The 57,467-nt window shown below is 68.1% G+C and carries 49 protein-coding genes, 3 tRNA genes and 1 pseudogene (1 of these 53 only partly in view); 14 read left to right on the forward strand and 39 right to left on the reverse strand.

Annotated features, from left to right (window positions below; all coding sequences use genetic code 11):
* The 7 genes from fliJ to FAZ79_RS11805 all read right to left on the reverse strand — a co-directional run.
* A partial coding sequence (fliJ, locus tag FAZ79_RS02740) for a flagellar export protein FliJ (RefSeq protein ID WP_136866547.1) occupies window positions 1–437 on the reverse strand: 437 nt, incomplete at its 3' end.
* A 14-nt stretch (window positions 438–451) separates the two neighbouring features.
* Complete coding sequence (gene fliI / locus FAZ79_RS02745) at window positions 452–1,753, reverse strand: flagellar protein export ATPase FliI (RefSeq protein WP_136866548.1); 1,302 nt, start codon at window positions 1,751–1,753, stop codon at window positions 452–454.
* Window positions 1,754–1,808: 55 nt separating this feature from the next.
* Window positions 1,809–2,666 carry a FliH/SctL family protein gene (locus tag FAZ79_RS02750; RefSeq protein ID WP_136866388.1) on the reverse strand — a complete coding sequence of 286 codons (858 nt, stop codon included), beginning with the start codon at window positions 2,664–2,666 and terminating at the stop codon, window positions 1,809–1,811.
* Complete coding sequence (gene fliG, locus FAZ79_RS02755) at window positions 2,653–3,693, reverse strand: flagellar motor switch protein FliG (protein ID WP_136866389.1); 1,041 nt, start codon at window positions 3,691–3,693, stop codon at window positions 2,653–2,655. The genes FAZ79_RS02750 and fliG overlap by 14 nt, the downstream gene beginning before the upstream one ends.
* Window positions 3,694–3,699: 6 nt before the next feature.
* Window positions 3,700–5,484, reverse strand: coding sequence for a flagellar basal-body MS-ring/collar protein FliF (fliF, locus tag FAZ79_RS02760; RefSeq protein WP_136866390.1), 1,785 nt, complete (start codon window positions 5,482–5,484; stop codon window positions 3,700–3,702).
* A 50-nt stretch (window positions 5,485–5,534) separates the two neighbouring features.
* On the reverse strand, window positions 5,535–5,888 hold the full coding sequence (gene fliE, locus FAZ79_RS02765; protein WP_197039112.1) for a flagellar hook-basal body complex protein FliE: 354 nt from the start codon (window positions 5,886–5,888) through the stop codon (window positions 5,535–5,537).
* Between the two features lie 89 nt (window positions 5,889–5,977).
* Window positions 5,978–7,429 (reverse strand): sigma-54 dependent transcriptional regulator, encoded by a 1,452-nt coding sequence (locus FAZ79_RS11805; RefSeq protein ID WP_282097224.1) that lies wholly within the window; start codon window positions 7,427–7,429, stop codon window positions 5,978–5,980.
* A 295-nt stretch (window positions 7,430–7,724) separates the two neighbouring features.
* Between FAZ79_RS11805 and FAZ79_RS02775 the strand changes: the two genes are divergently transcribed.
* Window positions 7,725–9,308: a flagellar hook-length control protein FliK gene (locus tag FAZ79_RS02775; RefSeq protein WP_136866392.1), complete on the forward strand. Its 1,584-nt coding sequence runs from the start codon at window positions 7,725–7,727 to the stop codon at window positions 9,306–9,308.
* On the forward strand, window positions 9,305–9,652 hold the full coding sequence (locus tag FAZ79_RS02780; protein WP_136866393.1) for an EscU/YscU/HrcU family type III secretion system export apparatus switch protein: 348 nt from the start codon (window positions 9,305–9,307) through the stop codon (window positions 9,650–9,652). The genes FAZ79_RS02775 and FAZ79_RS02780 overlap by 4 nt, the downstream gene beginning before the upstream one ends.
* Before the next feature lie 62 nt (window positions 9,653–9,714).
* On the opposite strand, the gene FAZ79_RS02785 is transcribed toward FAZ79_RS02780, so the two are convergent.
* The 5 genes from FAZ79_RS02785 to FAZ79_RS02805 form a co-directional block, all read right to left on the reverse strand.
* Window positions 9,715–9,790: transfer RNA gene (locus FAZ79_RS02785), tRNA-His, on the reverse strand.
* Window positions 9,791–9,827: 37 nt separating this feature from the next.
* A tRNA-Arg gene (locus tag FAZ79_RS02790) sits at window positions 9,828–9,904 on the reverse strand.
* An 18-nt stretch (window positions 9,905–9,922) separates the two neighbouring features.
* Window positions 9,923–9,999 (reverse strand) — tRNA-Pro (locus FAZ79_RS02795).
* A gap of 143 nt (window positions 10,000–10,142) precedes the next feature.
* The gene (ptsP, locus tag FAZ79_RS02800; protein WP_136866394.1) at window positions 10,143–12,434 is read right to left on the reverse strand and encodes a phosphoenolpyruvate--protein phosphotransferase; all 2,292 of its coding nucleotides are present in this window, start codon (window positions 12,432–12,434) and stop codon (window positions 10,143–10,145) included.
* Window positions 12,424–13,002, reverse strand: a complete 579-nt coding sequence (locus FAZ79_RS02805) for an RNA pyrophosphohydrolase (RefSeq protein WP_136866395.1) — start codon at window positions 13,000–13,002, stop codon at window positions 12,424–12,426. The genes ptsP and FAZ79_RS02805 overlap by 11 nt, the downstream gene beginning before the upstream one ends.
* A gap of 419 nt (window positions 13,003–13,421) precedes the next feature.
* Here FAZ79_RS02805 and FAZ79_RS02810 point away from each other — a divergent pair, with 419 nt between their 5' ends.
* A complete protein-coding gene (locus FAZ79_RS02810) occupies window positions 13,422–14,096 on the forward strand; it encodes an HAD family hydrolase (RefSeq protein WP_136866396.1) in 675 nt (224 codons plus the stop codon).
* Window positions 14,097–14,154: 58 nt separating this feature from the next.
* Here the strand turns inward: FAZ79_RS02810 and dcd are convergent, their stop codons facing one another.
* The gene (gene dcd, locus FAZ79_RS02815; protein WP_136866397.1) at window positions 14,155–14,736 is read right to left on the reverse strand and encodes a dCTP deaminase; all 582 of its coding nucleotides are present in this window, start codon (window positions 14,734–14,736) and stop codon (window positions 14,155–14,157) included.
* Between the two features lie 215 nt (window positions 14,737–14,951).
* Between dcd and FAZ79_RS02820 the strand changes: the two genes are divergently transcribed.
* Entirely contained in the window at window positions 14,952–15,611 is a 660-nt protein-coding gene (locus tag FAZ79_RS02820) for an EipA family protein (protein WP_247709474.1), read from the forward strand.
* Window positions 15,612–15,785: 174 nt separating this feature from the next.
* The gene (locus FAZ79_RS02825) at window positions 15,786–16,382 is read left to right on the forward strand and encodes a DUF3365 domain-containing protein (RefSeq protein WP_247709475.1); all 597 of its coding nucleotides are present in this window, start codon (window positions 15,786–15,788) and stop codon (window positions 16,380–16,382) included.
* A 98-nt stretch (window positions 16,383–16,480) separates the two neighbouring features.
* Here the strand turns inward: FAZ79_RS02825 and FAZ79_RS02830 are convergent, their stop codons facing one another.
* The 8 genes from FAZ79_RS02830 to FAZ79_RS02865 form a co-directional block, all read right to left on the reverse strand.
* Complete coding sequence (locus tag FAZ79_RS02830; protein WP_136866398.1) at window positions 16,481–18,850, reverse strand: mechanosensitive ion channel domain-containing protein; 2,370 nt, start codon at window positions 18,848–18,850, stop codon at window positions 16,481–16,483.
* A 143-nt stretch (window positions 18,851–18,993) separates the two neighbouring features.
* Window positions 18,994–20,835 (reverse strand): excinuclease ABC subunit UvrC, encoded by a 1,842-nt coding sequence (gene uvrC / locus FAZ79_RS02835; RefSeq protein ID WP_136866399.1) that lies wholly within the window; start codon window positions 20,833–20,835, stop codon window positions 18,994–18,996.
* 16 nt (window positions 20,836–20,851) lie between these two features.
* Complete coding sequence (locus FAZ79_RS02840; RefSeq protein WP_169303541.1) at window positions 20,852–21,478, reverse strand: response regulator transcription factor; 627 nt, start codon at window positions 21,476–21,478, stop codon at window positions 20,852–20,854.
* A 162-nt stretch (window positions 21,479–21,640) separates the two neighbouring features.
* Window positions 21,641–22,108: a CYTH domain-containing protein gene (locus FAZ79_RS02845; RefSeq protein WP_136866401.1), complete on the reverse strand. Its 468-nt coding sequence runs from the start codon at window positions 22,106–22,108 to the stop codon at window positions 21,641–21,643.
* A gap of 38 nt (window positions 22,109–22,146) precedes the next feature.
* Window positions 22,147–23,121 (reverse strand): beta-ketoacyl-ACP synthase III, encoded by a 975-nt coding sequence (locus FAZ79_RS02850; RefSeq protein WP_136866402.1) that lies wholly within the window; start codon window positions 23,119–23,121, stop codon window positions 22,147–22,149.
* Complete coding sequence (gene plsX / locus FAZ79_RS02855; RefSeq protein ID WP_136866403.1) at window positions 23,118–24,146, reverse strand: phosphate acyltransferase PlsX; 1,029 nt, start codon at window positions 24,144–24,146, stop codon at window positions 23,118–23,120. Before plsX ends, FAZ79_RS02850 begins: the two co-directional genes overlap by 4 nt.
* A 118-nt stretch (window positions 24,147–24,264) precedes the next feature.
* Entirely contained in the window at window positions 24,265–24,450 is a 186-nt protein-coding gene (gene rpmF, locus FAZ79_RS02860) for a 50S ribosomal protein L32 (RefSeq protein WP_136866407.1), read from the reverse strand.
* A gap of 97 nt (window positions 24,451–24,547) precedes the next feature.
* Complete coding sequence (locus tag FAZ79_RS02865; RefSeq protein ID WP_136866409.1) at window positions 24,548–25,114, reverse strand: YceD family protein; 567 nt, start codon at window positions 25,112–25,114, stop codon at window positions 24,548–24,550.
* A 110-nt stretch (window positions 25,115–25,224) separates the two neighbouring features.
* Here FAZ79_RS02865 and FAZ79_RS02870 point away from each other — a divergent pair.
* Window positions 25,225–25,817, forward strand: a pseudogene (locus FAZ79_RS02870) (Maf family protein).
* Between the two features lie 104 nt (window positions 25,818–25,921).
* Entirely contained in the window at window positions 25,922–26,788 is an 867-nt protein-coding gene (locus FAZ79_RS02875; RefSeq protein ID WP_136866410.1) for an undecaprenyl-diphosphate phosphatase, read from the forward strand.
* 126 nt (window positions 26,789–26,914) lie between these two features.
* On the opposite strand, the gene FAZ79_RS02880 is transcribed toward FAZ79_RS02875, so the two are convergent.
* The 5 genes from FAZ79_RS02880 to parE form a co-directional block, all read right to left on the reverse strand.
* On the reverse strand, window positions 26,915–27,685 hold the full coding sequence (locus tag FAZ79_RS02880; RefSeq protein WP_136866412.1) for an inositol monophosphatase family protein: 771 nt from the start codon (window positions 27,683–27,685) through the stop codon (window positions 26,915–26,917).
* 86 nt (window positions 27,686–27,771) lie between these two features.
* Window positions 27,772–28,461 (reverse strand): zinc metallopeptidase, encoded by a 690-nt coding sequence (locus FAZ79_RS02885; protein ID WP_169303542.1) that lies wholly within the window; start codon window positions 28,459–28,461, stop codon window positions 27,772–27,774.
* Window positions 28,461–32,423, reverse strand: a complete 3,963-nt coding sequence (locus FAZ79_RS02890) for a translocation/assembly module TamB domain-containing protein (protein WP_136866413.1) — start codon at window positions 32,421–32,423, stop codon at window positions 28,461–28,463. The genes FAZ79_RS02885 and FAZ79_RS02890 overlap by 1 nt, the downstream gene beginning before the upstream one ends.
* A complete protein-coding gene (locus FAZ79_RS02895) occupies window positions 32,420–34,144 on the reverse strand; it encodes an autotransporter assembly complex family protein (protein ID WP_136866414.1) in 1,725 nt (574 codons plus the stop codon). The genes FAZ79_RS02890 and FAZ79_RS02895 overlap by 4 nt, the downstream gene beginning before the upstream one ends.
* A gap of 6 nt (window positions 34,145–34,150) precedes the next feature.
* The gene (gene parE, locus FAZ79_RS02900) at window positions 34,151–36,055 is read right to left on the reverse strand and encodes a DNA topoisomerase IV subunit B (protein ID WP_136866416.1); all 1,905 of its coding nucleotides are present in this window, start codon (window positions 36,053–36,055) and stop codon (window positions 34,151–34,153) included.
* A gap of 230 nt (window positions 36,056–36,285) precedes the next feature.
* Between parE and trxA the strand changes: the two genes are divergently transcribed.
* Together trxA and FAZ79_RS02910 are read left to right on the forward strand one after the other, a co-directional pair.
* The gene (gene trxA / locus FAZ79_RS02905; protein WP_169303543.1) at window positions 36,286–37,149 is read left to right on the forward strand and encodes a thioredoxin; all 864 of its coding nucleotides are present in this window, start codon (window positions 36,286–36,288) and stop codon (window positions 37,147–37,149) included.
* A gap of 228 nt (window positions 37,150–37,377) precedes the next feature.
* Entirely contained in the window at window positions 37,378–38,268 is an 891-nt protein-coding gene (locus tag FAZ79_RS02910) for a cation diffusion facilitator family transporter (RefSeq protein ID WP_136866419.1), read from the forward strand.
* 34 nt (window positions 38,269–38,302) lie between these two features.
* Here the strand turns inward: FAZ79_RS02910 and FAZ79_RS02915 are convergent, their stop codons facing one another.
* Complete coding sequence (locus FAZ79_RS02915) at window positions 38,303–38,824, reverse strand: heme-binding protein (RefSeq protein ID WP_247709476.1); 522 nt, start codon at window positions 38,822–38,824, stop codon at window positions 38,303–38,305.
* A 267-nt stretch (window positions 38,825–39,091) separates the two neighbouring features.
* Between FAZ79_RS02915 and FAZ79_RS02920 the strand changes: the two genes are divergently transcribed.
* From FAZ79_RS02920 to FAZ79_RS02930, 3 genes are all read left to right on the forward strand, one after another.
* Window positions 39,092–40,978, forward strand: coding sequence for a DUF294 nucleotidyltransferase-like domain-containing protein (locus tag FAZ79_RS02920; protein ID WP_136866423.1), 1,887 nt, complete (start codon window positions 39,092–39,094; stop codon window positions 40,976–40,978).
* A gap of 482 nt (window positions 40,979–41,460) precedes the next feature.
* Window positions 41,461–41,721: a DUF4212 domain-containing protein gene (locus FAZ79_RS02925; protein WP_125197755.1), complete on the forward strand. Its 261-nt coding sequence runs from the start codon at window positions 41,461–41,463 to the stop codon at window positions 41,719–41,721.
* A gap of 21 nt (window positions 41,722–41,742) precedes the next feature.
* Window positions 41,743–43,506 (forward strand): sodium:solute symporter family protein, encoded by a 1,764-nt coding sequence (locus FAZ79_RS02930; protein WP_136866425.1) that lies wholly within the window; start codon window positions 41,743–41,745, stop codon window positions 43,504–43,506.
* Between the two features lie 107 nt (window positions 43,507–43,613).
* Here FAZ79_RS02930 and FAZ79_RS11645 read toward each other — a convergent pair whose 3' ends face one another.
* A complete protein-coding gene (locus FAZ79_RS11645; protein WP_136866427.1) occupies window positions 43,614–43,916 on the reverse strand; it encodes a hypothetical protein in 303 nt (100 codons plus the stop codon).
* 231 nt (window positions 43,917–44,147) lie between these two features.
* Between FAZ79_RS11645 and FAZ79_RS02940 the strand changes: the two genes are divergently transcribed.
* Window positions 44,148–45,680: a leucyl aminopeptidase gene (locus FAZ79_RS02940; protein ID WP_136866428.1), complete on the forward strand. Its 1,533-nt coding sequence runs from the start codon at window positions 44,148–44,150 to the stop codon at window positions 45,678–45,680.
* A 118-nt stretch (window positions 45,681–45,798) separates the two neighbouring features.
* Here the strand turns inward: FAZ79_RS02940 and FAZ79_RS02945 are convergent, their stop codons facing one another.
* The 6 genes from FAZ79_RS02945 to surE form a co-directional block, all read right to left on the reverse strand.
* On the reverse strand, window positions 45,799–46,320 hold the full coding sequence (locus tag FAZ79_RS02945; RefSeq protein WP_136866429.1) for a MarR family transcriptional regulator: 522 nt from the start codon (window positions 46,318–46,320) through the stop codon (window positions 45,799–45,801).
* A gap of 308 nt (window positions 46,321–46,628) precedes the next feature.
* The gene (rpoS, locus tag FAZ79_RS02950; RefSeq protein ID WP_136866432.1) at window positions 46,629–47,630 is read right to left on the reverse strand and encodes an RNA polymerase sigma factor RpoS; all 1,002 of its coding nucleotides are present in this window, start codon (window positions 47,628–47,630) and stop codon (window positions 46,629–46,631) included.
* Between the two features lie 485 nt (window positions 47,631–48,115).
* A complete protein-coding gene (locus FAZ79_RS02955) occupies window positions 48,116–48,883 on the reverse strand; it encodes a peptidoglycan DD-metalloendopeptidase family protein (protein ID WP_136866434.1) in 768 nt (255 codons plus the stop codon).
* Between the two features lie 3 nt (window positions 48,884–48,886).
* The gene (locus FAZ79_RS02960) at window positions 48,887–49,468 is read right to left on the reverse strand and encodes a YqaA family protein (protein ID WP_136866437.1); all 582 of its coding nucleotides are present in this window, start codon (window positions 49,466–49,468) and stop codon (window positions 48,887–48,889) included.
* 46 nt (window positions 49,469–49,514) lie between these two features.
* A complete protein-coding gene (locus tag FAZ79_RS02965; protein WP_282097226.1) occupies window positions 49,515–50,168 on the reverse strand; it encodes a protein-L-isoaspartate(D-aspartate) O-methyltransferase in 654 nt (217 codons plus the stop codon).
* Between the two features lie 11 nt (window positions 50,169–50,179).
* Window positions 50,180–50,920, reverse strand: coding sequence for a 5'/3'-nucleotidase SurE (gene surE, locus FAZ79_RS02970; RefSeq protein ID WP_136866440.1), 741 nt, complete (start codon window positions 50,918–50,920; stop codon window positions 50,180–50,182).
* Window positions 50,921–51,039: 119 nt separating this feature from the next.
* On the opposite strand from surE, the gene FAZ79_RS02975 reads away from it, so the two are divergent.
* Window positions 51,040–51,588, forward strand: coding sequence for a Smr/MutS family protein (locus FAZ79_RS02975; RefSeq protein WP_136866441.1), 549 nt, complete (start codon window positions 51,040–51,042; stop codon window positions 51,586–51,588).
* Between the two features lie 18 nt (window positions 51,589–51,606).
* Here FAZ79_RS02975 and FAZ79_RS02980 read toward each other — a convergent pair whose 3' ends face one another.
* The 5 genes in view from FAZ79_RS02980 to secA are tightly spaced (at most 50 nt apart) and all read right to left on the reverse strand, a layout consistent with a single transcriptional unit that may run on beyond the window.
* Window positions 51,607–52,116, reverse strand: coding sequence for a hypothetical protein (locus tag FAZ79_RS02980; RefSeq protein ID WP_136866443.1), 510 nt, complete (start codon window positions 52,114–52,116; stop codon window positions 51,607–51,609).
* Window positions 52,113–53,123, reverse strand: a complete 1,011-nt coding sequence (locus FAZ79_RS02985) for a thiamine phosphate synthase (protein WP_136866445.1) — start codon at window positions 53,121–53,123, stop codon at window positions 52,113–52,115. The genes FAZ79_RS02980 and FAZ79_RS02985 overlap by 4 nt, the downstream gene beginning before the upstream one ends.
* Window positions 53,124–53,128: 5 nt before the next feature.
* Window positions 53,129–54,358 carry a bifunctional glutamate N-acetyltransferase/amino-acid acetyltransferase ArgJ gene (argJ, locus tag FAZ79_RS02990; protein ID WP_136866447.1) on the reverse strand — a complete coding sequence of 410 codons (1,230 nt, stop codon included), beginning with the start codon at window positions 54,356–54,358 and terminating at the stop codon, window positions 53,129–53,131.
* A gap of 28 nt (window positions 54,359–54,386) precedes the next feature.
* Complete coding sequence (locus tag FAZ79_RS02995) at window positions 54,387–55,709, reverse strand: DUF945 family protein (protein ID WP_136866449.1); 1,323 nt, start codon at window positions 55,707–55,709, stop codon at window positions 54,387–54,389.
* A 50-nt stretch (window positions 55,710–55,759) separates the two neighbouring features.
* Window positions 55,760–57,467, reverse strand: the 3' portion of a protein-coding gene (gene secA / locus FAZ79_RS03000) for a preprotein translocase subunit SecA (protein ID WP_136866450.1). 1,091 nt of this gene lie beyond the right edge of the window; 1,708 of the gene's 2,799 nt are visible here — the last part of the coding sequence; its start codon lies off the right edge, out of view — the gene reads right to left on this strand; it ends in the stop codon at window positions 55,760–55,762.

Genomic DNA, 57,467 nt, shown 5'->3' on the forward strand with positions numbered 1-57,467 from the left:
GCGGCCTTGGCCGCGCCATGCTGATCCATTACCTGCTGCTCGGCCCGATCGGCACGGCGCCGGATCGAATCACGATAGCGCTGGCTCAGACGGTCGACCGACTCGTTGCGCGCATGCGCCTCGCGGGCATCATTGGACCGCTGGCTCAGTTGTTCTTCCAGGTCGCGGACCACCTTGCGCTGATGCTCGATGGTTTCCTCGATCCGGGCCATGAACTGCCGGTAGTTCTGCAGCGCGAAGGCGCGATTGCGCCCCTCGGCGGCAAACCCCAGGTTGTTGGTGTATTCGGTGAAGTAGCCCTCGAGGTCGGCCAGCCGCTGGCGCTGGGCGTCAAGCTCCCGCTGCACCTCACGACGGCGACGGCTGGCGAGATCGGCCTGGTGGCCCATCACCCGCCCGGCATTGCCGAGGGATTTCAGACGTTGCGTGTCACTCATGCTCGCTCACCCCGTCAATCCGAATGCAGCAGGTCGACCAGTGCGTCGATGCTCGAAGGCATGTCGGCCGGCTCGTTCATCGACTGCGACAGGAAGGCCTCGAGGTCGGGCTGGATGTCGATCACCCGGTCGAGGCGTGCGTCCTGGCCACGGCGATAGGCCCCCACGGCGATCAGGTCGCGGTTCTCGCGATAGGTCGCCGCCAACTCCTTGAATCGCCGCATCAAGGATAGATGATCCGGGTCGACCAGCTTGGGCATCAGCCGGGAGATCGAGGCCTCGACGTCGATCGCCGGGAACCGACCGCGCTCGGCGATCTCGCGCGAGAGCACGATGTGCCCATCGAGGATCGCCCGCGCGGCATCGGCCACCGGGTCGTTCAGGTCGTCACCCTCGACGAGCACGGTGTAAAAGGCGGTGAGACTGCCCTGACGGTTCTCGCTGTTGCCGGCACGCTCGACCAGCTTGGGCAGGTGCGCGAACACCGAGGGCGGATAGCCCTTGGTCGCCGGCGGCTCGCCGATCGCGAGACCGATCTCCCGCTGGGCCTGCGCGTAGCGGGTCAGCGAATCCATCAAGAGCAACACGTCGAAACCCTGGTCGCGGAAATGCTCGGCGATCGAGCTGGCCAGGTTCGCGCCGTGCAAACGCATCAAGGCCGAGCTGTCGGCGGGCGCGGCCACCACGACCGCACGCTCGCGCGCCTCGTCGTCGAGGATCTCGCTGACGAACTCGGCGACCTCGCGGCCCCGCTCGCCCACCAGACCGACCACGATGATCTGCGCGCGGGTGTAGCGGGTCATCATGCCGAGCAGCACACTCTTGCCCACACCGGAGCCCGCGAAGATGCCCATGCGCTGGCCGCGGCCGACCGTCATCAGGGCATTGATCGCTCGCACGCCGACGTCCAGCGGCTCGGTGATCTCGCGGCGCTTCAAGGGGTTGATCGGCCGGCCATGCAGGTTGACCGAGGCATCCCCGGTCAACCGCTCGCCGTCGTCGATCGGCCGGCCACGGGCGTCGAGCACCCGGCCGAGCAGTTGTTCGCCCATCGGCACGCGGCTGGCCGCGCCGAGGTTCTTGACCCGGCAGCCCGGACCGACGCCCTGGGTGGTCTCCAGCGGCATCAGGTAGGTCGCCTCCTCGGCAAAGCCCACCACCTCGGCCTCGAAGCGCCGCCCCTGCGGGTCGGTCACCTCGCATTGATCGCCGATCAGCGCCGAGAGACCGCGGGCCTCCAGCGCGAGGCCCACCACGCGCACGATTCGCCCCTCGGAGGCCGCCGCCGGGGCATCCACCCGCGCGGTCGTCCCCATCAGGCGTCGCGCCCAGTTCAGCGAGACATCGGCACTGGGATCGCGCAGTCCGGGATCAGTCATCGTCGCGCTCCTCCGATCGCGGGGCATCGCTCGCGGGTGCCGAGTCGTGATCGGTACCCGGATCGGCATCCGGCCCATCCGACGAGGTCTCGTTGGGTTGTGCCGGGGCCTCGGCCGGTTCGTCGGATTGAGCCGACCCCGATGGGGTGGCGGCCGTTTCCGGGACGGGCTGGTCCGGGCCGGGGTAGACCCGACCGATCAGGTGATCGAGCGTGGCCGCCCAGCGATTGGCCAGGCTGGCATCCACCCGGGCATCGCCCGACTCGACGATCACCCCGCCGGCACTGACGGTGGCATCGGCGCGCAGATCGAGGCGCTCGAAACGCGCATCGTCGATCAGCTCGCGCAGGGACGCCTCGTCGGCGGGTGCGCAGCGCAGGGTCACCGAGCGGACCGATACCGGCAGGGCCGCCAGGGCCTCGCGGGCGATCGACGGCAGGCCACTGTTGTCGGCCTGGACCTCGCGGGCCACCATCACCCGGGCGATCTGGGTCGCCAGGGCCGTGAGCTGTTCGGTGACCTCGTCGTCGAGCAAGGCCAGCGGCCGCTCCAGGTGCGAGAGCCAGCCGCGCAGGCGGTTCTCGATTGCCTGGATCTCTTCACGCGCGGCGGCCATGCCCTCCTGGTAGCCGGCATCGTGTCCCTTCTTCAGGCCAGCCTCGTAACCGCGTTTCTCGGCCTCGGCTCGCGCCTCGGCCAGTTCCTCGGCGGTGGCCGGATCGACCTCGTCGCCCGCCTCCTCGACCGGCTCGGCGCTGAAATCCGGCAGCTCCCAGGCATCCACCAGCTCCTGCCAGTCGGTGGCCTCGAGCGGGCGAGTCAGGGTCGGGGCGTCGTCAGATGAACTCATCGCCACCTCCGCCACCCAGGGCGATCTTGCCCTCGTCGGAAAGCTGACGGGCAACCTGCAGGATTTCCTTCTGCGCGGCCTCCACGTCGGCCAGGCGTGTCGGGCCCAGGGTCTCGAGATCGTCGCGCATCATCTCGGCGGCGCGACGGGACATGTTGTGGAAGATCTTCTCCTTGAGCTCGGAGTCGGCACCCTTCATCGCCAGCAGCAGCTTGTCGGCCGGTACCTCGCGCAGCAGGATCTGCAGGCTGCGGTCCTCGACGTCGACCAGGTTGGCGAAGACGAACATCAGGTCCTCGATCTGGGTACCCAGGTCCTCGTCGGTCTCCTTGACCCGGCCCATCAGCTCTTCTTCCACGTTGGACTCGAGGAAGTTCATGATGCCGGCGGCGATCTTCACGCCGCCGACCTTGGAGGACTTGCCACCCTGGGTGCCGGACGCCTGACGCTCCATGATGTCGTCGAGCTCTTCGAGGGCCTGCGGCGAGACGCCTTCGAGGTGCGCGATCCGCAGCACGATGTCGGTCCGGGTGTTCTCCGGCAGCATCTGCAGGATCTCCGCGGCCTGGTCGCTTTCCAGGTGCGAGAGCACGATGGCGATGATCTGCGGGTGCTCGTAGCGGATGATCTCGGCGATCGAGCGCGCGTCCATCCACTTGAGGAACTCGAGGTTGCGGCGGTTGCCCTGCGAGGAGATCCGCTCGAGCAGGCCGGCGGCCTTGTCCTCGCCCAGCGCCCGGGTCAGCACGTTGCGGATGTAGTCGTTCGAGCCCAGCGCGAGACCGGTCTGGTTCTCGAGATCGTCGGAGAATTCGTCCAGGGCGGCCTGGATCTGCGGGCGGGTGACGTTCTTGAGAACGGCCATCGCCTGGCCGATCTTCTGCACCTCACGCGGGTCGAGGTGACCGAAGACGTGCGCCGCGGATTCCTCGCCCAGCGCCATCATCAGGATGGCCGCCTTTTCCGGGCCTTTCAGGCCGGAGAGCGGGCTTTCCTGCGGGAGGTTGGTGTCGGGTGCCTGGGCCATGGGAAATCAGTTCTCCTCGTGGGTCCACTGCTTGATCACGGCAGCGACCGCCTTGGGATCGTGGTTGACGCTCTTGCGCAGCTGGCGCAGCTTGTCGGTGTAGCTGGCGTTGCCGATCAGCTCGGGCACGTTGGAGAGATCATCCTCGTCGTAGTCCTCGCCCTCGGGCTGCGCGCGGCGCTCGTCCGGATACTGCGTCGGCATAGTGTACTGCGGCCCCTGCTGTCCGGACTGGTCGGTGAGCTCGGTCGAGGTAGCCACCCGTTCGCGACGGCTCTCGGCCAGCATCTTCAACAGCGGTCGGGCAACCAGCAGGAAGACCAGCAGCATGGCCAGACCGATGCCGGCGTTCTTCAGGGTCGCCCAGAACCAGCCCTGTTCCCAGACCGGCGCGGTCACCGGCTCGATGTCCTGATCGACGAACGGGAAGGTGCTCAGCGTGACCTGGTCGCCACGCGCCTCGTCGATACCCACCGACTGGGCCACCAGCGCGCGCATCTTCTCCAGGCGCTCGGTGCGGGCCTGGGCGGCCGCCTCCGCGGCGGCCTCGTCCTCGGCATCGGCCGGCGCCTCGCCGCTGGTTGCGTTCTCGTCGAGCAGGACCGCGACACTGAGCTTTTCAATCTGGCCGCTGGCGAACTGGGTGTGCTCGATGTTGCGATCGACGTTGTAGTTGCGCGTCTCGTTACGGTCGCTGTCGATCGGCGTCTGCACCAGGGTCTGGAATTCCTCGACGGTGAGATCCTGCGGCGGCACCAGGCCACCCTCGCCACCGTCCGGGTTGACCTCGCCGCCACCCGGCGGCTGGTTGGCGATCGCCCCCGGCATGCCGACCACGCCGTCACCTCCCCCCAGCGAGCGGACGGTCTCGTTGACCTGCTCGCTCAGGAGAACGCCCTCGCCCGGCCCGTAGGTCTGGCTGGTGCCCTCGCGCCGGGAGAAGTCGATCTCGGCGGAGACCTGCGCACGGACGCGATCCGAGCCCACGATCGGGGCGAGCAGCGACTCGATCCGCCGCGCGTAGGCCTGTTCAAGATTCTGACGGTACTGGAACTGGCGGCTGGTCAGCCCCATGCCGGCGGCATCGTCGCCGGTATTGGTCAGCAGGTTGCCGCCCTGGTCGACCACGCTGACGTTCTCGGGCGAGAGGTCGTTGATGCTGGACGCCACCAGGTGAACGATGCCGTTGACCTGGCCTCGGCTGAGCGTGCTGCCGCCCTTGATGTCGACCACGACCGAGGCGGTGGGCGTCTTGCGGTCGCGCACGAACACCGACTTCTCCGGCTGGGCGATGTGCACCCGCGCAGCGCGGATCGCGCCGATCGTCTGGATCGAGCGGGCCAGCTCGGTCTCGATCGCGCGGCGGTAGCGCGCCTGCTCGATGAACTGACTGGTGCCGAGCGACTGGTCCTGATTGAGCATCTCCAGCCCGACGCCATCACCGCCCGGCAACCCCTGCTGGGCCATCAGCATGCGGATCTCCGGCAGGCGATCGGCGCCCACCATCACCGTGCCGTCGGCGGCCAGCTCGTAGGGCTCGCCCGCGGTCTTGAGCGCCTCGACCACCTCGGCGGAGGACTGCGCGTCCAGCGACTGGTACAGCGGCACCATCGACTTGCCGCTGCCCCAGAGGAAGAAGCCGACCATGAAGGAGATCACCGCCGCCAACGCGATCAGCAGCAGCAACTGTCGGAAACTTGACGACTGCGTGAACGCATCCATCTGCCGGATCCAGCGCGGGCTCTCGCCGCTGCCGGTCGGGGTGGTGGTGATAGCAGAACCTTGGGCCATGACGTTATGTCCGAATCAGGAGAATACGGGTGACGGGATAGAACGAGGCATCAGAGCGGCATGTTCATGACCTTCTCGTAGGCCTGAACCAGTCGATTGCGCACCTGCAGGGTCGCCTCGAAGGCCACGGAAGATCGTTGCGAGGCAAGCATGACCTCGGTGAGCGTCACCTGGTCGTCACCCGCCTGCAGCCGGTTTTTGAGATCGCCCGTGGTTTGCTGCAGCTCGTTGACCTGGCCGACGGCCTGGGTCAGGGCATCGGCGAAATTGCTGCGTTCGACCTCATTGACGCCCTGCGCCGCCGGATTGACGGCCTCCGGGCCGGCCGGGCGCTGGGTGGCCTGGGTACGCAGCTGCTGCATCTGGGAAAGGATCTGGTCGACGGACATGTCGTTGCCGCTCATTGACCCACCTCGTTGACTGTCGCGGATTGACTTGCGCAGTCACTTGCACGAGGTGTGCCAAAAGGGCGAGGGGATCGACCGGTCGCGGCTCAGCCGATCTGGTACTTGCGCATCTTCTCGACCAGGGTGGTCCGCCGGATACCCAGCAGGCGCGCGGCCCGGGCGACCACGGCATCGGCCTGCGCCAGGGCGGCCTGGATCCAGGCCTGCTCGATCGCCTCGAGCTGCGATTTCAGCGAGATGCCGTCTTCCGGCAGGGTCAGGTCGCAATCCTCGACCTCCTCCGGGGTGAGCGGCAGACGCGGGCCGATGTTCTCGGTCAGCGACCAGATGCTTCGCGGATCCGGGTCGAGACGCTCGGTGGTCCGGTAATCGGTCTGACGATCGGCCTGCGGATCGACCGGTTGGGCGGCCTCCTGCCGAGCGACGGGGGTCGGTTCCGGCTCGGCCGGGCCGAGGTGCTGCAGGTGGGCGGGCAGATCCGCCACGCGTGCCGGACGGTCCGCGGCGAGGATGCCGATGCGCTCGAGCACGTTGGCCAGCTCGCGGACGTTGCCGGGCCAGTCGTGCTGCTTGAGCACCGAGACCACCGCGTCGGTCAGTTCCGGCGCCGGGCGCCCGTCGCGATTCAGCCGTTCGACCAGGGCGTTGGCGATCTCGGGCAGGTCGTCGCGCAGGGCGCGCAGCGGCTGGGTCTGGATCGGGAAGACGTTGAGACGGTAATAGAGATCCTGGCGGAACTTGCCGTCGTCGACCATGGAGAGCAGGTCGCGGTGCGTTGCGGCCACGATCCGCACGTCGGCATCGAACGAGGTGCTGCCACCGACCCGCTCGAACTTGCGCTCCTGGAGCACACGCAGGATCTTGACCTGCATGGAAAACGGCATGTCGCCGATCTCGTCGAGGAAGATGGTGCCGCCCTGGGCCAGCTCGAAGCGCCCCTTGCGCTGGGTGATCGCCCCGGTGAAGGCGCCCTTCTCGTGGCCGAACAGCTCGGACTCGAGCAGCTCGCCTGGGATCGCGCCGCAGTTGACCGGCACGAAGGGCTTGTCGGCGCGCTCGGAGAGCATGTGGATCATGCGGGCGACCACTTCCTTGCCGGTACCGGTCTCGCCGAGGATCAGCACGGTGGCATCCGTCGGTGCCACCTGGGCCACCTCGTGACGCACCCCCTCGAGTGCCGGGCTGCTGCCGATCAGCCCCCGGTTCTCCTGGCGAAGCCGCTCGCCGTGCCAGCGGCTCTTCATCGGCGCGAGCACGGCCTGCAACGTGTCCAGCGGCACCGGCCAGGGCAGCTGGGCCTGCGGCGGACGCGTCGGGGTGCCGTCGAGCTCGCCCAGGACCACCCAGGGGGCACACTCGACCTTGTCGTCGTTCGCCACGCCGTCGGCCGCGAAGGTCAGTCGACACAGCGGCCCGTCGCTCCACGCCGGGTCGGGGCCGACGCAGGTGTCGAAACCGAGCAGCGTCAGTTGCTCGTTCAGCAACGACGCCTCCGGCGCCTTGCTGTCGATCCAGCAAAGGGGTTGAGGCCGCGGCATGCTCATCTCCTGGGTGCTCGGCGGTCGTTGGCGCCGCCGTTCTTGTTGTTTTTTGTTGGCTCTTCGTGCGTGTTCCGAGCAAACTGTCGCAATCCGCCCGTCGCGGCCTGCCTCACCCTCGAGCGGGCAGCCATGACAATCACGGAGTGCAAAAGTTCCCGAGAAAACTAGCGTGACCCTGATGGCATGTCAAAACATTGTCACTCAGAGGGAAATTCCGTGAATCCCCCTGTGGCTTGTGAGCGACACCGGCGCGCCCTACCATCGACGGTAACCGCCCCCGACCGGAGCCTGCATGAAGATTCTCAAGGTCGAACAGCCCGGTCAGACCACCCCCGCGGGACAGGTCCTGCGCCTGCAGACCGGGCAGCGCCTCGCCGCCATCTCGCTGTCGGATGCCCGGCCGGGTGAGCGCGCGACCCTGTCGGTGGCCGGCGGCCAGTTGCAGGTCACCACCCAGCACCCGCTCAAGGCAGGCCAGGCGATCGACCTGGAGGTCACCCGATTGGGCGAACAGGTTCACCTGCGCCCGCTCGGCCCGCCGCCGGACCCCCGTCAGCTCGACCAGGCCCAGCTGACCCGCAACCTGCTCCAGGCCCTGGCGCGGGTGGGCACAACAGGCGCCGGCAACACCACCGGCACCTCCGCACCCACCACCCCGACACCGACCCCGGCATCCGTGGCTGCCAACCCGGCCCAGGCGCAAACCGCCCAAACACAATTCACGCGGGCACAATCCACCCAGGCGCAAATCACCCAGGCACAGACCAACCCACCGCCCAGCCCCCAGGCCTCGCCCGCGGCGGGGACGGCCCGGGGAATCACCGGCAATGCCGCGACACCGGCGACGCCGGCCACCCCGTCACCGCCCCAGGCAACCGGCACCGCGGGTGGGGCAACCACCTCGATACCGGCGGCGATCCTGCAGGCCACCCGCCCCGGGGGCGTTGCTGCGGCCACGGAATCGATGCTGCGGGCCGCGCTCAACCAGGGCGTGACCAGCGGGACAACGACCACGGGGCCCGGTGCCGCGGGACAGGCCAACGCCGCCTTGGCGACACCGGCCGTCGCGTCGCCCACGGCCCAGACGGTCCCGCCCGGCCTCAATGGCCTCTTGCCCCTGCTCTCGGCGCTACGCGAGCCGCGCCTGATCCAGGGGCTGGTGGCCGGCTGGCTTGCCACGGCGGACAACCCCGCCCGATCACCCAACCCGCTGGCCGGGGTCGGCGGCCCGATACCGGCACCCGCCGGTCAGGGGCTGACGGATACCCCGCTCGGCAGCCTGTTGCAACAGGCCGCCCGCAGCCTGCGCGCCCAGCCCGACCTCGCCCCGCGTGACCCGGCCGCGCGCCAGGCCACCCTCGAGTTCATGCAGCGGATCGGCGACCAGGTCGAGCGCAGCCAGCTGGCGACCGCCCTCTCCCAGGGGGCGGCCGGTGCGGCGGCCGGGACGCAAACCGGCCCCAACCAGCCGACCTGGTTGCTGGAAATCCCGCTGCAGTTGGCCAACGAGGCCCACACGCTGCGCCTGGGGATACGCGAGGAAGACGAGTCGGGCGAGGCGCGTGACGGCGGTGGCCGTTGGCGAATCGATCTGGCGATGGAATGGCCCCGGCTGGGCCCGCTACATGCCGCGCTGGTGATGCAGGGCGAGCAGATCGACGTCGACTTGTTCGCCGATCAACCGGAGACGGTCAGCCTGCTCGAGAGCACGCGCCCGACGCTGGCCAAAGCGTTGTCCGATTCCGGCCTCACGCCCGGGCGCCTCGGCGCCTACCCCGGCCCGCCCCCGGCAAGCGCGCGGGCACGGCTCGAACCCGACACGAGCGGGGCGGCGGGCTCGTCCGCACCCCGTGGCTTTCTGAGTGAGCAGGCATGATGGAACGCGACGAGACGCGCCATACCCAGTCGAAACCGCGGCGCGCCATCGCGCTGGCCTACGACGGCACGGACGTGCCGCAGGTGGTGGCTACCGGACAGGACGAGCTGGCCCGTCGCATTATCGAGGTGGCCCGCGAGAACGACGTCCCGGCGGTGGAAGACCCGATGCTCGCTCGGGCCCTGGCGGAGATCGATCTGGGCGACCGCATCCCCGAAGCCCTGTTCCGGGCGGTGGCCGAGGTGCTCAGCTACGCGCTCTACGTCAACGACCGCCATGAGGAGGTACTGCGTCGCGCCCGCGAACGGGTGGATGAACGCGACCGCAATCGGGACCAGGAGTGAGTCGCAACGCCGCCGGACACGAAAAAGCCCGCCGTGAGAGGCGGGCTTTTCCAACGCTATGGTGGGGTGACTGATGGGATTCGAACCCACGACCACCGGAATCACAATCCGGGGCTCTACCAACTGAGCTACAGTCACCATCGAAAGGTTTTCACCGTTCATCCTGGTGCGCTTATGGCGCGCCCGGCAGGACTCGAACCCGCAACCCTCGGCTTAGAAGGCCGATGCTCTATCCGGTTGAGCTACAGGCGCAAGTTTCGGCTAATTCACTGGTCGGAGTGGAGGGATTCGAACCCCCGACCACCTGGTCCCAAACCAGGTGCGCTACCAGACTGCGCTACACTCCGTTCGCCGTCATCGCGCAAACGCGCCTCGTCCGCCGGAGCGGTTTCGGCCCGTGCCGGTGACGAAGGTGCGCCATGATAGGCATCGACCGGGGCCAAGTCAATTGCCCCCGGGAAGCTCCGAACCGATCTCCCCGGATCGGCGGTCAGTGACGCCCCGCGCGGATCAGGCCGCCCAGGCCGCGATCCTCCAGCGCCTGGTTCAGCAGGGTGCGAATCTCGGCGGGCCGTTCGCAGCGCATGGCCTCCTCGAGCAACGCCTGGGCATCGGCGTGCGAGAAGCTGCGGATCACCCACTTGATCCGCGGCAGCGACCCGGCGCTCATCGACAGCGAATGGATGCCCATCCCCAGTAGCAACACGGCCCCAAGCGGGTCGCCGGAAAGCTCGCCGCAAACGGCCACTTCGCAGTCCTGGCGCGCGCCAGCGGAGCAGACGTCACGGATCGCGGCGAGCACCGCCGGATGCAGGGCGTCGTAGCGCGAGGCGACCCGCTCGTTGTTACGGTCGATCGCGAGCAGGTACTGGGTCAGATCGTTGGTGCCGATGGAGAGGAAGTCGCAGCGGCTGGCCAGCGCGTCGGCCTGGTAGACCGCCGAGGGCACCTCGATCATCACCCCGATCTTGGGCCGCTGGATCTCGCCGACCTCCTCGGACACCTCGTCGAACGCCTGGGCGATGTAGGCCAGCGACTGGTCGAGCTCGTCGACCGCCGAGATCATCGGCAGCAGGATATGCAAATTGTTCAGGCCCGCCGAGGCCTTGAGCATCGCCCGGATCTGGGTGAGGAAGATCTCCGGGTGGTCCAGCACCAGCCGGATGCCACGCCAGCCGAGGAACGGGTTGTCCTCGCGGATGGGGAAATACGACAGCGGCTTGTCGCCACCCACATCCAGCGTGCGTAGCACCACGGGCTTGCCGGCGAAGGTCTCGAGCGCCTCGCGGTAGATATGCGCCTGCTCCTCCTCGCCGGGGAACTGCTTGCGGATCTGGAACGGCACCTCGGTGCGGTACAGGCCGATGCCCTCGGCACCGACGGTCAGCGACGGCGCCATGTCCGAGAGCAGGCCGATGTTGACGTGCATGGCGACACGCACGCCGTCGGAGGTCAGTGCCGGCTCGTCGCGCAGGGCGGCGAGCTCTTCGGTCAGCTCCGCCTCCTCGCGGGCCAGCCGCTGCATCTCCTCACGGAGCGAGCCGCGCGGACGGACCACGACCAGGCCGCGATAGCCGTCGACCACCACCTCCTTGTTGCGCAGCCGGGAAATTGGCAGGTCGGACACACCCATCGCCGCCGGCACACCCAGTGCGCGGGCGAGGATCGCGAGATGCGAGGAGCCCGAGCCGGTCGAGGAGACGATGCCGACCAGCCGCTCGGTGGGCACCTCGGCCAGGTGCGAGGCGGACAGGTCATTGCCCACCAGCACGATCTGATCCGGCCACTCGGTCGGCCCGGCACTCTCGGCGTGCAGCTTGTGCAGCACCCGGTTGCCCAGATCGCGGATGTCCTGGGCCCGTTCACGCAGGTAGGCATCGCTCATCTGCTCGAACACCGCCGCGTGCTCGGCGATCGCATCGCGCAACGCGGCCCCGGCCCACTGGCCCGCGCGGATGTGCTGCTCGATCGCCTCGACCAGCGAGCCACCCGAGAGCATGCGGATGTAGGCATCGAACAGCAGGTTCTCCTCCTCGCTACCGGAGGCCCGCGCAAAATCGATCTTGAGTTGCTCGAATTCCTGGCGGACCGCCTCGATGGCGCTGTCGAGCACGCCCAACTCGTGGTCGATGTCGTCGACCTCGCGATCCTCGACCATCTCCAGCGACTGGCCGTCGGCGACCACCACCGCGGTGCCGAAGACCACGCCCGGCGAGCCCGGTAGGCCGCGGGCGGAGAACGCCGAATCGAAGCCGCCCGGCTCGTTGCCGGTGCGCATCAGCTCGCCGCTGGCGCGGGCGTGACGGATGGCGGAGGCCAGCTGCGTGGCCAAGGTGACCACGAAGGACTCCTGGTCGTCTGAGAAGCGGCGGCGCTCGCGGGCCTGGACGACCAGCACGCCCAGCACGTCGCCGCGGTGGATGATCGGCACGCCCAGAAAGCCGTGGTAGGGCTCCTCGCCGATGTCGGTGACGAACTTGAAGGCCGGGTGGAGCGAGGCGTCCTCGAGGTTGATCACCTCCGCCCGGCGCGCGACCAGGCCGACCAGACCCTCGTCGAGGGCCAGCGAGACCTGGCCGACCATCGACTTGTTCAGGCCCTCGGTCGCCTGCAGCACCAGGCTGGGCTCGACGGCCTCGGCCTCGTCGCCGCCCAGCACGTAGACCGAGCAGACCGAGACGTCGAGCGCCGACTGGACCCGGCGGGCAATCAGGTCGAGCGCCGCCCGCAGGTCCGCCGACTTCGAGACCTCGGTGACGATCTGGCGGAGTTCATCGAGCATCGCGATGCCCCGCCGCGGCCAAGCCGGCCGGTGACGCCTGCTCGATGCGCCGCTCGAGCTGTTCGGGCAGGCACTCGTCCGGGCATTCGGCGGGCACGCCCTCGAGGAAAGGGGCGAGCTGGTGCAACGCCTGGAAATAGACGGTGCGCTTGAAGTAGATCACTTCGGGCAGGATCGACCAGAACGGACGCCATTCCCAGCCGTCGAATTCGGGCTTGTGGGAGGCATTGAGATCGAAGGCGCTCTCGTCGGTGCGCAGGCGCAGCAGGAACCATTTCTGCTTCTGACCGATGCAGACGGGATGGACGTGACGACGCACCATGTTGCGCGGCAGGCGGTAGCGGAGCCAGCCGCGGGTCCAGGCCATCACCGAGACGTGCTCGGGCAGCAGCCCCACCTCCTCGCGCAGCTCACGGTACATGGCCTCCAGCGGCCGCTCCTCGGCGTTGATGCCGCCTTGCGGAAACTGCCAGGAACGATGCCCGACCCGCTTGCCCCAGAAGACCTCGCCTCGCTGGTTGCACACGATGATCCCGACATTGGGTCGAAAGCCGCTACGGTCAATCACGATTCCACTCTTGCAAAAGTCAGTCGCCAGAAATGGCGGGGCGCGCGGCCCCGCAGGGGCAAACCGCCGAGCCGGCACGAGGCCGTCCGCGGTCACCCAAGTGTCATTGATTCTTTCACAAAACCCCGGGGCGATAAACCGACGCGACCGGGCGCCTAGGCAGGCGCGGGTCACGACGAGTCCGGGGGACTGTCCGCCCCGCCACCCGGCGACGGCGGCACTCCTCCCGATCCCCGCGCCGGCGCCCTTTCGCCGGACCGAAACCCTCGTGCTCGACCGGCCCCGCACCGCCTTGCCGCCCGTCGGACCAAGATCCACACGGGATGGGGTATCATGCGCGCCCGTCGACCCGGCCACGGCCGGGATGCAACGCGATCATGACGGCAGGCGCACCGCGCCCTGCCGCCAGGAGGCCTTTCGTGAAACTCGCCATCTTCGACCTCGACAACACCCTGCTCGCCGGTGATTCCGATCACGCCTGGGGTGCCTTCATGACCGAACACGGCATTGTCGACGCCGACGACTACGCGCGGCACAACGACGAGTTCCTGCGCCACTACCAGCAGGGCACGCTCGACATCGACGCCTACCTGCGCTTTGCGCTGGCACCACTGGCCGAGCACCCGGCCGAGGACCTGGAGGCCTGGCGGGCCGAGTTCATCGAGAGGGACATCCGCCCGCTGATCACCCCGGCGGCGCGCGAGCTGGTCGAATCCCATCGCCGCCGCGGGCACACCCTGATGCTGATCACCGCGACGAACGCCTTCGTCACCGGTCCGATCGCCGAGCTGTTCGACATCCCGCACCTGCTGGCCACCGAGCCCGAACGCCGTAATGGCCGCTACACGGGTCGCTACACCGGCACGCCGACGTTCCAGCACGGCAAGATCCTCGCGCTCGAGGAATGGCTGGAGACCCAGCAGGTGCGCCCGGAGGAGACCTGGTTCTACTCGGATTCGCGCAACGACCTGCCACTGCTCGAGCAGGTCGACCATCCCGCGGCGGTCGACCCGGACCCGGTGCTGCGCCGCGAGGCCGAGGCGCGCGGCTGGCCGGTGCTGGCACTCAACGTCGTCGAGGAACCGGCGGGGTAGGACGAAAAACGCCCCCGGCATCACACCGGGGGCGTTGACGGTGGCGCGCTCGAGGCGATCAGGCGGTCGGCAGGGTCACGCCGCGCTGCCCCTGGTACTTGCCGCCCCGGTCCTTGTAGGAGGTCTCGCAGACCTCGTCGGACTCGAGGAACAGCATCTGCGCGACACCCTCGTTGGCGTAGATCTTCGCCGGGATGGGCGTGGTGTTGGAGAACTCCAGCGTCACGTGGCCCTCCCACTCCGGCTCGAGCGGGGTGACGTTGACGATGATCCCGCAGCGGGCGTAGGTCGACTTGCCCAGGCAGATGGTCAGCACGTTACGCGGGATACGGAAGTACTCGACCGTATGCGCCAGGGCAAAGGAATTGGGCGGGATGATGCAGACGTCGGAATGCACGTCGACGAAGCTGCGCTCGTCGAAGGCCTTGGGGTCGACGATGGTGGTGTTGATGTTGGTGAACACCTTGAAGTGGTTCGAGCAACGCACGTCGTAGCCGTAGCTCGAGGTCCCGTAGGACACCATCGGCTCGGCCTTGCCGTCCGGGCCGGGCATGCTGCGCACCTGACCGGGCTCGAACGGCTCGATCATGCCGTGCTCCTCGGCCATGCGACGGATCCAGCGATCGGACTTGATACTCATTCGGTCATCCCGTTGCAGAAGTTGCCTCAAGGGGCGATGCCGTCGGGCCTTCCCGTGGCAAAGCGCGTATGCTTGCGACAAAACAGCGGGTTGTCAACCGGCCCGGGTCGGCCCGGGATCGAGGCGACCACGCAACTTTTGCGAGCCCCCCCGGTCTGCATGAAGGAATATCGTTCGACATGCCGTTTCACTCTGAACAAGGGATTATGCGAAACATGCAAGGCACTCTCCTCACCTTTCCCCGTCTCTTTCCGTCGGCACCGCGCTCGCGCCTGATGGGGCCGATCGCGGCCCTGGCCGTCGCTCTGTTCCTGAGCGGCTGCGCGAGCGCGCCGACAACCCAGAACGGCGATGGCGGCGCCGACCAGGGCAGCCAGTCCAGCGATCAGACCGAGGGCTACGACAAGTACGAGACCACCCAGGAGGCGGTCGACTTCCTGGGCGGTTCGGCCGAGGGCATCGCCCGGGCGGTCGACCGCGCCTTTGCCGACTACGGCCGTCCCAACGCCATCATCAAGGGCGAGGAAGGCGGCGGCGCGATCGTCGTCGGCCTGCGCTACGGCATGGGCGAGTTCATGGCGAAGTCCGGCGAGAAACAGACCGTCTACTGGCAGGGACCGTCGGTCGGCTGGGACTTCGGTGGCGATGCGGGCCGGGTGTTCATGCTGGTCTACAACCTGCCGCGCCCGGACCTGATCTTCCAGCGCTTCGCCGGCGTCAACGGCTCGGCGTTCGTCGTCGGCGGGGTCGGCATGCAGTACCTGCGCAGCCAGTCGATCGTGGTCGCCCCGATTCGCGTCGGCGTCGGCCTGCGACTGGGGGCCGGCGTGGGCTACACGCAGTTCACGCAGGAACAGTCCTACAACCCGTTCTGACCCGCACCGACTCACTGACCACGAAAAGCGCCGACCTCCCCGGAGGCCGGCGTTTTTTTGTTTGAGGCAGGCAGGATGGGTTCCACCCCTTGCACCCACCCCTACGGTCTACTATAAGCTGCGTGTTTGCCTAGATAGCCAACCCTTATCCTCATTAACGGCAAGGAGCATCCCGTGACGAAAACCAATCGAATCGCCCCCGCCCTGCTGACCATCGCCGGGCTCTCTCTGATCACCGTCCCCGCGCAGGCGGGCGAAGCCCCCTCGCCGGCGGTGCAGGCGCAACTGCAGGAGTACAAGGCCACCATGCAGGCGTTCGGCACGACCCTCAAGGGCGAGCTGCAGGCCGCGATGAAGGAAGGTGGTCCCATGGCCGCCGTGCAGGTGTGCAACGAGCGCGCCCCGGAAATCGCCGCGGACATGAGCCAGGAAAGCGGTTACACCCTGCGTCGCACCAGCCTCAAGCCGCGCGCCACGCCACCCACCGACTGGGAGCGCGCGGTGCTCGAGGAATTCGAGGCACGCCAGGCCAACGGGACGCCAGTCGCCGAGATCGCCTGGCACGAGGTCAAGGAGATCGACGGCGAGCAGCAACTGCGCTTCATGAAGGCGATTCCCACCGAGGGCGTCTGCCTGACCTGCCACGGTCAGGACGTCGACCCGAAGCTCAAGGCCGAGATCGACCGCCTCTACCCGGACGACCAGGCGACCGGGTTTGCCGAGGGTGACATCCGCGGCGCCTTCTCGATCAGTGCGGCGCTCGAGCAGTAACCCCCCTAGGGTAGGTCTGCACCAGCGGCCCAACGACAAACGCCCCGGCGTGGCCAACCACGCCGGGGCGTTTTTCATGGCGAAGGCCAAGTGGCGGGTCAGTCTTCCGGCGTCTCGACGTCGTCCTGTGCCGGCACCTTGCCACCCGGTCCGTCGGGCTTCTGGCCGCGACGGGAGTTGCGTTCCGATTCGGTCTCGTAGTCCTCCGCCACGCGCTCGTCCTTGAGCAGGTGCACGTTGGCCGGGGGCGAGGTGCCGTCCTTGTCCACGCCGAAGTACAGCGTGGTGTGCGGGAACGGGATCTCGATGCCGGCCTTGTCGAAATACATCTTGACCAGGCGGTTGTAGGCCCGCCCGACGGCCCACTGGTCGCCCGGCGTGGTCTTGATCATCACCCGGATATTGACCGAGCTGTCGGCCAGCGCGGTGACCCCGGGGATCTCGACCGGCTCGAGGATGTGGTCCTTCCAGTCGGGATCAGCGGCGAGTTCGTCGAACGCCGCCTTGAGCTGGGCAATCGCGTCGTCGATGTTCTCGCGGTAGGCGATGCCGTACTCGCCCTTGTGGTAGGCGTACTCGCGCATGTAGTTCGAGACGATATCCACCGACGAGAACGGGATGACGTGCACGGTGCCCGACAGGTCACGCAGCGACACCGAGCGAATCGACAGGCGCTCGGCCGTGCCGGTCACGCCGGCGGCGGTGATCACGTCGCCGGTGTTGATGGCGTTCTCGATCTGGATGAACACCCCGGTGATCACGTCCTGAACCATCTTCTGCGCGCCGAAGCCGATCGCCAGGCCCAGCACGCCGGCACCGGCGAGCAGCGGGCCGATGTTCACTCCGAGCTCCGAGAGGATGATCATCGCCGTGATGGTGATCAGGGCAATGGCAATCGCGTTGCGGAACAGGGACAGCAACGTCTGCAAGCGCGCCGAGGGCATGCCGGCATCGCTGTTGAGCTTCGCCTCGATCAGGCCGGTGGCCACCAGCCAGACCATCAACGCGATGATCAGCACGATCGAGATATCGATCACGGCGGCGAGCATCCAGCGTCCGCTGTCGCTGGCCAGCCAGGCGAACATGTCGACCAGGTTCCAGACCGAGAGCACGCCGAACAGCGCGACGATCCCGATCACCACCCGGACGATGCGCAGGATCAGCGGCACGTAGGTGTTCAGGCGCAGTTGCAGGGTCGGCATCCGGTGCAGCCATCGTTCGGGCACGCGCACCCCTCGGCCGATCCACTGGGTCAGCATGGCGGCAATGAAGATGGATGCACCGACGATGATCGCGGTGTTGAAGGTCGCCAGGGCGACGAACGGCAGCGATTCGCCGGGCCGGGTGATCGCCACGACGAACACGCCGGTGGCATAGATCATCGCCAGCCAGTGCCAACTGACGGCCAGCAGGCGAAAGGCCCAGGAGGCCACCGGCTGACGGCTGCGCTCGGCGCGCGTCAGCAGCGCGCCGCCCACCATTCCACGCGCCTTCCACAAGCGGCTCCAGGTATAGGCGAGCGCCAGGACGGCCACGCCCCAGCCGACCGCGCTGGCGAGATCGTCGCGCTCGGCAAGCTCGATGGCCGGCACGAGCAGGATGCCGGCGTAGCCGGTGAACCAGATCACGCGTGACAGCCAACCCGACCAGAACCGCGAATCATCCTCCGACAGGCGGAACAGGCGCAGGCCGGGCGATGCCGGGGCGAAGGCCGTGCCGATCAACAGCCGGGCCGCCTCGACCACGACGAACGCCTGCAGGGCCAGCCCCAGGACCGCGCCGGTGGTCTTGTCGCCGTCGGCCAGCCACCACACGCTGGCCTGGGCAGCCACGTAGGCGATGGCGAGCAGGACGACGCCGAGCGCGAGACTCGCGAGCACCGCGACACCGGTGCGGAACAGGCGATGCCGGGAGTTCGCCGACCGCGCGTAGGCATCCAGGCGGCGCCACACGCCGCCCAGCAGCCGTCGGCCGATCGCGAGCACCAGGTAGGCGATCACGAGCGCGGCCAGCACCCGCCAGGCAATCTGGCCGACCGCCACCCAATCGACGTCGACCCCGCCCTTGACCAGCCGCGAGCCCGCCCCGGCCATGTCGGCCACGGTACTGGAGACCACGCCCACCAGCCCCGAAGCGATGCCGTCGGCAATACCGGAGGCGTCCGCCGCCTGTTCGGCGTCGCTCGCCGCCCCATCGTTCGAGGATTCACCCTCGCCGGCGGACAATCGTTCGAGCTCCGCGATCAGCTCGTCGCGCTTGGCCGGATCCTTGAGCAGTTCGAGCAGACCGGCGTAGGGCCCTTCCGCGCTCGAGTCGGAACTGGAGTCGGCACTTGCCGTCCCATCGCTGGCCGCGGCCCCGGCTTGGCCACCCGCCTGCTGAGCGAGCGCGGGCCCGGCAACGATCAGCAGCAGCGAAACCACGAGGGCGCGCCACGTGGACAGCCTCGTCGACAGCCAGGCAGACACGTGGCGTCCGGGACGCTTGGCTTGTGGAACGGGGGCAGATGGCATGTAGGACGTCTCCGGCATGGGTCAAGGATCGTTGGACGATAACGGCAGCAAGCCTAGCAAAGGAATGCACCGGCAGCCGGCCGGGGCCGTGAAGGGGCTCAGCCGGCCCCACCCTCGTGGAACCACTCGTGGATGCGGGCGGCCAGCGTCGGCGAGATGCCCGGCACCTTGGCCAGCTCGGTGACACTGGCGCCCTTGAGCCCGCGGATACCGCCGAAATGCTTCAACAACGCCTGGCGACGCTTGCCGCCCACGCCGGGAATGCGCTCGAGGTCGGACTGCGTGCGCGCCTTCTGGCGGCGGGCCCGGTGACCGGTGATCGCGAAGCGATGCGCCTCGTCGCGCACCTGCTGGATCAGGTGCAGGGCCGGATCGTGCGGACTCAGGTGATCCTCGGTGTAGAGCCCCGGCGAGCCGAGCAGCGGCTGGACCAGGGTTTCCTCGCCGGGGCGTCGCTCCGGGCCCTTGGCGACCCCGATCACTCGCACGCGCCCGGCAAGCTCGCGTTCGGCCAGCACGTCGACCGCCTGGGCGAGCTGCCCCTTGCCGCCGTCGATCAGGAGCACGTCCGGCAACACGCCGGACTCGCGCACGGCGCGGTCGAAGCGGCGCGTCAGTGCCTGACGCATGGCGGCGTAGTCGTCGCCCGGCGCGATCCCCTCGATGTGGTAGCGACGGTACTGGTCCTTGCGTGGCCCATCCGGGCCGAACACGACGCAGGAGGCGACCGTCAGCTCGCCCTGGGTGTGGGAGATGTCGAAGCACTCGATGCGCTCGATCCGGTCCATGGCCAACCATTCGCCCAAAGCCTCGAAGCGACGCGTCAGCCCGCGACGACTGACCAGTCGTTCGTTGAGCGCGATGCGGGCGTTCTCCCGCGTGTCCTCGAGCCAGGCACGCGCCTTGCCCCGCCGGGGCACCAGCAGATCGACCCGGTGCCCGGCCTGTTCGGCGAACACGCCGGCCAGCCATTCCGCGTCCTCGGGCAGGTGATCGCACAGGATCCGCCGGGGCAGGTCGCGGTCGCTGTAGTAAAGACCCAGGAACCCGCTGATCACCTCGGCGGGATCGGCGTCGGCGGGCACGTCGGGGAAGAAGTGCCGCGTGCCCAGGTGTCGGCCGTCGCGAATGGTGGCCACGCCCACCGCCGAGATCCCCTGCTCGCTGACCAGCGCGATCACGTCGGCATCCCCGGACATGCCGGTGATCCCCTGCTGCTGGCTGACCGCGCGCAGCATGCCGATCTGGTCGCGCAGGGCGGCCGCCTTCTCGAAATCGAGATCGGCGGCTGCTTTCTCCATACGCGCGACCAGGTCGTCGATCAGCTTCTGGCTGCGCCCGGAGAGGAAGGCCATCGTGTCCTCGACGTCCTGGCGGTATTCGGCCTCGTCGACGTAGTCCACGCAGGGCGCCTTGCAGCGCTCGATCTGGTATTGCAGGCAGGGGCGCGAGCGGTTCTTGAACACGCTGTCCTCGCACTGTCGCACCTTGAAGACCTTTTCGAGCAGGTTGAGGGTCTCGCGCACCGCACCGGCCGAGGGATAGGGCCCGAAATACCGCCCCGGACGCTTGCGCGAGCCACGGTGGTAGGCCAGACGCGGGAACCGGTCGTTGGTGGAGACGTAGATCCAGGGATAGCTCTTGTCGTCACGCAGCAGGACGTTGTAGCGCGGCCGATGGGCCTTGATCAGGTTGCTCTCCAGGAGCAGCGCCTCGGCCTCGGTCTGGGTGGTGGTGATCTCGACGTCGGCGACCTGCTCGACCAGACGGCGCGTCTTGATCGCCGCGGGCGTGCCGCGGAAATAGCTGGAAAGACGATTCTTGAGGTTGCGCGCCTTGCCGACGTAGAGGATCTCGCCATCGGCATTCAGGAAGCGATAGACGCCGGGGCGCTCGGTCACGGAGGCCAGGAAGGCCTTGGCATCGAACCGGTCGGTCATCGAAACGGGACCGGTATCAGGCGGAGAGAACGGTGCGGCCGGCCTTGACCGCCAGTCGCAGCAGGTCGATATCGGTGCTGACGCCGAGTTTCTCGTGGATGCGGGCGCGGTAGGTGCTGATCGTCTTGGGGCTGACGCAGAGTGCCTCGGAGATCAGGGTGTTGTTCTTGCCCTCGAGGATCATGCGCAGCACCTGCTGCTCGCGGCTGGAGAGCACCTCGAAGGGATCTTCCTCGGGCCGACCGTTCTGCAGGGCGATTTCCTGGGCGATGCGGCTGGAGACATAGCGCTTGCCGTCGGCCGCCTTGCGGATGGCGCTGATCAGCTCGTCCGGGTCGGCGTCCTTGGTGACGTAGGCGTGCACGCCACAGTCGAGCACCTGGCGCGCCAGGGTCACGTCGGCCTCGGCGGTCAGGGCGACCAGGCCGAGGCGGGGATGGGCCTGGTGGGCCCGCTTGAGGCACTCGTAGCCGCCCATCCCGGGCATATGGATGTCGCAGAGGATCGCGTCGATCGCCTCCGTGCGCAGCTTGTCGAGCGCCCGCTCGCCGCTGTCGGCCTCGGCGACCACCTCGATGTCACGCACCCCGCCGATCAGGTGACTGATCGCGGCACGCACCATCGTGTGATCATCAACAATCATGACCCGAATCATCGGCAACCCTTCGTCTTGGTACGGACCAGCCCGTGTCGATTCCTCACCGTGCCTGGACTTCCGGCAGACGACCAGACCGGCCGCCTTCCCGCGCCCGGCTCCCACTCTCCCGCCACGCGCCACCCGGGGTGACGCCGACCAACCGGCAATTTACCACTGACTGTAGGGATTTTTAACCAGCGAGACGTTGTAGTACCTGGCATCGTGCGAGACCTCCTCGCCCAGCCAGGCCGGTCGGGCGAACGGCTGGTCGACGTGGTCGAGCTCCACCTCGGCGACGATCAAACCGTCGTTCTCGCCGTGAAACTCGTCGATCTCCCACAGGTGCTCGCCGTAGGTGACGAAATGCCGGGTCTTGTCGATCACCGGCCCGGTGGTCAGGTGATCGAGCATCCGTTCGGCGTCCGCCAGCGGGATCTCGTACTCGAACTCGTCGCGCGAGATGCCGAGCGTGCGGCTCTTGATGTTGAGCCAGGCCCGATCGCCGGCAATCCGTGCGCGCACGGAGACCGGCCCCTGGTCGTTGAGGTAACCCTGCACCATGCGCTCGGAGCGCTCGATCTGGTTACGCCAGGCCTCATCGGTCAGCAGGAACTTGCGTTCGATTTCCTTGGCCATGCGCGTCTCCGGGACGTGACTTGTGACGTGGTGGGCGCTCAGTAACGCAGCAGCGCCGACCCCCAGGTAAACCCGCCACCGAAGGCCTCGGTGAGGATGACGTCGCCGCGCTTGATGCGTCCGTCGCGCACCGCGGCGTCCAGCGCCAGCGGCACGGAGGCCGCCGAGGTGTTGCCGTGCCGGTCGACGGTCACCACCACCCGGTCCATCGACATGCCCAGCTTGCGGGCCGTCGCCTGGATGATGCGGATGTTGGCCTGGTGCGGCACCAGCCAGTCGATCTCGTCCGGGCTCATGCCGGCGGCCTCGACGGTCTGGTCGACGATGCGCCCGAGGGTGTTGACCGCCATGCGGAAGACCTCGTTGCCACGCATCTCGATGAAGGCGGTGCCGTCGGCCAGCCGCTCGGGATCGGTGGTCTCGGGGTCGGGCTTGGCGGTGGTCAGCAGCGACTCGTAACTGCCGTCGGCGTGGATGTCGGTGCGGATGATGCCGGGCTCGTCCGAGGCCTCCAGGACCACCGCGCCGGCGCCGTCGGCGAACAGCACACAGGTGTTGCGGTCCGACCAGTTGACGATGCGCGAGAGCGTCTCGGCACCCACGACCAGCGCGCAGCGGGCCGCGCCGGTCTTGATGAACTTGTCCGCCACCGACAGGGCGTAGACGAAGCCGGTGCAGACCGCCTGCACGTCGAAGGCCGGCGGGCCGTGGATGCCGAGCTTCTGCTGCAGCAGGCAGGCGGTCGAGGGGAAGGTGCGATCGGGCGTGGTGGTCGCCACGATGATCAGGTCGACCTCTTCCGGCACCCGGCCGGCGGCCTCCAGCGCCCGGCGGGCGGCCGGCTCGGCCAGGTCGGAGGTCAGCTGGCCGTCGGCGGCGATGTGGCGCTGCTCGATGCCGGTGCGTTCGCGGATCCAGCTGTCGGAGGTATCCACGATCTGCTCGAGATCGTGGTTGGTCATGACCCGTTCCGGGAGGTAGCTACCGGTACCGGTGATGCGCGAATACGTCATGCCTGGGAACGCTCCTGCAGCAGTGTCTCCAGGCGCTGGTCGATGCGTCGCGGCACGTCCTTCTCGATCTCCCTCAGCGCGACGTCCAGCGCATTGCCGAAGGCATCCACGTTGGCCCCGCCGTGGCTCTTGATCACGATGCCCTGCAGGCCGAGCAGGCTCGCGCCATTGTAGCGGCCCGGGTCGACCCGCTTCTTCAGCCGGGCCAGTACCGGCATCGCCATCAGGGCGGCCAGCCGCGAGAACACGCCACGCTTGAACTCCTGGCGCAGGAAGTGGCTGATCATCTTGGCCACGCCCTCGCTGCTCTTGAGCGCGACGTTGCCGACGAACCCGTCACAGACCACCACGTCGACGCCACCCTTGTAGATGTCGTCGCCCTCGACGAAGCCGATGTAGTTGACCGGCCCCGCCTCGAGCCGCTCGGCAGCGCTCTTGACGGTATCGTTGCCCTTGATCGCCTCGGCGCCGACGTTGAGCAGGCCGACCCGCGGCGAGGGGTTGTCGTCAAAGGCCTCGACCAGCACCGAGCCCATCACCGCGAACTGGAACAGGTGTTCGGCATCGCAGTCGACGTTGGCGCCCAGGTCGAGCACGTGGGTGTGGCCGGATTCGTTGGGCAGCGCGGTGCAGATCGCCGGGCGTTCGATGCCCGGCAGGGTCTTGAGGACGAACTTGGCGGTCGCCATCAACGCGCCGGTGTTGCCGGCGCTGACCGCGGCCTGGGCGCGGCCGTCCTTGACCAGGTCGATCGCCAGCCGCATCGAGGAGGACTTCTTGGTCCGCAGCGCGATCGCCGGCGATTCGTCCATCGCGACCACCTGGTCGGCGTGAACGATCTCGACCCGGTCGCGGTCGACGCCGCCCTGCTCGGCGAGGTGCTGCTCGATGGTGGCCTGGTCGCCGACCAGCAGCAACGCCGCCGACGGATGGCGCGACAGGAAACGGGCGGCGGCACGAACCGTGACCTCCGGTCCGTGATCGCCGCCCATGACATCAATTGCGATCTGGCTGGTCATCGACACCCCTTGCCCACGAAAGGACCGCGCATGACGACGCTACCCGAGTCACCGGCACGAAGCCGGCGCGGGCAGGCGCTGCCGCCCGACTGGCGGGCGGCACGCGGGCAGTCGGCGAAGGAAATCAGGCGTTGTCGCCGGACTTGGTGACCACGCGACGGCCACGGTAGAAACCGTCCGGAGTGACGTGGTGACGGCGATGGGTCTCGCCGCTGGTCGGATCGATGGACAGCTGGGTGTTCTTCAGGCTGTCGTGGGCGCGGCGGGAGTCGCGCTTGGCGCGGCTGACCTTGTTCTGCTGTACGGCCATGGTTTTCTACCTCCAAAATGATCAAGACGCGCCGGGGCGCGCCTGCTAGCTTTCACGTTTTCCCTTTCCGTCACGGCGAGTCCACCGTGACACGAATTCAGTCTTTCCCGCCGGGACCCTTCTTCAGGGCGGCCAGCGCGGCGAACGGATTGTCGCCCTCGTCCTCGGCCGGCTCGGCCAGCTGCCCCGACTCGTAGGGCCGATCGGACGAGATCGGCCCGCAGGGCGCGTCGTGCACCGGCATCAGGGGCACGGCCATCAGCAGCTCGTCCTCGATCAGGTCGAGCACCTTGACGCGCCCCTCGCGCCCCAGGATCACCGGCTCGGCATCCGTTTCCACGTGCTCGGCCTGCTCCTCGCTGAACACGAAGCTCAACCGGGAGGTCGAGGCGACCGGCTGCACCACCGTCTCGCGACAGCGGGCGCACTCGAGCGCAAGCGAGGCCTTGATCGACAGCTCGGCGGCCAGCGGGTGCACCCCCTGCCCCTCGAAGAAACGCAGCCGGTAGGCGAGCCGACCGGCCTCGGGGGCCAGGTCGCGGCAGCGCGGCAGCGCCGCGATCGGCACCTCGCCAACCCGCTCGTCGCCCGACCGGCAGGCGGCGCGCACGTCGAGCGGCACGCTCAGCTGCTTGGCATCGGTCTGGCTGTCGTCAGTCGACATCGGCAACGTCCTGCGCTGGCAGACCGGGACGCACCACGGCGCCAACGGCCTTGCAAGCGGGAATCTTAATCCGCTAAGTTTACCGGCTTCTTATGCTTTCGCCAAACACTATGCCGCAGCACAAACCCAGCCTCGTCCTCGCCTCCGGGTCGGCCACCCGCCGTCAGCTGCTCGACCGACTGCAGCTGCCCTACTCGGTCGATCCCGCCGACATCGACGAGACCATCGCGGCGGACGAACCGGCGGCAGACGCCTGTCGCCGACTGGCCCGCGCCAAGGCGACCGGGTCGCCGGGCGCCACCCGGATGCGGTGGTGCTGGGCTCCGACCAGCTGCTGGCCTGGCGCGGCGGCATCCTGGGCAAGCCCGGCGATGCCGAAACCGCTCGCCGTCAGCTCGCCGAGATCGCCGGCCAGACCATCGCCTTCCACGTCGCGGTCAGCCTGGCCTGCCCCGACGGGCGGCACCTCGACTGGCACGAGACCGTCGAGGCCCGCATGCGCGAGCTTTCCGAGGCGGAAATCGCCCGCTACGTCGAGATCGAACAGCCCGTCGACTGTGCTGGCAGCATGCGATCCGAGGGCCTGGGCGTCTGCCTGGTCGAGCGCATGGACAGCCACGATCCGAGCACGATCCTTGGCATGCCGCTGATCGCCGCCGCGCGCCTGCTGCGCGAGGCCGGCCTCGACCCGTTGCGGCGCTGAGCCCGGCTCACCCGCACCCCACCCAGCCGCTGGCAACGTCCGTTTGACGACCCCGCCCCCTTGCAGTAAAACCAGCGCTCCCCCAACCCACCAAGGATGCCGACGTGACTCTGCTTATCGCCGCCCTGCTGGGCGTCATTCAGGGCGTCTTCATGTTCCTGCCGGTCAGCTCGACCGCCCACCTGGTGCTCACCCAGCACTGGCTGATCGAGAAGGGCCACGACCTGCCGCCGCCGGATAGCCCGGAGATGATCCTGTTCGACCTGGTGGTGCACGTCGGCACCCTGGTCTCGATCGTGGTGGTCTTCTGGCCGAGCCTGTGGCGCTTCACGCAGAACACGGCGAACGGTGCCCTGCACTGGGCATCGGCCGAGGGGCGTCACGAGGGCATGCCGCTGTACGTGCGGCTGTTCCTGCTCGGGATGCTGTCGGTACTGGCGACCGCGGCGATCGGCTTGGCCCTCAAGGCGACCTTCGAGCACGTCTTCGCCACCCCGATCATGATCGCCTTCACGCTGATCCTGACCGGCATCCTCTTGTGGTGGACGGACAAACTCGGGCCACGGCGGCGCGGGCTCAAGGGCATCAACGCCAAGGTGGCGACGGTGATCGGCGTGGCCCAGGGCTTTGCCCTGGTCCCGGGGCTGTCGCGCAGCGCGATGACCATCGTGTTCTCGCTGTTCACCGGCCTCAAGCGCCGCTGGGCCGCCGAATACAGCTTCTTTCTCGCCATCCCCACCATCCTGGCCGCTACCCTGGTGCAGAGCCTGGAGGTCTGGGGCGAATTCGGACTCAACGGCGTCAGCCTGGCCGCACTGGCCGTGGGCTTCGTCGTCGCGGCCCTCGTGGGCATCGTCTTCCTCAAACTGGTGATCTACTTCCTCTACCGCGCGCAGCTCAAGGTCTTCTCCTTCTACGTCTGGCTGCTGGCCGCGGCCATCCTCACCGGCTGGATCGACCTGCCGGCCTGATCACAGCAGACGCCAGCCGGTTACCGAGGCGTCCTTGCCTCAACCCGGACCAATCCGTTGGCCCGACAAACCACCGGCCTGACGGGCCACGATCCAACTCCCACTCCGGGGACCAGGACGTGAGGTTCAGTACCCCAGCCGCTTTCGGGCGATCTGGTGCAACTCCGGGGTCGCCGCCGCGCAGACGGTAGTGGTATCCAGCCCCACGCCATTGCCCTCGAGATCGGTGAACACGCCACCGGCCTCCTGGACGATCACCGACAGCGCCGCGATGTCGAGCACGTTGACGTCGGATTCGACGATCAGGTCGATCGCTCCGCGGGCCAGCAGGTGGTAGTGGTAGAAGTCGCCGTAACCGCGGGTGCGGTTGACCTCGGCGACCAGCGTCGCCAGACCCGCCCAGCCGACCGGCTGCTTGGCCAGCGTCGACAGGTTGCCCACCGACAGCGTCGCGTCGGCAAGCGTGTCGATCTGGCTGACGCGCGCGGCGCGATCCTTGAAGAACGCCCCGCCGCCCTTCTCGGCGTAGGCGTACTCGCCGAACACCGGCGCGCTGGAGACACCCAGGATGATCTCGTCGCCCTGCATCAGTGCGATCTGCGTGGAGAAGAACGGGTACTCGCGCACGAAGCTCTTGGTGCCGTCGATCGGGTCGACCAGCCAGGTGAACTCCGCCTCGGGGCGCGTCTTGCCGGTCTCCTCGCCGTAGAAGCCGTGGTCCGGGAAGGCATCCAGGATCACCGCCTTGATCGCCTTCTCGGTCTCCACGTCCGCCACCGTCACCGGCGTGGCATCTTCCTTGATCTCGATCTCGACGTTCTGCTGCCAGTAGCGACGGACGACGGTTTCGGCGGCGCGGGCGGCAGCCAGCGCGGTTTCGAGGTATTGGCTCTGCATGACGCGTTTCCTGGTTTTCTTCTGGATTTCGTGCCGGATACCGGCGTGATGGGCGGCATTGTACCCGAGCTCCCATCCCGCGCGAGTCAGCGCCGCATGCCGCGCAGCCACTTGAAGACATTGATCAGGGAGGACAGCGCCTGGGCGACGTAGGTGAAGGCCGCCGCGCGCAGGATACGGCGCGCCGGGCGGCGGTCGGCCCGTTTCAACAGCCCCGCCTCCTTGAGCATCGGCAGGGCGCGGTTGAAGCTGGCATCCAGTTCGGTGGGCAGGGTCGCCAGATGGGCGAAAACCGGCACGGCCATGGTCATCACGCCGGCGGCGAACATGATCAGACCGGCGAGTGGCCCCTTCTGGATCACTGAGACCACGGGGATGGCGACCAGGATCCAGCCGGCGATGCGCTGCGCCCACTGGGTGCGCTCGACCACCTCCTGGCGACGCAGGAACGGCGGGTACTTCTCGGCGTCCTGCAAGGCGTGCCCGACCTCGTGGGCGGCCACGGTGATCGCCGTGAGCGACCGGCCCGAGAAGTGGGTCGGCGACAGGCGCACGGCCCGGTCGGCAGGGTCGTAGTGATCCCCCGATTTGGTCTGCTCGACCAAAACGTACTCGAGGTGGTGCCGGTCGAGCAGGTAGCGGGCCAGATCGGCGCCGCTGAAGTCGAAGCGATCCGCCGGCTCGCTGTGACGCCGCATCACCTGCCCCACCCACCAGCCGGGCAGGTAGGAGAGCGCGGCCATCAGGCCCAGGCCAATGAGCAGACCGATACCCATCAGCGCTCGGGCCGCCCGCGATCGATCTGATAGATCAGGTCGCCCGACTGCGACTCGGCACCGCTGGAGAGCTCCAGGTGCAGGAACTTGTTGATGCGATAGCGCGTGATCACCTCACCGACCCCGTCGAAAACGCCCACGGCATAGCGGACCAGCAGATTCTCCCCGATGCGCTTGCCCACGCTCAAGCGCGTGCCACCAACCCCGTCGTCGGAGGTCAGCCCGATCTCGTCGAAACCGAACACGCTGTTGATCTGCTGGGCCAGGTCATCGCCCTGGCGAATGCCGAGCCCGGCGATGGCATTGAGCAACAGCGAGGCATCGGCATCGCTGCCGGCCGACAGGCGTCGTCCGGTCAGCAGCAGCGAGAGGGCATCGCTGGGCGAGGTCGGCGGGCGCGAGAACACCTCGGTCTCGGGGGATTCCAGCTCGCCGGCGATCGACAGGCCCACCACGGTGCCATCCTCGTCGTCGATCTCGCGGGTGGCCACCACGTCCAGGCCGGGCGCGGTCAACGGTCCCGTGAATATCAATCGGCCGCGCTCGACCGAAAGCGTCTGCCCATAGGCCTCGTAGCGCCCGTCCTCGAGGCGGATCTCGCCGAACGCCCCGGGCGATTCGCCCGGTCGCAGGCGGATGTCCAGCCCGCCGGTCAGGCGCGTGGCGAAGCCCTGGCCGCGCAGGCTGACCTCGTCACCGAGGATTACCTCGATATCGCCGGTGAGCGGATACGCCGCGCCTTGCGCCTCGGTCTCCTCGCCCACGATCACCAGGTCCTCGGAATTGCCGCGGGCGTTCTCGGGCAACTCCCCCAGGTTGGCGATCGCCAGCGGCACATGGATCGCCCCGCCGATACGACCGCCATCGGGGGTCAGGTCCAGGGAGATATCCGGGCGCGCGTCCACGGCCAGGGTCGGCAGACGCAGCACCGGGATGGCCTCGCCGGCCAACGTGGCCGCCAGCTGCCAATCATCCAGCGCCGTCAGCCGACCGCCGCCATCCAGCGTGATCCGTCCGCGGCTTCGGGGGGACTCGGTCTCGTCGACCCGTCGCGCCGAGAATACCGGCCGGGGCGGGGTCTCGGCCTCGCCCAGCAATTCCCCGTCAAGCGACAGCGCACCGTCCGGGTCGACGGTGAGCTCGAGACGTCCGTCACGGTATTCCGTGCCGGTCGGGATCGAGGCAAAGGCCAGCTTCTCGCCCCGCAATCGCCCGGACAACCGCGGGGCATCCAGCCGCCCGGCGGCGACCAAACGCCCGCTCAGCGTGCCCGCCAGGTCACTGACCGGCACGTCGAGCGGCCCGAACAGTCGGTCGGCCAGGTCGAACAGGCGCGCCAGGTCCGCCTCGTCGATCGCCATCTCGCCGTCCAGCGTGCCGTCATCCAGGCGGGCCTCGCCCTGTCCCTCGAGCACGAGCCAGTCCTCGATGCCTGCCTGCAGGGAGGCGTCCACCCGCTCGTCGGCGAGACGGACCGACAGCTCGGCGTCGTCATAGGCGATCACCGCGTCATTCCCCTCGCCATCCGGTGTGGCATCTGCAGCCTCGAGATCGTCTCGACCGGCAAACCGGATCTCGCTGGCCGGCAGACGCAACGCCATGTTCGCCGAGCGCCCGGCCTCGTCCAGGCGGCCTTCGGCGTCGACCGAGACGCGTCCCGGCCAGTCGACCGCGTCCGTCGCCGCGGGCCACTGTTGCCACAGGGCCGCCAGCGCGAGATCGCCCTCGAGCCGAGCGCTGAGCTGCGGCCCGGCACGCTCGCCGGTCAGGCACAACGCGCCGGCCTGCTCGGCATCGAGGCCGGGCACGTCGGGCCGCAGGCACAGCGACTCGAGCCGCTGCGCCGCCGGGCTCACCGACAGGTCGGCCGGGGCGCGCAGTCGCCAGGGGTGTCCGGCGGGCAGCCCCAGATCCAGCCGGGTCAACTGCCCCTGCCAGTCCATGGCGTCGGCGGCCTCTCCTTCTCCGGCCTGTTGCCAACCGCCTCGGGCGCCCAGACGCAACTCGACCGGGCCGTCGACCTCCAGCGTGGCGCGATGCGCGGAGGGACTGCCCTCCACCGCCAACGCCAACCGATCGAACAGCGTCTCACCGCTGGCCGGGGCAAGCGCGCCGGTATCCAGCGAGACCCGCATGCGCCGCTCGACCAGCGCCGTCTGCCCGTCGGCCGGATCGATCACCGCGGAGGCTCGTGCCCGGTCGAGGGCGTAGCCCGCCAGCCGCAACCCGTCGATGCGGGCATCGAGCCGGCCCGCCGGGGCGAGTATCGGCCCCGAGGCAGCCATCTCGACGTCGATCGCACCCCGGGCCATTCCGGTCTGCAGGGGCGACAGATCCACCCCGGGCAGCCGCTCGACGAGATCCCACGGCAATGCCGCCAGGTCGGGCACCGCCAGCCTGCCCTGCACGCCATCGAGTTGCCATTGCGCCCAGTCGGACTCGAGATCCAGTGCCCCGGAGGCATCCAGCACCGCACCCGGCGCGGCGAGGGTCAGCGGCTGGAGCGCCAGGCGGCCGGCATCCAGCTCGGCGCCAAGCTCAAGGGCCACGGCCCGCCGCGGGCGGTCATCCCGACGCTCGACCAGTTCCAGGCGGCCGTCCTCGAGACGTGCGCGAACGGCCGACAGCCACTCGGCGCCGGTCAGGGGGCGGTTCCAGTCCGGCAACTCGGCCTCCAGTCGCCCGCCACTGGCCAGGTGAACCGGATACGTCCCGTCCGCCCCGCCGGCCAGCGGCAAGGCGTCGATCTGCCAATCGGCGCGCAAACGACGTTCGGCATCGAGACGACCATCCAGGCGCAGCTCACCACCCCCGGCCCGGCCCGACACCCGTGCCTCGGCCCGGGTGTCGTCGAGGCGCAACTCGATATCGACGGTCTCGATCGACTCGCCTGCCAGATCGCCTGACAGGCCGTCCACCGATACCGATCCCTCGACCGGCAACCAGCCATCGACCATCGCGAGCGCGGTGGCAAAATCGAACGAAAGCGACCCCGGGGTCCCCGGTGCCGCCCAGGCCGGGTTGAGCGACTCGCCCCGACCGGTCAACTCGAGCCGTGCGGTCGGCGACCATCCGGCCGTGCCGGAGACTTCCAGTCGCCCACCCAGCCCATCGGCGACCAGCTGATCGATCGTCAGCCGGTCTTGATCCAGTCGCAGGCGACCACAGAGCGCGGCCGGCAGGCCATCCGCTCCCGTCCAGGCCAACCGAGGTTTCAAGTCCATCTCCCCCAGCAAGTCACCATTGACGTCGATCTCACCGGATAGCCAGCCCTGCGGGTAATCGAGCAACACATCGGCATGGCCGATCAGGGCCATGTCCCCGGCCGGCTCCAGCGCCACGGCGGCGCGCGCATCCAGCCGGATGCCGTCGGGCAGGCGCAGGTCCAGTTCGTCGAGGTCCACTTCCAGGCGCGTGCGCTCGGCACGGGCATCCAGCAACGCCGCCAGTCGTCCGCGCGGCACCTCGTAGCGCCGTTCGCCCTGCACGACCACCAGCCGATCGACGAGCACCCGCTCGAGCACCAACGACAGCGGGGGCAGGGACAGGTCGGCCGGATCGAACGGCTCGCCGGCAGGGGCCGCAGGATCGGATGGCGGCAGCTCAAGGTGGACGTCGCGCACGGCAAGTTCCGGCAGCCGCAGCCCGCCGCGCCACAAGGCCGCGGGATCGATCTGCACACGGGCCTCGCCGATCGTGGTGCTGGCGCCCTGCTCCGGTGCCCACTGGATCTCGTCGAGCGCCAGCCCGCGCCAGAGGGTGCCGCGGGAGGCGCCGACCGACAGCGCCGGCAGGTGGCGCTCGGCCTGTGTCAGTGCCCACTGCACCCCGCCGGGGGTCGCGGTCAGCCACCAACCGGCAGCGGCCGCGAGGATGACCAACAGCACGGCGGACCAGCCGGCGATCAGCACCAGCCGCCGCAGCCAGGCCAGCGATGTCAGGAAGGCCGATGCCGTGCTCAAAACGCCGCCCCCAACCCGAGGTGCAGCATCGGCAGGCCATCGGTGCCGTCGAGCGGCTGGGCAAGATCGACCCGCAGGATGCCCACCGGCGAGCGCCAGCGCACCCCCACCCCGGCCCCGGTCTTGAGCTCGGCCTCGGGGTCGGTGTAGGCGTTGCCGGTGTCGACGAAGGCGGCGACGTACCAGTCATCGCCGACCACCGGGACCATGGCCTCGAGGCTGCCGGCCAGCAGGTACTTGCCGCCGGTGAAGAAGCGCAACGAGCGCGGCATCTTGTCGAACTCGTCGGTCACGATCACGCCGGCCTCGCCGCGGGCGGCGAGGATCCAGTCGCCCACCGGCAGATAACCGCCGGCAAAGGCCCGGCCACGGACGAAGCTCGCCGCCGAGGCGACCGGCTCGGCCGCCCCCTGCAGGGAGACATCGACCACTACGCCCTCGGTGGGAAACAGCGGGTCGTCGAGTCCCTGATAACCCAACCGACCCCCGACGATGGCAAAGCCGTTCGATTCGGCCGGATCGTCACCGTAGCGGGTGCGATCAAGCAGGTACTCGGTAAACAGCGAGCGCGTCCACGGATCGGTCTCGCGCACCCACTGCACGCCGGTGGCCGCCGCGGTGGTGAGGATGTCGTTGTTGTCCTCGCGGGTGACTCGCGCGTAGATGTCGAACCGCTCGCGCAGCGGGTCGGTGGCCCGCGGGATGGTGTAGCTGGTGTCGAGGCGCTGCTCGATCGCGGAGAGCTCGGTGCGCGCCGACCACTGGTGGCCGCGCTTGTTGACGTAGCGGCGCGTGACCTTGGCCCCCACGCGCGGGCCGACGTCGGTGGCGTAGCCGGCGCGCAGCTCGTAGGAGGTGCGCGGGTTGCGGTAGGTGGTGATCTCGACCGGCACCTCGCGATTCTCGCGCTCGTCGAGTTTGGGACGCACCGCGACCGACTCGAAGTACGCCGTGCCGGTGAGGTTCTGGTTCATCGCGAGCAGGTCGCGGCTGGTGTAGGGCGCGCCCTCGGGCACCCCGGTCAGGCGCCGGGCCAGCTCCGGCTCGAGGATCGACTGCTCGATCGTCACCTCGCCGAAGCGATAGCGCGGCCCCGCCTCAAGCGTGAGTGCGATGCGTGCCGATTGCGTGGCCGGGTCGACCACCAGTTCGCGGCGCGTGTAGCGCGCGTCGAGGTAACCCGCCTTCTGCACCCGGCCGAGGATGCCGTCGCGCAGGGCGTCGTAGGCGGCCTGATCGAGGGGGTCCCCGGTCGAGGGGCGCCGCTCGGCGACGAACTCGCTGACCGACTCGATCTCCTCGATCGCCTCGGGCAGCTCAATGCTCACCGACTCGACGGTGGTTACCGGCCCGGCGTCGATGTCGAGCGCCGGATCGCGGCAATCCTCACGCGACTGGATCGACGGGCGGATGGTGGCGTTGAAGTGCCCGTAGGCCTGCAGGGCCTCCTCGGCCGCCTGACTGGCGGCATCGAGGTAACGCCGGATATGCGCGGTGCTGGCCTGGCAGGAAAAACCGATGCGCGGCACCGACAGGCCGACGTTGGTGACCAGGCGGGTCTCCGACAGGCCGGTGAGCTGCAGCTGGGGGCTGGCCGCGGCGACAAGGCCGGGCAGGAGCAGCAACGCCGCGGCCAACCCGCGGGTGACCCGCCTGTCGACCGCTCGCCCGTTGCCGCCCCGGCTTCCCTGGCCACCTGACCGGACCCCGTGGTCCGACATGGCGGGCTACACCACCTCGGCGAGATCGCCGTTGCGTTCCAGCCAGGCGCGGCGGTCGGCGGCGCGCTTCTTGGCGAGCAGCATGTCGAACACCTCGATGGTGTCGTCGCCCTCGACCTTCAACTGCACCAGCCGGCGGGTGGCCGGGGCCAGCGTCGACTCGCGCAGCTGCACCGGGTTCATCTCACCCAGGCCCTTGAAGCGGGTGACCTGGATCTTGCCGCGGCGCTTTTCCGCCTCGAGGCGATCGATGATGCCGTCGCGCTCGTGTTCGTCGAGCGCGTAGAAGGTCTCCTTGCCGATGTCGATGCGATACAGCGGCGGCATGGCGACGAAGACGTGCCCGGCATCCACCAGCGAGGGGAAGTGGCGCAGGAACAGCGCCGAGAGCAATGTGGCGATGTGCAGACCGTCGGAGTCCGCGTCGGCGAGGATGCAGACCTTGCCGTAACGCAGCTTGGAGAGATCGTCCGAACCCGGCTCCAGGCCCAGTGCCACGGCGATGTCGTGCACCTCCTGGCTGGCCAGCACCTGGGAGGGATCGGTCTCCCAGGTGTTCAGGATCTTGCCACGCAGCGGCATGATCGCCTGGAAATCGCGGTCGCGGGCCTGCTTGGCCGAGCCGCCGGCCGAATCGCCCTCGACCAGGAACAGCTCGGTGCGCGAGAGATCGGTGGAGGCGCAATCGGCCAGCTTGCCCGGCAGCGCCGGACCGCTGGTGACCCGCTTGCGGGCGACCTTCTTCTCGCTCTTGATGCGGCTCTGGGCCGACTCGATCGCGATCTGGGCGATCTTCTCACCCGTCTCCGGGTGCTGGTTGAGGTAGAGCGACAACGCGTCCTTGACGACGCCGCTGATGAAGGTGGCCGATTCGCGCGAAGACAAGCGCTCCTTGGTCTGGCCGGCAAACTGCGGGTCGTGCAGCTTGGCCGAGAGCACGAAACGCACCCGCTCGAAGACGTCCTCCGGCGATAGGCGCACCCCTCGCGGCAGCAGGCTGCGGAACTCGCAGAACTCGCGGATCGCCTCGGTCAGCCCCTGGCGCAGCCCGTTGACGTGCGTGCCGCCCTGCAGGGTGGGGATCAGGTTGACGTAGCTCTCGGTCAGGCCCTCGCCCGGTTCGGTGACCCAGACCACGGCCCAGGCCACCTCTTGCGCACGACCGCCGTCGGGGGCCTTCATGTGACCGATGAACCCTTCGGCCGGCAGCACCTCCTGGCCGGCGACGCTCTCGAGCAGGTAGTCGCGCAGGCCGTCGGCGTAACACCAGTCCTCGCGCTCGCCGGAGGCCTGGTCGGTGAGACTGACCTTGAGGCCCGGGCAGAGCACCGCCTTGGCCCGCAGCACGTGGCGCAGGCGGGCCATGTTCATCCGTGGCTGGTCGAAATAGCTGGTGTCCGGCCAGAAGGTGAGCGTGGTGCCGGTGTTGCGCTTGCCGACCGTGTCGATCACCTCCAGCGGCCGGGTGACCTCGCCGTGGGCAAACTCGATGCGATGCAGCTTGCCGTCACGCTTGATCTCGACCACCAGGCGATTCGACAGGGCGTTGACCACCGACACGCCCACGCCGTGCAGACCACCGGAGAATTGGTAGGACTTGTCCGAGAACTTGCCGCCGGCGTGCAGGCGCGTGAGGATCAGCTCCACCCCGGAGATGCCGTGTTCGGGATGCACGTCCACCGGCATGCCACGACCGTCGTCCGACACCGTCAGCGCGCCGTCTTCGTGCACGATCACGTCGATCGAACCGGCGTGGCCGCTGATCGCCTCGTCGACGCTGTTGTCGATCACCTCCTGAGCCAGGTGGTTGGGCCGCGAGGTGTCGGTGTACATGCCCGGGCGCTTTCGTACCGGATCGAGGCCGGTGAGCACCTCGATCGAGCCGGCGGTGTAATCGGATCGTTCAGCCATAATCAACCGTGCATTCCCTGGGTGGTCGACGCCATGGCGGCCTGGCTGGCCGCCGACGTGCTGCCACGGACCACCCGTCGTGGCCCGTCGCATGAGGGGTCAAAGTGTACACGCCCGCCCGGGGCCTGACACCGGCGCCGTGGCCGATCCCGGCGGCAACCTTGAAAACCCGCCCGGCCATCACCATGTCGGGGCGCAGTCGAACCAACACCCACGAGGATCATCCGACCATGAGCGAAAGCGCGCACGTCTTTTCCGTCACGGCCCAGACATTCCACGAGCAGGTGGTGGAAGCCTCGCGGGAAACCCCCGTGCTGGTCGATTTCTGGGCGGAATGGTGCGGCCCCTGTCGCCAGTTGATGCCGTTGCTCTCGCAGGTCGTCGAGGGCATGGCCGGCCAGGTAAAGCTTGCCAAGGTCGACACCGAGGCCGAGCAGGAGCTGGCCCAGCAGTTCGGCGTGCGCAGCCTGCCCACGGTGATGATGTTCGTCGGCGGCCGGCCGGTCGACCAGTTCCAGGGTGCCCTGCCCGAGGGGCAGATCCGCGAGTTCATCGGCCGCCACGTGCTCTCCGAGATCGACAAACTGCGCCGCGAGGCCCAGCAGGTGCGCGCCGCGGGCGCCATCGACCAGGCCATGGACCTGCTCAAGCAGGCCAACCGGCAGGAGCCGGGCAACGTCGAGGTGCTGCTCGACATCGCCGACGTGATCGCCGAGCAGGGCGACCTCGACCAGGCCTGGGAGATCCTCGAGTCGCTGCCGGTCGACGCGGCCAACCGCGAGGACGTGAAGTCGTTCAAGGCCCGCATCGGCATGGCGCGCTCGGCCCAGTCCGGCCCGCCGGAAGACGAACTGCGCACCCGCATCGAGAAGGACCCCAAGGATTGCGAGGCCCGCGAGGCGCTGGCCGCCAAGCTCGCCATGCGCAACGACATCGAGGAGGCGCTGGAGCAGTACTACCAGATGATGCTGCGCGACCGCGGCTACAACGACGATGCCGGCCGGCGCGGGATGATCGACCTGTTCGAGCTCCTGGGCAACGAACACCCGCTCACGCGCCAGTACCGCCGCAAGATGTTCGGCCTGCTGCACTGACGTCGAGCTTGCACAGCGCTTGGTGACCAACGTGGGAGCGCCTTCAGGCGCGAAACCATACGCAGGCACCATTGCGTATCGCGGCTAAAGCCGCTCCTACGGGATACGCGGCGCGCAAGGTGGCCGGCGGATTTCCACGATCCCCCCGCTCGTTCTCTTCCAGCTTCTGCTTCCGGCTGTCGTCTCCAAGCGTCGGCCGACAGGCCGCGCCCCTGCTAAGGTCCGTCCATGCACGCCCATCACCACCATGACGTCAGCGATGCCGCCGGGCGGGCCCTGGGCATCGGCATCGTTCTCAACCTCGGTTTTGTCGTCATCGAGGCGATCGCCGGGGTGCTCGGGCAATCCATGGCGCTGCTGGCCGACGCGGCCCACAACCTCGGCGACGTGCTGGGGCTCTTGCTTGCCTGGGGCGCCAATCGCCTGACTCGACGGATCGCCTCGCCCCAGTTCAGTTACGGGCTGGGCAGCAGCACGCTGCTCGCCGCGCTGATCAACGGGGTAACGCTGGCGCTGGTCTCGCTGTGGATCCTCTGGGAGGCGGGCATGCGCTTGGCCGACCCGCCGGCCGTGCATGGGCTGCTCGTGATTGGCGTTGCGCTTGCCGGGGTCGTGGTCAACACCACCACCGCCTGGCTGCTGATCTCGGGGCAGAAACACGACCTCAACCTGCGCGGCGCCTTCCTGCACATGGCCGCCGACGCGGCCGTCTCGGTGGCCGTGGCGGTTTCCGGCCTGATCGTGCTGCTGACCGGCTTTGCGTTGATCGACCCGCTGCTGAGCATCCTGGTCAGTCTGGTCATCCTCGTTCCGGCCATCGGCCTGGTGCGCCACTCGCTGCAACTGGTGCTGCACGGCGTGCCCGAGGACGTCGACCTGGCCGAGGTCGAACGTCACCTCGCCGCCCTGCCCGGCGTGACCGATCACCACCATCTGCACGTCTGGGCCCTGTCCACCCGCGAGACCGCGTTGAGTGTTCACCTGGTGATGTCCGATCCGCCCGCCGACGGCGATGCGTTCCTGCACGAACTCCAGTTGGACCTGCGGCAGCGCTTCGGCATCCAGCACGCCACGGTGCAGATCGAGCGAGGCAGCTGCCCCTGCCCGATCGACGCTTAAACCGAAGGACACTCGGTAATCGTGCAGAGATTCCCTAACGCAGCTGCAGCCGGTCGAAGTGCGCCTCCAGTGACTCGCGGGCGCACTCGGCGTCCTTGTCTCCGCCGGGTGCCCCACTGACGCCCAGCGCACCGATGGTCGAGCCCGCCGATTCGATCGCCACCGCCCCGTCGAGCACGAGGATGCCGTCGACGTGATTCATCTCCATGCGGATGTCCTCGCGGTTGGCGCGAAACGCCCCGGAATCGATCCCCGACAGGATCACGGCACGGGCCTTGTCGGTGGCGATCTGGCGGGTAAACCGCGGCGCGTGCGTGGCGCGCATCATCACCTGCGGATCGCCCGACGGGTCGACCACCACCGCGGTGACCGAATAGCCATTGCGCGTGCAGGCGGCAACGGCCTCCTCGGCGATGTCCGCGGCCAGTCCCATCCCGATCCGATCGCTCGTGACCACGTCACCGACGCCGTCGGCGTGCTCCTCGGCGGGGACGGCGGTGGCGACTAACATCAGCGCGGGCATCAGCACCGGCACCAGCACTCGACCTATCGACACTCCCCTCATGGCAAAACCTCCGCTATGGTTGTGACACTCGTACCCGTTCGAGCGTAGGGGAGATCTGTACGAATGCCATGCCACTCTGGCTTGGCGAGTCGTTCGTGATCAAGGCGCGAGGTCGCCGGCGTGCCGGTGGCCACGTCAAGACATCGCAACGCGGAGCACGGGCGACTCGCCAAGCCCCGCAGGGCGCGTCTTGAGCGCAGAGCGATATGGCATTCGTGCAGACCTTCCCTACCCGTCCAGCCCAACCCCGGAGTGACCATGGGCGATCACGATCCGACCAACCTCCCCGAAGACGCCCGCGAGGCCCTCGTCGCCCTGCGCGAGATCGCGCCCTTCGACCGCATCGACCCCGGCGTGCTGTCGCGGTCGATGCGTCGCGGTCGAATCCGTCGGCTCGAGCGGGGCGAGGTACTGCTCGAGCCGCGCATGGGCCCGCCGAAGACGTTCTTCGTGCTGCTCTCGGGGCGGGTGGACGGCCTGGTCGACGGCTCCGACGGCCATCCGGTCTGGTCGCTGGGCCGGGGCGACAGCTTCCCGCTCGGGGCACTGATGGAACGCCGACCGGTCAGCACCCGCCAGGTGGTCGCCGACGCCGGCCAGGCCGTGGCCCTGCCGGCCGACGCCTTCGAACGGCTTCGGCGCGAGAGCGAGGCCTTCGACGATTTCTGTACCCGACGCATCGGCCACCTGCTCACCCGCGGCCTGGTGGCCGAGGAGATCGAGGGCGACGCCGGCGGATCGGGCGCCCTGCTCGACCCGGCCACCCCCATTCGCGCCCGCATGGAGGCCCGCACGCTGACACTCGATGGTGGCACCACCCTCGCCGAGGCGGCCCGCGAGCTCGAGTCCCACGGCGGCGAGGCGATCCTGGTGCGCCTGTCCGACGGTTTCGGCATCGCCACGCTGCGCGATCTGGCCTTCCGCGGCCTGACCCGGCCGGCCGACACCACGCTGGCCGAGATCGCCACGCGCGACCCGGTCGGCATCGATGCCGACACCTCGCTGCTCGAGGCGGCCGTGAGCCTGGCCGAGCACGGCTTTCATCACCTGCTGGTAACCGAGCGGGGCCGCGACGAGCCCCTGGGCGTGCTCGACGAGGGCGCACTCTACCGCGTCAACGCCATGACCCCGGGCCTGCTGCACCAGCGGATCGGACGCGCGCGCGATATCGAGGCGCTGGCCGACATCCGCCACGAGGTGCCGGGTATCGTCGGCGCGCTGCTCGAATCCGGCTCGGGATTCGCGCCGATCAGCCGGATCGTGTCCGGGATCAACGATGCCATCGCCCGGCGGGTGATCGGGCTGACCTTCGAGGACGCCCCCCTGCCGGCGGAGCTGGAGTGGTGCTGGCTCACCTTTGGCAGCGAGGCGCGCTCGGAACAGACGCTGGCCACCGACCAGGACAACGGGCTGGTCTTCGATGGGCCGCTCGACCCGCAGACCGCGCGCGACCACCTGCTGCCACTCGCCCGCCGCGTCAACGAGGCCCTGGATCAACTCGGCTACCCGCTGTGCCCGGGCAACATCATGGCGGGCAACCCGGATCTCTGCCTGTCGGTCGACGAATGGGGCACGCGCTTTCGCGGCTGGATCGACCAGGGCACGCCGGAGCACCTGCTCAAGGCCAGTATCTTCTTCGACGCGCGCGGACTGGCGGGCAGCCAATCATTGTTCGAGCAATGGGCGAGCGCCTGGCGCGAACCGGCCAGGAAGAACAGCCGTTTCCGTCGCCAGCTTGCCGCCAACGCCCTGCGCAACCAGCCACCGCTGACCCTGTTCGGCGGGTTCCGCACTCGCTCGCGCGGCGGTCAGCGGGGCATCGACATCAAGACCGAAGGCGCGACGCCGTTCGTCGATGCCGCCCGCATCGAGGCGCTGGCCGAGGGCGCACAAGCGACCCGGACCGACCAGCGCCTGGCGCTGGTGCCCGAACGTGCCTTGCCGGCCGACGACCTGACCGCCGCCTACGACTTTATCCAGCGCCTGCGACTGCGCCACCAGTACGCGCAGATCCAGCGCGGCGAGTCGCCGGACAACCTGATCGACCCGGATCGACTCGACGGGCTGACCCAGCGGCTACTCAAGGAGTCCTTCCGTATCGCCCGCAAGCTCCAGCAACACCTCGCCATCGCCTACCAGCTCTGAGCCGGACGCGGGCCTTGTCGGCCACCCGGTCGGCACCGCATTTCCCTATGCCCCATCACGAAAACTGAGGTTCCCTTTTGCCTCACGGTTCCAGTAGGCTTACCTTGCTCCGGGGTCCGGGCGTGGTGGGTGCGTGATACCCGCCAGGCCCCGACCTCGGCGGGCGGGGAACCTCTGCACGAATGCCATGCCGCTCTGGCTTGGCGAATCGTGCGTGATCAAGGCGCGATGTCGCCGGCGTGCCGGTGGCCACGACAAGGCATCGCAACGCGGAGCACGGGCGACTCGCCAAGCCCCGCAGGGCGCGTCTTGAGCCGAGCACCTGCTGCGTTGCCGTCCTTGACAAGGGGACACCCTTGCGCGGCGGACGGTCGCCTTGCATCTGCCCGGCTCAAGGCGCGCAGAGCGGTATGGCATTCGTGCAGAGGTTCCCAGGGAAGACATAAAACGTTCGGACTCAACCGAAACTCGAGGAGCCACTTATGGAGCAACGTTCCAACCGCGCCGATTACTGGCGCGCCAACCTGAAGGTACTGTTCGGCTGTCTGGTCGTCTGGTTCCTGGTGTCCTACGTATTCGGCATTCTGCTGGTCGATACGCTCAACCAGATCTCGCTGGGCGGCTACCCGCTGGGCTTCTGGTTCGCGCAGCAAGGCTCGATCTTCACCTTCGTGGTGCTGATCTTCTTCTACGCCTGGCGCATGAACGCCATCGACAAGAAATTCGGCGTCGCCGAAGACTGATAACGCAGGAGCCCAAGACACATGGAACTTCAGACCCTGATTTACCTGGTGGTTGGCGCCACCTTCTTGCTTTACTTCATCCTCGCGATCGTCGCCCGCGCGGGCACCACCAGCGAGTTCTACGTCGCCGGCAAGGGGATCAACCCCGTCGCCAACGGCATGGCCACGGCCGCCGACTGGATGTCCGCCGCGTCGTTCATCTCGATGGCGGGCCTGATCGCCTTCAATGGCTACTCGGCCTCGGCCTACCTGATGGGCTGGACCGGCGGCTACGTGCTGCTGGCGATGCTGCTCGCGCCGTACCTGCGCAAGTTCGGCAAGTTCACGGTGCCGGAATTCATCGGTGACCGCTTCTACTCGAACACCGCGCGCGTCATCGCCGTCATCGCCCTGCTGGTCATTTCCCTGACCTACGTCATCGGCCAGATGAAGGGTGTCGGCGTGGCCTTCTCGCGCTTCCTCGAGACCTCGGTGGAAGTGGGCCTGTTCGCGGGCATGGGCATCGTGTTCGTCTACGCGGTTCTCGGCGGCATGAAGGGCATCACCTACACGCAGATCGCGCAGTACGTGATCATGATCTTCGCCTACACCGTCCCGGCGATCTTCATCTCGCTGCAGCTGACCGGCCACTTCCTGCCGCAGACCGGTACCGGCGCCGAGCTGGCCGACGGCTCCAACCAGTACCTGCTGCAGAAGCTGGACATGGTCCTGGTCGACCTGGGCTTCGCCGAGTACACCGGCACGCCGGACCTGATGAACACCTTCCTGCTGACCCTGGCACTGATGATCGGTACCGCCGGTCTGCCGCACGTGCTGGTGCGCTTCTTCACCGTCCCGCGTGTGCGTGACGCCCGGAAGTCGGCCGGCTGGACCCTGCTGTTCATCGCCATCCTGTACACCACTGCCCCGGCCGTCGGCGCCATGGCGATGTGGAACACCCTCAAGACCGTGCAGGACACCGACCAGATCGGCTCACCGGAGGGCAACCTGCTCTACGCCGAGCGTCCGGAGTGGATGAAGAGCTGGGAGACCACGGGCCTGCTGTCCTGGGAAGACAAGAACGGCGATGGCCGCATCCAGTACTACAACGACAAGAACGAAGAATTCGCGGCCATGGCCGAGGAAGAGTACGGCTGGGAAGGCAGCGAGCTGACCGTCGACCGCGACATCATGGTGCTGGCCAACCCGGAAATCGCCAACCTGCCGAACTGGGTCATCGCCCTGATCGCCGCCGGTGGTATCGCGGCCGCCCTGTCGACCGCGGCCGGCCTCCTGCTGGCGATCTCCTCGGCGATCTCGCATGACCTGCTCAAGGGCGTGATCAAGCCGGACATCTCCGAGAAGGGCGAGCTGATGGCCGGCCGGATCGCGATGACCGTCGCGATCATCATCGCCGGCTACCTGGGTCTGAACCCGCCGGGCTTCGCCGCCCAGGTGGTGGCACTGGCCTTCGGTCTGGCGGCGAGCTCCCTGTTCCCGGCGCTGATGATGGGGATCTTCTCCAAGCGCATGAACAAGCAGGGCGCCATCGCGGGCATGCTGGCCGGTCTGACCATCACCCTCGTGTACATCTTCTGGTACAAGGGCTGGTTCTTCATCCCGGGCACCAACATGCTGCCGGACAACGCCGACAACTGGCTGTTCGGCATCAACCCGACCTCGTTCGGTGCCATCGGCGCGGCCATCAACTTTATCGTGGCAATCATCGTCGCGAAGATGACCACCCCGCCGCCGCACGAGATCCAGGAGCTGGTCGAGGACGTCCGCGTCCCGCGCGCTTCCTGATCCAGGCGCCTGCCGACCGGTCCAGCCGGTCGGCCCCAAACGACAAAACCCCGGGCCTGGCCCGGGGTTTTTTTATGTCTGCCAACGTCCGAGGTGGGCGAGGACGGTCAGCGCCCGCCGGCGATCACCCAGCCGGTGATACCGGCAAACATCAGGATCACGCCCGCCGGTGCCAGCATCAGCAGGTCCATGAACTGGCGCTTGTCTTCCTCGCTGGTAAAGACGATCGGACCGAGGCCACCAACCACCCCGACCGTCGACAGGATCGCGCCGAGCACCAGCATCGCCTTCGACAACCGGGCGAAGCCAGGTTGGCGGGACGGCGCCTCGAAACGGTAGGGGTCACCAATGCCCGGCTCGAATTCGTCCTCGGGCGGATTGGCGGGTTTCTTCTCGGAAGGATCGGTCATCGTGGCACCCTGGTGCGGCGTTGGGAAAATTCGGGGACGCGGCTGGCGCCGCCATTTTCCCCGGAAGGGAATCCTAGCAGGCCCGATGCGCCGCGCCGAGTCTCGCGAGGCCACGGCGGGCTTTTTGCTAGACTGCCCACCTGGCTTTGTCCGGCCGGGTCCGCCACGCGGGCAACCGCCGGTCGTGGACACCTCCCGGCCAACCGTACATCAGACACGAGGAACAACACCGTGCTCGAATTCTCCGTAAAGAGTGGCGCCCCGGAAAAGCAGCGTACCGCCTGCCTGATCGTGGGCGTCTTCGAATCCCGTCGCCTGACGGCCGCGGCGGAGACCATCGATCAGGTCAGTGACGGCTTCATCACGGCCATCACCCGGCGCGGTGACATGGACGGCGAGCTGGGCGACACCCTGCTCCTGCACGGCGTACCGAACATCCAGGCCGACCGGGTGATGCTCGTCGGCCTGGGCAAGGAACGCGAGCTCGATACCCGTGGGCTGGTGAAGGCGACGCGTGCGGCCGTCGAGGCGCTGCATCACCGCGGTACGGCCGAGTGCGTCAGCCACCTCTCCGAGATCGACGTGCGCGGCAGCAGCATGGAACAGGTGCTTCGCCAGAGCATCATCGCCATCGACGATGCCCTGTACCGCTTCGACGAACTCAAATCGGAGCGCGACCTCGGTCCGCGCCGCCCGCTGCGCAAGGTGACCTTCATCCTGCCGACCCGGCGCGAGTTGATGGAGGCCGAACGCTACGTCCGCGAGGCCACCGCGATCAGCAACGGCATGCGCATGGCCAAGAACCTCGCCAACATGCCGGGCAACCTGCTCACGCCCACCACCATGGCCGAACACGCGCGCAAGATGACCGAGACCCACCTGCACCTGTCGGTGGAAGTGCTCGACGCCTCTCGGATGGAGTCACTGGGCATGAACGCCCTGCTCGCCGTGGCCAAAGGGAGCAGCGAGCCGCCCAAGATGATCGTGATGGAGCACATGGGCGCGGATGCCGACACGCCGCCGATCGTGCTGGTCGGCAAGGGCGTGACCTTCGACACCGGCGGCATCTCGCTCAAGCCCGGCCCGGACATGGACCAGATGAAGTTCGACATGGGCGGTGCCGCGGCCACCATCGGCGTGATGTCGGCGGTCGCCGAGATGCAGCTGCCGATCAACGTGGTCGGCATCGTCCCTACCGTGGAGAACATGCCCGACGGCGCGGCATTGAAGCCCGGCGACGTGATCCGCAGCATGTCGGGCCAGACCATCGAGGTACTCAACACCGACGCCGAGGGTCGGTTGATCCTCTGCGACGCCCTGACCTACGCGGCACGCTACAAGCCGGCGGCGATCGTCGATATTGCCACCCTGACCGGCGCCTGCATCATCGCTCTGGGCCGCCACCCGAGCGGGCTGCTGGCGAACCACGACCCGCTGGCCAAGGAACTGCTCCGCGCCGGCGAGACAGCCAACGACCGCGCCTGGCAGCTGCCACTGTGGGACGAGTACCAGGACCAGCTGAAGAGCAACTTCGCCGACATGGCGAACATCGGCGGGCGCGAGGGCGGCAGCATCACCGCCGCGGCCTTCCTGTCGCGTTTCGTCAAGGAGCACCACTGGGCGCACCTCGACATCGCCGGTACGGCCTGGAAGGTTGGTGATGCCAAGGGCGCCACCGGCCGGCCGGTCCCGCTGCTGGCCGAATTCCTGATGCAGCGAGCGCGCCAGCACCAGGAAGGCAACAACGGCGGCGGAGCCGCCTGAGCCGCCAACCTCGCCCCCGGAATGGCAAACACCCCCGGCATGGCCCAAGCCATGATCGGGGGTGTTTTTCGTTATCGCCCGGATCGATCGCTCGACCCGGCACGCGGATTCGGGCCGTTCAGCCCTCCGAAGCGGCCCGCGCCAGGTTGCGACGACGCTGCTGGCGCTTTTTCTCGGGCAGGTTGTCGAACAGGCGATCGCGCAGGGCGACGAAGAAACGCTCGACGTCCGGGATGCTCACGCCGGGCACGTCCACCTCGGCGAAGGTGCGGGCGTAGAGCTTCTCGGCGCTTGCCCGGATCTCGTCGATCAGCGGCAGGGAACGCTCGGTCAGGCGAATGATCTTGCACCGTCGGTCGGTCCCGCACTGCACCCGCTCGACCCATTCGTCGCGCGAGAGGCGATCGATCATCGCCACCAGCGACGGTCCCTCGATACCGAGTTCCTCGGCCAGTTCCGACTGGATCAGGCCTTCCGGGTACAGCGACAGGATGGCCATGGTGCGCCACTTGGCCTGACTCAGGCCATGATGGGCAAGCTCATGGTCGAGTAATTGCCGCCAGAGTTGGTCGACCCGATGCAGCAGCACGGGCACCCGATCCTCGGCGCAGATGTCGAATTCCGTTTTCGTATCGCTCATGCGGGACCCCTTGATTGTCTCGCCGACCTAGGTCGATCAGCGTCCGCTCATTTTGCCAGCCCCGCCACCCACCTCCAACTATTAGCCAGTGAATCCATATGCCCTGAAGGACGGTCTGCACGCATGCGATACCGCTCTGCGCGCCTTGATCACGAACGGCTCGCCAAGCCAGAGTGTCATGGCATTCGCGCAGACCTGTCCTAAGCAGATACAAAAAGACCGCCGGCTGCCGAGCGGCAGGGCGGTCAAAAGCAATCGAGGGGCGAATCGAATCCCCCCTCACCGCAGGGATCAGGCACGTCGGGTGGTCACTCGCTGAAGATCACGTCCGCCGTCACGCCTTCGCTGGCGGCGAACTGCTTGAGGCGACGCACGGCCTCGAGCTGGATCTGGCGTACCCGTTCGCGGGTGCAGCCCAGGAGACTACCCACCTGCTCGAGTGTGGCCGGCTCGTGACCACGCAGCCCGTAGCGGCGCATGAGCACCTCGCGCTGCTTGCCGTCGAGCTTGTCGATCAGCCGATCGAGCAGGTGCATGACGCCATCGTCCTGCAGCTCGTCTTCGGGCAACTGGCTGTTCTCGTCGGGCACCATGTCCAGCAGGGAGAACTCGCCGTCGCCCTTGAGCGGGCTGTCGAACGAGGATTCGCGCTCGTTGTAGGACATGACCTTGAGCACGTCCTTGACCGGCTTGTCGAGGTGCTCGGCGATCTGCTCGGGGCGCACGTCGCCGTTCTGGCTCTGGGCGATCTTGCGGGCGGCCCGGTTGTAGGAATGCACTTCTTTGACCACGTGGACCGGCAAACGCACCGTGCGTGCCTGGTTCATGAGCGCGCGCTCGATGGTCTGGCGGATCCACCAGGTGGCGTAGGTGGAAAAACGGAACCCGCGCTCGGGGTCGAACTTCTCCACCGCCCGCATCAGGCCGAGGTTACCTTCCTCGATTAGGTCGAGCAGGTCGAGACCGCGATTGATGTAGCGGCGGGCAAGCTTGATCACCAGACGCAGGTTGCAGACGATCATCTTCTGACGCGCCCACTCCTCGCCGGCCTGTGCGCGGCGGGCGAAGTCGACTTCCTCGGCGGGCGTCAGCAGGCGTTCGGTCTCGACGTCCTTCAGGTAGAGGCGAACCGGATCGGGGGCCTCGGAGTCGGCCACGTTGAAATTGCGCGCAAACTCCGACGATTCGCTCGCACCCGCCTTCTTCGCCTCGCGAGGGTCGATCGTGGATTCCGCCGGAGCGGCAGCCAGCTCATCCACCTTGGCGGGATCGACCTGGGTAATGCTGTCGTTGACGATTGCCTGTGCCATGTCCTGCTCCCTCGTTTGGTTGCGATTGTCGTTGAGCCAATCTGTGTACAACCTTTGCACAATCGTTTGGGGCGATCAATCCCTATGGAATCGAATAAAACAACATTACAATTTCGATTTATTGAGATTTAAGCCAGACAAGCAGCTGGATCGGGCGTCTGCAAGTGCGCATGCCGCACGCGATGGGGCGCATAGGTGTACAAGACATGTACACAGGTTTACACCCCTCCGATCAATCCATCGATCGCGTCCCTGATGATTGCGACATGGGAACCCGGTCAAAGTTTTTCAAGCCGTCGCGGTGTCACGGCGACGAAGGCCGGTGGACGATCGGCGTGAACGCTAGTGGCGGGTATCACGACACGAACGGCGGCGACGAGAAACGCAAACCGAAGGAGGGCTGGACGCCCCGCGGGAGACGAACCGCATTGGCGGTCGACAGCCAACCGATCGAGGGGGCCCGTCCAACCGGCGCTGGATAGGGCTTATGGCAGGTAACGCTCGGGATCGACCGGCTTGCCCTGCCGCCGGATCTGGAACAACAGGTGACCGCCCCGCTCCGGCTTGCGGTGATCCCGCGCGCCGACCCGGGCGATGGTCTGGCCGGAACGGACCTCGTCACCCTCGGCGACGGCAAGGCTCTTGTTGTAGGCATAGGCCGAGAGCCAATCGGCGTTGTGCTTGACGATCACCAAGTTGCCGTAACCCGGCAGCCCATCACCGGAATAGACCACTCGACCGCCAGCCGCCGCCCGCACCGGGGTGTCGATGGCCGCCGCCAGGATCACGCCTTTCTGGGCCGGCGCTCCCTCGGGGAAACGGTGCAGCACCCGGCCTTCCAAGGGCCACTTCCAGCTTACCGGCGAGGCGGCCGGCGTCGAGCTTCTCGGCTTGGTCGCGTTGGACGCCGTCTTGACCGGCGTCCTCGAGGCGGCGGGGGCACTGCTGCGCCCGGCACTGATCGCACCGCCTCCACCGGGCGGGCTCAGCCGCAGGCGCTGGCCGATCTTTAGGTGGCGAGGGTTGGAAATGCCGTTCCAGCGGGCCAGGCGTTGCCAGTCGAGATCGTTGGCCACGGCAATCGAATAGAGGGTGTCACCCCCCTTGACGTAATACACCGGCTGGCCACGCTCCCAGCTGCGGTAGTCGGTGGGCGTGGCGCAGCCCTGCAGCAGAAACAGCCCTGACAGCAAGCCCACCGCCGCCAGTCGGCGCAGACGCGAGGATGCGAGGACGGGGCCAGCGATACGCATGCGCTACATCAACTGCCAGATACCGATGGCGACCAGCAACGCGGCCACGAACAGCCAGCCCAGCCACTCGATGTAGCGGCGCAGCGTGGGCGCAATGCGGGGCCCCGCCCAAGCCACCAGGCCGGAGACGAGAAAGAAGCGGGAGCCGCGACCAACAAAGGACGCGACCACGAAACCCAACGGATTCATCGTCAAGGCCCCGGCGGCGATGGTGAACACCTTGTAGGGGATCGGCGAGAAGCCGGCCACCAGCACCGCCCAGAAGCCCCACTCGGCGAACCAGTCGCGGGCCCGGTCGAACCCCTCGGCGTAATGCGACTCGGCCAGCCAGGGCTCGATCGCCTCGATCGCCCAGAAGCCGATCAGGTAGCCCAGCACCCCACCGAGCACGCTGCCGAGCGTCGCGATCAGGGCGAATCCCCACCAGCAGCGCGGCCGCGCCAGCGCCATCGGCATGAGCATCACGTCCGGCGGGATGGGGAAGAACGAGGATTCCGCGAAGCTCAACGCGCCAAGCAACGCCGGCCCCCGGCGATGGGCCGACCAGGCCAGGACACGGTCATACAGGGGGCCGAACAGCCTCATGGACACCTCGGGTCGACAGGTTGATGCGCCGGGACGATGCGGTTGGTCATGCAAGCGAACCCGGCAGGAGTGGCACGAACGACACCAGATCGTACCAGCGCGTCTGGTACTCGTTGTCGGCCAGTCGAGTGATCACGGTCAGCTTCTGCCCCCCGCCCTGCGCACCGACCGGGATCACCAGCCGCCCCCCGATGGCGAGCTGCTCCTTGAGCTCCGGGGGCACGGCATCGGGTGCGGCCGTCACCACGATGGCCTCGAACGGCGCCTGCGAAGGCCAGCCCTTGAAACCATCACGATGCATGTAGCGGATATTGAGCAGCCCCAGCGCGCGATGCCGAGCCTTGGCCTGCTCGAGAAAGGCACCGATACGCTCGACGGTGAACACCGATTGGCACAGCTGGGCGAGCACCGCCGCCTGGTAGCCCGAGCCGGTGCCCACCTCCAGCACGCGCCTGAGACGCGGCTCGCCGGCCATGACCAGCTCGGTCATGCGCGCCACGATGTAGGGCTGCGACAGGGTCTGTCCCTGGCCGATGGGCAGGGAACAGTCCTCGTAGGCCCGCACGCTCTGCACCTCGTCGACAAACGCCTCACGCGGCACGGCCGCCATCGCATCGAGCACCGGCTGGGCACGAATCCCCTGCGAGACCAGCCGGTCGAGCATGGCCTGGCGCGCCCACTGGTAGTTGCGTCGAATCACGACCCCCGCCCTCAGGCCAGCCACTGCTCGACAGCCGGCATGGCCTCGTGGCGGGTCATATCGAAATGAATCGGCGTTACCGACACCCAGCCCGCCGACAGGGCGTGGAAATCCGTGCCCTCGCCGGCATCCTCTGCTTCGCCGGCCGCGCCGATCCAGACGATCTCGCGCCCGCGCGGGTCGGTGTCCTTGACCAGCTGGCCGGAGGGGTGGCGCCGACCCAGCCGCGTGGCTCGCACCCCGTGGATTTGCTCCAGCGGCGCATCGGGCACGTTGACGTTGAGCAAGGTGTAGGCCGGCAACGGGTGGTTGCCGAGCCGACGAATCAGCCACTCGACCCAGTGGGCGGCGGACTCGAGGTATTCGGGCGCGAAGGACTGGCAGGAGGCCGCGATCGCCGGCAGACCCAGTGCCCGCCCCTCGCTGGCCGCCGCGACCGTGCCGGAATACAGCACGTCGTCACCGAGGTTCGCGCCGTGGTTGATGCCGGAGACCACCAGGTCGGGCATCTCGGGCAGCAAGCCCTTGATGCCCAGGTGAACGCAATCCGAGGGCGTGCCGTCGATCACCCACAGCCGCTCCTCGAGCTGGCGCGGGCGCAACGGCCGGGAGAGCGTGAGGCTGTTCGACGCCCCGCTGCGATCTCGATCCGGCGCGACGATCGTCACCGTGGCGAAACGAGCCAGGCGTTCGGCCAGCACGTTCAGGCCGGGGGAGAGGTAACCGTCGTCGTTGCTCAACAGGATGTGCATCGATTGCTCGTCTTAGGAATGGGATAGCGACAAGGATACCGCCTGCCGGGCACCAATTCAGCAGGCACCCGCGGTTCGAAGGCGTGCAGGCCGCCCGCGGTGGAGGCTATGATGCGCGCATGAACGACGAGTCCCGCATCGATCCGGAAGATCGCGCCCTGTTCCTCGACGCCGTCGGCCCGGTCGACCCGATCGAGGACGAGCGGGTCGAGCCCGAGCGCCCGCGGGTCAGCGCCCGCCCGCGGCCCGAGGCCGACTTCGACCAGATGGTCGACGCCTTCGGCGTCAGCGACCTGGCAGACGCCCCCGAGCAGGGCGAGCAGGTGCAGTACGTCCGTCCCGGGGTGCAGAAGGCCATCCTGCGCAAGCTCAAACGCGGCGGCTACAGCGTCTCCGCCTCGCTCGACCTGCATGGACTGACCGTCGAGCAGGCGCGTCAGGAAGTCGGTGACTTTATCCGCAGCGAACGCGGCCAGATGCGTCGCTGCGTGCGTATCGTTCATGGCAAGGGCTACCGTTCGGCCGACGGCCAGCCGGTCTTGAAGACCCTGCTCAATCGCTGGCTACCCCAGCGCGACGACGTGGTCGCCTTCTGCTCGGCGCCACCGCACGACGGTGGCACCGGCGCACTCTACGTGCTGCTGCGGCGCCTCAGCCCGGGCGACTGACGCTCGACCGACTCCGGCTCAGTCGTCGCCGGACGGTCGGGACCGGTCGACCTGGAACGGCAGGCGCAGCAGATAGGCGCCCTCGGTACTGCGAATGCTCAGATTGGCGAGCCAGTCGCTGCGATCGGTGGTGCAGACCGGCAGGATCACCTCCGCGCGGTACTGCCCGTCGGCCAGTCGATCCAGCCGGTAGGCATTGATGCCCATGTCCATGCCGACCATCTTGAAATCGACCCGGATCTCGCCGACCGCCTTGCCGGTCTCGCCTTGCGGCACGACGCGGAACACCGCCTTTTCCAGCGGCACGACGGTTTCCGGCAGGCTAACGAGGAACGAACCCAGCCCCTCGATCGCGACCTCGCACCCCTCGCCCTTGAGCTCGCAATCGGTCGGTACCGCCACCTCGGTCAACGACCCGCTCACCGGGGTGTCGGTGGTCAGCTTGCCCGGTGCGCGCCCCCACAGGTAGGTCAGCACGCCGAGGACCAGCAGCGTGGCCACCAGCCATTTCGCCTGTTTCATGCTCATTGGGTCTCTCCTCTCTCCGCGAACCGCGCACACCAGAAGGCCGAGATCGAGGCCACGCCGAACCCGCCACGCCGCCAGATGCGCGGCAGGTCATCCGGCCCGACCCCGCCGAGCGCGTACACCGGCATGGGGGCGGCCGCCGCGAGGCCCGCGAACGCCGCCCAGCCCATGCCCGACGCCCCCGGGTGCGTTGCGGTCTCCCGCAGTGGCGAGACGGTGATCAGGTCGACGGCCAATTCGATGGCCCGTTCGAGGGTGGCGCGATCGTGTACCGCGGCGCTCACCAGGTGACCGCGCGCCTGCCTCTCCCGCACGGCGTGGGCAGACATCGAAAGCAGCCGGGCGTGGTTGAGATGCAGCCCGACACGCGGGTCCAGTCCCTCGGGCCACGGCCGGTCACCAGGCGGGTTGACCACCGGCCAGTGCCCGGCCGCCAGCACGGCCCGGGCCAATGCCGGCCACGGCAGGTCGGCGTTGGCGGCATCACCGGGCCGCAGGTTGACCAGCATCGGCGCCGGCAGTGACGGCAGGCGGGATTCGACGCCCGCCTGCCAGACAGTCACCCCGTCGGCGCCAACCGGGGGCGTAATGGCAAGGCAGCGCGGCAGGACCAGGGCGTTGACCAGGCCACGATTGGCCGGCGGCATGGCCGCCAGCCAATCGGCGCGCGCGTCACGATCGAGCGGCTCGGCCGCCAGCTGCTGTCCCTCGACCGAGCGCGGCTGTCCCGTCCAGCGGGTGACCTCGAAGCCGATCAAGCGCAGATGGCGGTCGGGGTAATCCCAGTTGAGCGTGATCACCCGCCGGGCGCGCTGCACCCGGATGCCGATTTCCTCGTCGAGCTCCCGAGCAAGTGCGTCCCGCAGCGCTTCGCCTGCCCGACGCTTGCCCCCGGGGAAGGCGCGCAACCCGGCCAGGTGCTTGCCGTCGGGGCGGACCTCGGTCCAGACGCGGCCGTCCGGCTCGCGCAGCAATCCCAGGACGATGTCGGTCCGCGGCCGGTCCATCGCGCTCAGGAGCGGTACTCGGCGTTGATCTTGACGTAGTCGTAGGAGAAGTCGCAGGTCCAGACCTGATCGACGGCCGTGCCGCGGCCGAGATCGACATGCATGGTGATCTCGGGCTCGGCCATCACGGCAGCCGCCTCGGCCTCGACGTATTCGGGGTCGCGCCCGCCGTCGACCACCACGCGCACGTCGCCCAGCCACAGGCTGACGTTGCCGACGTCGAGGTCGTCAATGCCGGCGTAACCGACCGCCGCGAGAATGCGGCCCAGATTGGGGTCGGAGGCGAACAGCGCGGTCTTGACCAGCGGGCTGTGCGCGATCGCCTTGCCCACCAGGCGGCACTCGGCCCGGTCGCGCCCGCCACTGACCTCGATGGTGACGAACTTGGTCGCCCCCTCGCCGTCACGCGCCAGGGCCTGGGCGAGAAAGACCGCCACCTCGGCGACCGCGTCACGCAGCGGCGCGTAGTTCGGGTCGTCGATGCCGGTGACCTCGAGGCTGCCCTCCCGACCGTTGGCAATCAGCATGAAGGCATCGTTGGTGGAGGTGTCGCCGTCGACGGTCACCCGGTTGAAGCTCTCCTCGGTCACCTCGTCGAGGATCGACTGCAGTACCGATTTCGGCACCCGGGCGTCGATACCCATGTAGCCGAGCATGGTGGCCATGTTGGGATGGATCATCCCCGAGCCCTTGGCGATGCCGGTGATCGTCACCGACGCCCCGCCGATCAGGCGGGTCAGCGAGCGCCCCTTGGGGATGGTGTCGGTGGTCATGATCGCCGAGGCGGCGCGCAGCCAGTTGTCCTCGACCGCCTCGGCCACCGCCTGGGGCAGCGCGTCGATGAGCTTCTCGGAGGGCAGCGTCTCCATGATCACGCCGGTGGAAAACGGCCAGACGGCCCGATCGTCGCAGCCCAGGCGATGGGCCAGCGCGTGGCAGACGGACTCGGCACGCGCCATGCCGTCGGCGCCCGTGCCGGCGTTGGCATTGCCGGTGTTGATCACCAGTGCCCTCGGGGCGACATCGCTCTCGCGCCGCTCGCGGCACATGATGACCGGCGCGGCGCAATAGCGGTTCTGGGTGAACACGCCCGCCATGGTCGCCCCCTCGGGCAACAGCATCACGGCCAGATCGTCACGGTTGGCCTTGCGCACGCCGGCCTGGGCGATACCGATGCGGATGCCGGGAATCGGACGCAGCTCCCCGGCGGCCGGGGCGGTCAATCCAACGCTCATGCCTTGCTCTCCTGACTTGCTGTGCTTTTCAGCCGCCGAAGGCCATGTTCAGCAACTGGTTGGCCGACGTGCCGTTGAGTTCGAGATTGCCCTGACGGAAATCGACGGTGGTCGCGACCACGCCGTCCTCGACGCGGACCCAGCCCTGCGCGACCAGCGGCGCGAGCTGCTCCTCGACCACGCCGACACGCTGACCACGCGCTGCCGCGGATTTTTCCAGCAGCGCAATCGGCATCTCAAGACTGCCCTCGATCACCAGGGCGCTGACCATGGCCATCCACATCATCGGATTGGGCTCGCCCTTGCTCATGCCGGCGGGCAATTCCGCGGCCAGCCGGATCTCGGTGTCACCCTCGGCGGTCGTCGCCCGCAACGGCTCGAGCGCAATCCGGGGACCGTGCTGCATCAGGGCGGGCAGTTCGGCCATCACGGCATCCGTGAATGCCTCGTCGATCGCCGCCCCTCGCGCGGCCAACGCCTGCAAGGTCTCCATGCGTTCGACCAGCGCACGCACCGCGCCGGCATCGAGCCGCTCGACCGCCAGTCGCATCTGCGCATCGCTAAACGACTCGTCCTGGATGACCGCGTCACCGACCTGGTAGTCGACCGCAAACCCCCAGCGGTCCTCCTCGCGCGCCGAGTCGAATCGCAGGACGAAGTCCTCGACCCAGCCCTGCTCGCTGTCCTGGTCGATCTCGAGGCGATCGAGCTCGAAACGCCCCTCGCTGTCCCAGACGAACCCGTCCTCGGCAACCTGGCCGGAGGCGATCAGGCGCAAGCCCTCGGAGACGACGGCCGAACCGGCCTCCACGCCCTCGGCCTCGTCGTCGATCGCCAGTCGTTCGCCCTCGAGGCGATAGTCGAAGCGGCCATCGGCCTTGGTGTCGAGCCGAATGTCGGCCCCGGAGAAATCGACCCCGTCCCGTTCGACCGACGGGATACGACCGGTCGAATGGCTCGCGCCGGTCGGGTACAGGGCCGTGGCGAGGGTGAACTCGGCATCGTCACCGAACACCTCGGCCAGCTCGTCGCGCAGCTCCGGGTCGGCCGGCTCCCAGGTCGTGTGAACGGTGGCGTAGCGCCCGTCGATGCCGGGCAGCTGGTCGATGCGATGGGTCAACATCACGCGCACCGGCTCCTGCTCCGGCAGACGCAACCACAACTCGGACTCGGCACGGGACTCGAGATAGCCACGCTGGTAGTCGGTCACCTCCAACTCCAGCGCATCACGCGTCCCCGGGAAGCGCTCGACCTCGGCCAGCGTGTTTTCCATGACGTGGCCGGTAACGAACGGCGCCGCGGCCAACACCGCCACGAGCACGACCAGCACGGCAACAATCAGACGTTTCATTCCCTGTCTCCTGAGCAGACGTTGTTACCGGCAGGCGCCCGCCGGCTTGATCAGAGCTTGCCGCAGCAGTGCTTGTACTTCTTGCCCGACCCGCAGTGACACGGATCGTTGCGACCGATCTTGGGGTTCTCGCGGCGCACCGGGCGCGTGGGGGGCTCGTTGCCGCCATCGGCCTGCCCGGACGGACGGGCGGGTGCGGCCGGCTCCTCGGGCTCGGCGAAGGTCGACACCGACTCGTGGCGGGTGCGCAGCTGGCTCGGGTCGACGCGCGGGTTGTCGACCAGCTCATCGAGCATGGAGTTGATGTCCTCCTGCTCCATGCCCTCGGGGGCGGCGATCTGCAAGCGGGTGAGCGTGCGGACGATCTCGTAGTTCATGTCGTCGAGCATCTTGCCGAACATCTCGAACGCCTCGCGCTTGTACTCCTGCGTCGGGTTCTTCTGCGCGTAGCCGCGCAGCCCGATGCTCTGGCGCAGGTAGTCCATCGCCGCGAGATGCTCCTTCCACTGGGCATCGAGCACCTGCAGCAGCACGCCCTTCTCGAACTGGCGCATGTTGTCTTCGCCGACCAGCTTTTCCTTGGCCTCGTAGTGGCGCTGGGCGGTGTCGATGATCTTGTCGAGCAGGGTCTCGTCGTGCAGATCGTCGTCCTCGTCCAGCCACTTCTGGATCGGCAGGTCGAGGCCGAAGTCGTCCTTGAGGTGGGCGGTCAGACCCTCGATGTCCCACATCTCCTCGAGCGCACCGAACGGCACGTAGCGACGGAAGCGCTCGGCGAGCACCTCGCGTCGCATCGACTCGATGATCGGGCGGGTGTCGGTGGTTGCCATGACCGCGCGGCGCTGCTCGTAGATGACCTTGCGCTGCTCGTTGGCGACGTTGTCGTAGTCGAGCAAGTGCTTGCGCATGTCGAAGTTGTGGCCCTCGACCTTGCGCTGGGCGTTCTCGATCGCGCGCGAGACCCAGGGGTGCTCGATGGCCTCGCCCGGCTTCATGCCGAGCCGCTTCATCAACCCGGAGACGCGATCGGAGGCGAACACCCGCATCAGGCTGTCCTCGAGCGACAGGAAGAAGCGGGTCGAACCCGGATCCCCCTGACGACCGGCACGGCCGCGCAACTGGTTGTCGATCCGGCGCGATTCGTGACGCTCGGTGCCCACGACGTGCAGGCCACCGGATTCCAGCACCTGCTCGTGGCGCTTTTCCCACTCGCGACGCACGCGGTCGCGCTCCTCGTCGGAGGCGTCCGGGCCGAGCTCGAGCAGTTCCTGCTCCAGATTGCCGCCCAGCACGATGTCGGTGCCGCGGCCAGCCATGTTGGTGGCGATGGTCACGGCACCGGGTCGACCGGCCTCGGCGATGATCTCGGCCTCACTCATGTGGTTCTTGGCGTTGAGCACGTTGTGCGGCACGCCGGCCTTCTGCAGTGCCTCGGAGACAAGCTCGGAGGCCTCGATCGAGGCGGTGCCGACCAGCGTGGGCTGCCCGCGTTCGCGCGCGGCCTGCACGTCCTTGGTGATGGCCTCGAACTTCTCCTGCGCGGTGAGGAAGACGAGATCGCCATGGTCGATGCGCTGAATCGGACGGTTGGTCGGGATCTGCACCACGTCCAGGCCGTAGATCTCGCCCAGCTCGCGCGCCTCGGTCTCGGCGGTACCGGTCATGCCGGCCAGCTTCGGGTACAGGCGGAAGTAGTTCTGGAAGGTGATCGAGGCGAGCGTCTGGTTCTCGGGCTTGATCGTGACGCCCTCCTTCGCC

Source organism: Guyparkeria sp. SB14A (genome assembly GCF_005096345.1).
In the GTDB taxonomy this organism is placed as follows: Bacteria; Pseudomonadota; Gammaproteobacteria; order Halothiobacillales; family Halothiobacillaceae; genus Guyparkeria; species Guyparkeria hydrothermalis.

Excerpts from the sequence above, each read along its gene's own strand:
- fliI (WP_136866548.1), bottom strand. The coding sequence starts at position 1,753 with ATGGGGACGACCGCGCGGGTGGATGCCCCGGCGGCGGCCTCCGAGGGG.
- FAZ79_RS02750 (WP_136866388.1), bottom strand. The coding sequence starts at position 2,666 with ATGAGTTCATCTGACGACGCCCCGACCCTGACTCGCCCGCTCGAGGCC.
- fliG (WP_136866389.1), bottom strand. The coding sequence starts at position 3,693 with ATGGCCCAGGCACCCGACACCAACCTCCCGCAGGAAAGCCCGCTCTCC.
- fliF (WP_136866390.1), bottom strand. The coding sequence starts at position 5,484 with ATGGCCCAAGGTTCTGCTATCACCACCACCCCGACCGGCAGCGGCGAG.
- fliE (WP_197039112.1), bottom strand. The coding sequence starts at position 5,888 with ATGAGCGGCAACGACATGTCCGTCGACCAGATCCTTTCCCAGATGCAG.
- FAZ79_RS11805 (WP_282097224.1), bottom strand. The coding sequence starts at position 7,429 with ATGCCGCGGCCTCAACCCCTTTGCTGGATCGACAGCAAGGCGCCGGAG.
- FAZ79_RS02775 (WP_136866392.1), top strand. The coding sequence starts at position 7,725 with ATGAAGATTCTCAAGGTCGAACAGCCCGGTCAGACCACCCCCGCGGGA.
- FAZ79_RS02780 (WP_136866393.1), top strand. The coding sequence starts at position 9,305 with ATGATGGAACGCGACGAGACGCGCCATACCCAGTCGAAACCGCGGCGC.
- ptsP (WP_136866394.1), bottom strand. The coding sequence starts at position 12,434 with ATGCTCGATGAACTCCGCCAGATCGTCACCGAGGTCTCGAAGTCGGCG.
- dcd (WP_136866397.1), bottom strand. The coding sequence starts at position 14,736 with ATGAGTATCAAGTCCGATCGCTGGATCCGTCGCATGGCCGAGGAGCAC.
- FAZ79_RS02820 (WP_247709474.1), top strand. The coding sequence starts at position 14,952 with ATGCAAGGCACTCTCCTCACCTTTCCCCGTCTCTTTCCGTCGGCACCG.
- uvrC (WP_136866399.1), bottom strand. The coding sequence starts at position 20,835 with ATGACCGACCGGTTCGATGCCAAGGCCTTCCTGGCCTCCGTGACCGAG.
- FAZ79_RS02840 (WP_169303541.1), bottom strand. The coding sequence starts at position 21,478 with ATGATTGTTGATGATCACACGATGGTGCGTGCCGCGATCAGTCACCTG.
- FAZ79_RS02845 (WP_136866401.1), bottom strand. The coding sequence starts at position 22,108 with ATGGCCAAGGAAATCGAACGCAAGTTCCTGCTGACCGATGAGGCCTGG.
- FAZ79_RS02850 (WP_136866402.1), bottom strand. The coding sequence starts at position 23,121 with ATGACGTATTCGCGCATCACCGGTACCGGTAGCTACCTCCCGGAACGG.
- rpmF (WP_136866407.1), bottom strand. The coding sequence starts at position 24,450 with ATGGCCGTACAGCAGAACAAGGTCAGCCGCGCCAAGCGCGACTCCCGC.
- FAZ79_RS02865 (WP_136866409.1), bottom strand. The coding sequence starts at position 25,114 with ATGTCGACTGACGACAGCCAGACCGATGCCAAGCAGCTGAGCGTGCCG.
- FAZ79_RS02880 (WP_136866412.1), bottom strand. The coding sequence starts at position 27,685 with ATGCAGAGCCAATACCTCGAAACCGCGCTGGCTGCCGCCCGCGCCGCC.
- FAZ79_RS02885 (WP_169303542.1), bottom strand. The coding sequence starts at position 28,461 with ATGGGTATCGGTCTGCTCATTGGCCTGGGCCTGATGGCCGCGCTCTCC.
- FAZ79_RS02895 (WP_136866414.1), bottom strand. The coding sequence starts at position 34,144 with ATGTCGGACCACGGGGTCCGGTCAGGTGGCCAGGGAAGCCGGGGCGGC.
- parE (WP_136866416.1), bottom strand. The coding sequence starts at position 36,055 with ATGGCTGAACGATCCGATTACACCGCCGGCTCGATCGAGGTGCTCACC.
- trxA (WP_169303543.1), top strand. The coding sequence starts at position 36,286 with ATGAGCGAAAGCGCGCACGTCTTTTCCGTCACGGCCCAGACATTCCAC.
- FAZ79_RS02910 (WP_136866419.1), top strand. The coding sequence starts at position 37,378 with ATGCACGCCCATCACCACCATGACGTCAGCGATGCCGCCGGGCGGGCC.
- FAZ79_RS02920 (WP_136866423.1), top strand. The coding sequence starts at position 39,092 with ATGGGCGATCACGATCCGACCAACCTCCCCGAAGACGCCCGCGAGGCC.
- FAZ79_RS02925 (WP_125197755.1), top strand. The coding sequence starts at position 41,461 with ATGGAGCAACGTTCCAACCGCGCCGATTACTGGCGCGCCAACCTGAAG.
- FAZ79_RS02930 (WP_136866425.1), top strand. The coding sequence starts at position 41,743 with ATGGAACTTCAGACCCTGATTTACCTGGTGGTTGGCGCCACCTTCTTG.
- FAZ79_RS11645 (WP_136866427.1), bottom strand. The coding sequence starts at position 43,916 with ATGACCGATCCTTCCGAGAAGAAACCCGCCAATCCGCCCGAGGACGAA.
- FAZ79_RS02945 (WP_136866429.1), bottom strand. The coding sequence starts at position 46,320 with ATGAGCGATACGAAAACGGAATTCGACATCTGCGCCGAGGATCGGGTG.
- rpoS (WP_136866432.1), bottom strand. The coding sequence starts at position 47,630 with ATGGCACAGGCAATCGTCAACGACAGCATTACCCAGGTCGATCCCGCC.
- FAZ79_RS02955 (WP_136866434.1), bottom strand. The coding sequence starts at position 48,883 with ATGCGTATCGCTGGCCCCGTCCTCGCATCCTCGCGTCTGCGCCGACTG.
- FAZ79_RS02960 (WP_136866437.1), bottom strand. The coding sequence starts at position 49,468 with ATGAGGCTGTTCGGCCCCCTGTATGACCGTGTCCTGGCCTGGTCGGCC.
- surE (WP_136866440.1), bottom strand. The coding sequence starts at position 50,920 with ATGCACATCCTGTTGAGCAACGACGACGGTTACCTCTCCCCCGGCCTG.
- FAZ79_RS02975 (WP_136866441.1), top strand. The coding sequence starts at position 51,040 with ATGAACGACGAGTCCCGCATCGATCCGGAAGATCGCGCCCTGTTCCTC.
- FAZ79_RS02980 (WP_136866443.1), bottom strand. The coding sequence starts at position 52,116 with ATGAGCATGAAACAGGCGAAATGGCTGGTGGCCACGCTGCTGGTCCTC.
- FAZ79_RS02985 (WP_136866445.1), bottom strand. The coding sequence starts at position 53,123 with ATGGACCGGCCGCGGACCGACATCGTCCTGGGATTGCTGCGCGAGCCG.
- argJ (WP_136866447.1), bottom strand. The coding sequence starts at position 54,358 with ATGAGCGTTGGATTGACCGCCCCGGCCGCCGGGGAGCTGCGTCCGATT.
- FAZ79_RS02995 (WP_136866449.1), bottom strand. The coding sequence starts at position 55,709 with ATGAAACGTCTGATTGTTGCCGTGCTGGTCGTGCTCGTGGCGGTGTTG.